We start from the raw sequence: 57,671 nt of genomic DNA on the forward strand, positions 1-57,671 counted from the left end.
ACATTAGAGTATAATGTTTCTTCTATGCTGTAGGAGATGAGATTAACAATTAATCAACGTGACAGCCTGGGTGTGGTGATGGTCAAGAAGGAATTCTATAGACACTGAAAAAATCTAGGCTAAGAATACCTATTACGCATAAAACGTGTGGCGTACAGACCAACATGGAAGCCAAGATAAGTAAAAGACACCGGTCAAGGTGTCTTGTTCATTTTCTGGAATAATGAAATTTTCATGAATTTCAAGACCATGTGTATATGCTGTGTAAAGAACAATCAATTGTTGAGGCATCAAAACAAATTTACATCTCCTGAGAATTGTATTACGAGGTTGTTATCTTTTTATTATAAGAGTTTGAAATGGAGATACTAGGAGATTGCAAGAGCATTATACAAATTCACAAGACACTCTACTCATCACGTGGATACTAATTTTTGAAAAATTTGCAAAGCCATGCTCCAGTTTCAGCATGAGGAGACCTTCCGAGTTAGGGTGCGCTGATGTTATGCCCATTTATTGAACGCAACAACTTTTTAGGCTAGTATAAACATGAAGTTCTTGCAGATAATATATCTATATATTGTAAATTTCTGATTCTTCAGCTCTTATATAACTTGGAGGCATCATATGAGTACATTCAATGTAATTACAAAAGAACGATTATTAATCAGAACGCTGGAAATGAAAGATAGAGACGCTTTTTTTAGATATCGTGCGATGCCTGAGGTATATAAATATCAATCATGGCGGCCAGAGGATATTAGTGAGGTTGAAAAGTTTATCTCGGACAATCTGGCTGTCGTACCGAATACCAGCGATTCATGGCTTCAGGTTGCTATTTGTTTGAAGGATGGGCAGCTTGTCGGTGATATCGGCATTCATTTTTTGTATGATGGTTTTCAGGCTGAACTAGGATATACCCTTTCTCCTGAATTCCAAGGCAAAGGCTATGCCTCTGAGGCGGTTCGGGCCATAATCGATTATTTGTTCACGGGGCTGGGTAAGCATAGAATTACAGGATCAGTGGATCCTGACAATTTGAAGTCGATCAAGCTTCTGGAGAATCTGGGATTTAGAAAAGAAGCGCATTTTATCCAGAGTTACCGAATGAATGATGCTTGGTATGATGATTACGTTTATGCCATTTTGGCAGACGAGTGGAAGTGAATTTTATAGCTTATACCAGTGAGACCACCTTTGAAGGTGGTTTTTCTGCGTGTTGTCAGTTTTTTGGAGGCTAAATCCTCCCATACGATAAAAATTTGAGATTTTTCAATGAGTGTACTATGATAAAATAAATTCCAATATTTGTTATATAGGTGATATGGATGATGCCTCGTACTCTTACATAATTTAGAGAAAAGTACACCTAAGGAGTGGTAGAAATGGCGCGTGTGTTATTTATTAATGGTGGATCTGAGGGACATATCAATCCGACACTTGGAGTAGTGCAAGAGCTTATTGTGCGTGGAGAAGAGGTGGTGTACTTTGCTATAGAAGCTTATAGGGAGCGGATTGAGAAGACGGGAGCTACCGTACGAACCTTTGACAATCAAAAATTTATTAAAGCCTTTATCTCAGGTGGAAAAGATTATGTACTCGAAAGAATCAACGGCCTCTTACTTACGGCAGATATAGTGATACCAACCGTTCTTGAACAGATCGCAGGAGAGCATTTTGATTACATCATCCATGACTCTATGTTTGGTTGTGGACGTTTACTTGCGCAAATTCTGAAGCTTCCTGCCATCAGCTCTTGTACTACTTTTGCGCAGACAAAAGAGGTATTCGATAGAACGTTGGAGCAGTCTTTTACAGGGGTACCTGCAGAAATAGTTCAACCTATATACGATAAATTTAATGAGCTGACGGATATATTGAAGGAAAAATATAATGTGGAGATCACTTCTCCTTACGAAGTATTTTGCAATCCAGCACCGCTTACTATCGTGTACACAACGAGGGAGTTCCAACCTTATGAAGAAGCAATCGACCAAACTTATAAGTTTGTAGGCCCATCGATCTCTTCACGATCAACGCAAGAAAACTTCGACCTTATGGCAATCATGGAGAAAAGCCCAATTTACATTTCCCTGGGTACTGTCTTCAACCAAGCCATTGATTTCTATAAGCTTTGTTTTGAGGCATTGGCGGGCACGGAGCATACGATCGTCATGTCTATTGGGAGTAGGGTTCAAATTTCTGATTTAGGGCAGATTCCTAACAACTTCATCATAAAAAATTATGTGCCACAAACGGATGTACTGAAATATACCAAATTATTTATTACCCATGGTGGAATGAACAGTACTAATGAAGGTCTCTACTATGGGGTCCCGCTAATTGTAATCCCACAGAGTGCCGATCAGCCAATTATTGCCGGGCGGGTGGCCAACATCGGGGCAGGAGTTAAATTACAAATGGAAAGCTTATCTGCCAAGCAACTACGTGAAGCGGTAGATCATGTGTTAAGCGACCGATCCTTCAAGGAATCTGTTACAGATATAAGAGAACATTTTCTAAAATCAGGTGGGTCTCGCCAAGCTGTTGACGAGATTTTCAAATTTAAAAGTCAACATCGCATCTAAGAAAGGAAGGTGATCGGATCTGAGAAAGATTGATAGTCTGTTACACGTCAGTATTGTAGGAGTCGTATTATTTGGAGGCCTATTTCTGGCTAGATACACAATAAAGAAAGAGTTTGGCGTAATAGAATTGCTTATATCATGCTTTTTCCTCGTTGTCGGCATATTTTTGATCTTTCGGAAAAGTAAAAATAATGAAACAAAATAAAGGTTCTCTTTTCCAAAAGAATGGCCGATTAATGGTTAAGAAGAATCTATAATTCCATCGTTCTATATCTCTAAAACAAGCAGGAGCGAGAGTCTAGGCCTCTAATATAAGGTCTTAGCTCCCGCTCCCCTGAATTATTACTTCAGCTCATACTGGCAATATAAAAGGCATTGGCGTGCGGGAATCCATTAGCTTATATCACGTTTAAGCACTGATTGGATTGCGGACGATTTTTACCTCGTGGAAGGAAATCGTGTTAGACAAGATATATTCCGGCGTCTCGCGGTGGGAATGCGATTCACGGAAGGCGTCGCTGCGAGTCCAGCCCTGGAAAGCTTCTTTGGATACCCAGCGCGTGCTGATGGTTACTTCATCGTATTCCGCCGGTTTCTCATTCAGAAGTACCTCAAGGCCGAGAAAGCCTTCCATCTCTTCAACTTTGCCGACCTTATCGAACCGGTTAATCAGCAGCGAAGCCTGACCTTTCTTAATTTGCGAAGTATTGTTCACGATAATCATGTTACGTTCCTCCAATTTATAATAGGTTTTTGGAATAATTACAGGGTAATTCTCCACATAACTCACTGAAGCCTCAAGATCATATACTTTCTGTAAAAAGACATCGTCTAGTAATCCCCGCGGACTTCCCGCGGCCACAACAGATCCGCGCCTTAGCGCCACCATATGATGACTGAAAGCAACGGCCTGCGGCAGATCATGCAGTACCATCACTATTGTGATTCCGGTCTCGCGGTTGATGGCTGCAAGCATGTTCATAACGTCGAATTGATGGGTAATATCGAGAAAAGTAGTCGGTTCATCAAGAAGTAGAATATCCGTATTTTGGGCCAGAGTCATGGCGATTCTGGCTTTTTGTTGCTCACCCCCGGATAAAGTATGGAACATGCGGTCAGCATCCCTGGCGGTTCCCGTTAGCTGCAATGCATGGTCGATCCATTGATGGTCCTCGGTGCTTGCCGAGTAGTTCCAGGGACTTTGGTAGGGAGAGCGGCCGTAGGCTACAAGCTCGCGGACGGTTAAATTCTCTGGCACGTGCTTGGACTGCGGGAGCATCGCCAGGGTACGGGCTAATTTTCGGCGAGGGAACTTATGAAGCTCCTCACCAAGAATCCGCACTTCTCCTGACTCCTGGGCGGCAAGTCCGGCCAAGATGCGCAGTAGCGTGGATTTGCCAGAGCCATTGGGCCCGACAATCGCAGTGAGCTGTCCTGACGGAATACTAAGCTCAATATCCTTCAGCCTGAAGCCGCCGTGCGTATAATTTAACTGACGGCATTCAATGGCCGGGTCACTTTTGATGGTGACACTGTTATCACTGCGGGTACTCATGAAGTCAACCTCCTTCTGCGTAGTAGGTAGAGAAAGAAGGGGGCACCCACTCCGGCTAACAAAATCCCGACCGGCAGCTCCACTGGATCGAACCAGGTACGGGCAGCCGTGTCTGTGAAGACGACAAGCGCGCCGCCGCCGAGCATAGAGACTGGCAGCAGGAAGTGGTAATCACCACCGATTAACAGGCGAACCGCGTGCGGAACGACCAGTCCGACAAAGCCGACCAGTCCAGCTACGCTGACGGCAGTCCCGGCGAGAAGTGCGGCCAGCAGAATAATCAGGAAGCGAGACACTTCTGCTCTTAGCCCGAGCAGCCGGGCAGAATCATCGCCGAGCAGCAGAAGATTCGCTGGTTTGATGGCCAGAAGCGACAAGACCAGCCCGATCAGGGCATACGGTGCGGCGAAGCCGAGATGATGCCAGCTACGTCCGCTGAGTCCGCCGGACAACCAGGGGAGTACGGCCTGAACGCGGTCGCTGAAAACGACCATGAAGCCATTCATAGCAGCGCCGAGTAGCGCATTGATGGCTACGCCCGCGAGTACAATCTTCATGGGTGAAGCGCCGCTGTCCCAGGCCAGCAGATAGATCATGATTGCGGCGAGAAACGAGCCGAGAAAAGCTCCAGCAGGTAGCAGATAACTGTACTGCGGCAGAACCACCATCGCAATGACGGCGGCCAAGCCTCCGCCGGCAGAGACGCCGATAATGCCGGGATCGGCCAAGGGATTGGACATCACGCCTTGCAGCAGCGCGCCGGACACGGCTAGGCAAGCGCCAACCAAGAGGCCGATCAGTACCCGGGGCAGCCTTAGGTCCATAATAATCAGCGACGATGTTTCCGGGCGGTCGCCCAGCAGGATGGACCAAACTTCACCGGGAGAGATAGAGACGGATCCATAAGTCAGCCCATACAGGCAGGCCAGCAACAACAGGATAGGAGCAAGAATGCAAGCGAGAGTCCTACGGGTATTGCGTTGCTGTTTGTTCATTGCGCCTCCAACTCGGCGAATAGCGATACTAGCAGCTGTAGGGCTTCGGTCACTCGTGTTCCGGGATTCGTGCCGAATAGATCGGCGGGAAGAACACGTACCCGGTTATGTACAACCGCATCAATGGAACTCCAGGCCGCGTTCTGCCGCATTTCCTGTTCGAAGCCTTTCTGCACTTCCTCGCCGTTGCCATGGGTCATGATAAGGATAATCTGTGGATTGGCTTCCATGACTCGTTCCGTATTCAACGTGGCATATTGCGGATAACTTTGTAGCGCTGGATAATCTGCAGCAATATTGACTCCGCCCGCAAGCTCCAGTATATTTCCGCCGAGTGAATTCGGCAGTGCCGCCATATAGGTGCCGGGAGCGCCATATACCAGCAGTACCCGCGGTTTCTCACCAGTGCGGGAGGACGCTGCGGTCTTTATCCCGGCTTCAATATCTGTGCTTAATTGCTGCGCCTCCGGTACCTTGTTCAGCATTTGGCCGAAAAGGGTGATCTGCTTTGTAATATCCGCCACTGAATTGGCCTGGGTTAGTACCATCTTGGCCCCGATGCTCTCGATAGCCGGGATATCCTTGGCATTCATCTGCGTATTGCCAAGCACCGCGTCACCCTTGAGATAGGCGATCTTCTCCAGATCTACTTCGTGCGCCGTACCGATCTGCATAATGTCTTCTGTTCCCTTAAGCGTGGTGCCACCGCTTGAGGTTGGTTTGCCGACCAATGCTCCCCCGAGGGCGGTAATAATATCTGCCTCTCCATTACCCAGCGCCACAATATGCTGTGGCACAGAGGGGAAGTTGACTTGTCTTCCTGCAAAATCAGTCAAGGTCAGCGCGGGTAAAGCAGCAGCCGCGTCAGTAACTTCCGACCGTCCCGCCGATCCACAGGCGGTGAGCAGGAGGGCGCACAAGGTTAGAAGGAGGAGAGGTGCATGCCATTGTTTGACCATGGATAACCTCCTGTTTGATTGTAGTTACCCTCATCATGAGCTTTCGGAAGAAGTACCGAAATGAGGGACGAAAGAAAGGAAGATAATTGCTTTTCTCATCAAATGATAATGAATATCATTATCGTTGTCAAACAATATTCACATTTTCATGGCAGAATAGTGACATCCAGGTTTGGATTTCAGTGAAGAAGGCTTATTGGGAAGCGCAAAATGCGGGGTTACGCCGCTAAAATTGTATCCGTTTTGATTTGAAGAACAGAGAATTTTAAAACAAAAAATCTTAGAAAGGGGTTGACAAAGGTTAAAAAATCACATTATTATCATGTCAGCGTCCAACTTCTACATGTTTTACTGGAACATTACAAGAAATATTGGCAAATACAAGAAAAAGGGGAGCAGGGGTTGCTTTTTTTTTGCTGATAAGTTGATAATGATTATCAATGATAAATGCATGAATTTGGAAGGGAGGCAGATCGATACCGTGTCGATTCGAAGAAAATTTGGACTGGTATTCATGCTTGTACTGATGTTTGCCTACACTGTGCAGCCGTTGCTTCAGGCGTCCGCCGCTCCGGCAGAGGGGACCTATAGCGTCGATTATGTCATCAAGAAGGCTGAAGATGAATCCGTTTCCATGGCTAATGACTATTTTGAGAAGCCGGCGCAGCTGACAGTTTCCGGTGGAACGGTTAAAGTCCGCTTGCAGCTGAATCATAGCGAGTGGATCACTGAGTTCCAGGTCCCGGGCGGCAACGCCAAAGTTGTGAGCAGCAATAAGGCGGCAGATACTCGGGTTGTGGAATTTGAAATCAAAGACGTAGAAAAACCGGTGATTGCGAAGATTCATGTCACTGTGCCGTCTATTGATTACGATCATGACTACACAATCCGGTTTGTGTTTGAGGCTGGGAAATTAAAGGCGATATCACCAGTACCGGCGAAGAAACCGGCGGCAACGTCAGTGCCAACGAAGAAGCCCGCAGTAACGTCAGCGCCGGCAAAGAAGCCCGCAGCAACGCCAGTGCCGGCGAAGAAGCCGGCGGCAACGTCAGTGCCGACGAAGAAGCCTGCAGCAACGCCAGTGCCGACGAAGAAGCCTGCAGCAACGCCAGTACCGACGAAGAAACCCGCAGCAACGTCAGTGCCAACGAAGAAGCCCGCAGCAACGTCAGCGCCAGCGAAGAAGCCCGCAGCAACGCCAGTGCCGGCGAAGAAGCCGACGGCAACGTCAGCGCCGGCGAAGAAACCAGCGGCCACGCCAGCGCCAACGAAGAAGCCAACGGCCGCAGCAGCTCCCACGACAGCACCCGTTGTGGGGGCAGAAGAGCAAGCGGGACCAAAGCTCATTCCAACATTGAGTAGCGGGGCGGCTGTGCTGGTTACGGCGGTAGGTTATGCGGTTTATAGAGCCAGAAAAAAATAAGTTCAAAGGGGAATGATCGTGTTGAATAAAGCAAGATTTGGTTTTGTGCTACGAATTATGGCATTCATTTTACTTATAGGATCAGTGATTCAGCCGCTTGGCGGAGCTTACGCCGAAAGTGCGCGTTACAAGGACGGGCAGTATGTGCTTCCGTATTCTATCTTGAAGGATGGTACTACCAGCCCTTCTGTAATGGAGGGATTTGTCCTTAAGCCAGCTGCATTGGAAGTTAAAGACGGCAAGAACTATGTCTCTATTACAGTTACTCAGGACAAGGAAATTACCGGCCTGAAGCTGACAGCCGCAGATGGAACATTATCTGAAGGAACAGTAACTAATAAAAATGCGTCTAACAACCAAAGAACAGTTAAATTCGAATTGGGTGATTTGAACTCCACGATTAAGGGATGGGTCAAGATCGAGTGGCCTGAAATCAACTATTTCAACGTGTACGACGTTGATTTCAAGTTTGATCCGAGCCAGATTCCAGCCGCTGAGCCTAAGCCGGAAACGCCTTCCGATCCGGTATTGAACGACGGACAATATACGATTGCCTATTCAGTACTTCAGGCAACCGGGGACACCGAATCGTCGATGAATAAGTATTTCAGCACTCCGGCAGTACTTACTGTGGACAAAGGACAGAAGAGCATCTCGTTTAGCGTAATTAAAGACAGCTCCACCATCCAGGAAATTCAAGTCGCCGGTGACGGAACAAATCTTGTGCCGGCAACGACAGTAAGTGAGGATAAGGCTGCTAATACACGTGTGATTTCTTTTCCAGTGGAGCGGTTATCCGCTATTCTTCCTGGAACAGTTCGTGTTGTCGTAGCCTCAGCAAATTATGACAAATCGCATGCGGTTCGTTATAAATTTAATCTGGACTCCATCACAGCTGTAAGTGTCGGTGGAGAAGAGACGCCAACATCTACGCCAACCCCAACTCCAACTCCAATATCTACACCAGCACCGGGTACGGAAGGTGGTGGAGACGGAGGAACAGCACCAGTCACCTCACCATCGCCAGTACCAACTGCAACACCGGGGTCTTCCATCGCGGATGGTTATTACAGCATCGACTACAGTATTCTCAAGGATGGCAGCAACGAGGTATCTATGATGGATACATACGTGCAGCATCCAGGTACGCTGATTGTATCAGGCGGGCAGAAATATCTGGCCATTACACTAACGCAGAGCAAGGAAATCACTGGATTCACCGTAGGTCAGCAGTCGGTGTCTGTAATTGCTTCGGATAACGCAGCCAACACTCGTACTGTGCAGTTCCCTATTAGCAACACCGGGGTCAGACTTAAAGCATGGGTAAAAATTGACTGGCCTGAGTTCAACTACTTCCACACCTATAATGTGGATATCAAAGTAGGCAATACGGTGGGAGGTCAGACAAGCAACCCTGCTGGCCAAGTTGATTCTGGTGCGTCTTCGCCAGCAGCTACACCAACACCATCGGCAACAGCAGTAGCATCTGCTACTCCGACACCAAAGCCTACATCAACACCAGTGGCTAATGGTGGAACGACGGGGACAGAGCAAGCAGTGCCGGTTAGCCTGACTGATGTGAACGGTCACTGGGCACAAGCTGCTATTGAGCAAGCAATCAAGTCCGGACTTGTCAAAGGATATGATGATAACAGCTTCCGTCCGAACAACCCGATCAACCGGGCTGAGTTCGCTGTGTTGCTAAGCCGGGCGTTGAAGCTTGAAGGCGGAGCAACGGACAGCAGTGGCTTCAGCGATGCAAGCAGCATTCCTGCCTGGGCAGCCGACGGTGTGGCACAGGTAGCCGCCCGCAAAATCATCAGCGGCTATGAAGACGGCAGCTTCCGCGCCGACCGCAAAATCACCCGCGCCGAGCTTGCTGTGATCATCGTTCGTGCACAAGGGCTGAAGGTTGACCCAACTGCAGTGCCAACGTTCAGCGACATCGCCGATATTGCTGCTTGGGCACGCCCTTACATTGCAGCTGCAGAGCAAGCGGGCCTGATTAGCGGCAAAGGTGGTAATCGTTATGCGCCGGGTGAATATGCAACCCGTGCAGAGGCAGTAACGCTACTAGTGAAATTGCTGGAGCAATAAAATCCATTACACATAAGCACAGACTACCCGGAGGATGCCGAATTTACGGCGTCCTTCGCAGTTTTGCAGGAAGAAAGGAGCAGACGTTCCTGTTATGAAAAAAATGATAGGGCTGATGGCCGTTTTATGCTGGGTCATCTTGATCGTGGGTTGTGCTGCAAATACGGAGAACGCAAAGCAAAAGAGTCCGGCGTCCACCCCGGCAGCCACGCAGCAACAATCAGCGGAAGTCACACCGGAGCCCACACCCAAGGAGGAGCCACGTATTATTGCAACTACGGTGTCGGCGACTGAGATTATGGATTTGCTCGATCTGAATCTGGTGGGTATACCGACCAGTGCGAAGAAGCTGCCGGAACGTTATGCGAATGTGGAGAAGGTCGGCAACCCCATGGGTCCAGATATGGAAAAAGTAAAGTCACTCAAGCCCACCGAGGTTCTGTCGGTGACCACACTGAAATATGATCTGGAGCCGTTGTTCCAGAGCGCCGGGATCGAAGCGAACTTCCTCAACCTGACCAGCCTTGCAAAGCTGGAGGAGTCGGTGGTCCAGCTTGGAGAGAAGTATGACCGTAAGGCGCAGGCTGAGAGCGTAATTACCCGTTATGAAGATAAAATCGCTGAAATCAAAGCGGCTATAGCGGGCAAGCCTTCGCCCAAGGTGCTTATTCTGCTTGGGGTACCAGGCAGCTATTTGGTAGCGACCGAACATTCTTACATCGGTGACCTTGTTCGTATTGCTGGGGGCGTCAATATCGTCCAAGGAGAGTCGGTCGAATATTTGGCCTCCAATACGGAATATTTGCAGCAGGGCAACCCTGATGTAATTCTGCGCGCGGCACACGGAATGCCGGAGGAAGTGATTAAGATGTTCAACGAGGATTTTATTAAAAATGATATCTGGAAGCACTTCAATGCGGTTAAGAACAAACGTGTTTACGATCTGCCTGAAGAGCTATTTGGAACCACGGCGAACCTTGCAGCCGATACGGCGCTAAGCGATTTGCTGCCGATGCTATACCCGGAGCTTAAGCAGTAGGGCGGGTGTATTTTAACAACAGACAGAGGATGAAGAGAACATGAAGAAATCACTGTGGAGCTTTGCCGCTGTCTTGGTGTTGCTGCTGGTAGCAGTGCTCTGGTCAGTGCTCAGCGGCAGCTTGCAGGTCAGTTTGCTTGAACTGTTGAAGGGCTTGTTTACAGGCACCAATGAAAATGTAGCGATCATTCGCGATTTACGTTTGCCACGCGTCATCGTGGCGTTGTTCTGCGGAGCCGCACTGGCTGTTTCCGGCGTGCTGCTTCAATCCGTGATGCGCAGTCCGCTTGCTGATGCCGGGGTAATCGGTATTTCCTCGGGTGCAGGCTTTGTTTCGCTGACGATGGTTACGATTTTTCCGGCGCTGTTCTTCTGGATGCCGCTATTTGCCTTTCTGGGGGGAGCTATCGCCTGCCTGCTCGTCTTCACCTTGTCCTGGAAATCAGGACTTCAGCCGCTGAGGCTGGTCTTGGTCGGGATTGCTGTGAACGCTACGTTCACTGGGCTGGGGCAGTCTTTTAACTACAGGGGCAGCTATGCAGTAACGATGGTGAATATGGCAACGACTTCGATTTTTAACCTGAAGACATGGGAAGATGTGCGGATCATCGTGCTATATGGCGCGCTTGGCCTGGTTCTGGCCTTACTGATTAGCCCTTGGTGCAATGTACTGGTACTTCAGGATAAAACGGCCCGCAATCTCGGTATGCATGTAAGCCGTGTACGGATTGCTGTGTCGGCAGTGGCGGTCTTGCTGGCGGCAACGGCGACGGCGATTGGCGGATTGATCGCTTTTGTCGGCCTGCTGGTGCCGCATATTGCACGTCAACTCATCGGCTCTGACCATAAGGTGCTGATTCCCTTCTCGGCGCTGGCGGGTGCGCTGCTAATCCTGGTAGCTGATACGCTTGGCCGCACAGTGCTTGCACCTGTGGAGATCCCGGCTTCGATTATCATGACGGTGATCGGTGGTCCATTTCTAATCTTCCTGCTGCGTAAAGGAGAGGTGAACCATGGAGATTAAAGAACTGTCCTTCTCATATCACCGTAACAAAAAACTGCTGGAGCAGCTAAATCTTACGATTCCTATGGGCTGCACCACTGCAATCATTGGTCCTAATGGCAGCGGTAAGTCCACTTTACTCGGCGTGTTAGCTGCAAACTACACACCTTCTTCGGGTTCCATCATTCTGGACGGACGGGAGCTAGCTCGCCTTAAACCGCGAGAGATTGCCCGCAAGCTGGCGGTGGTGCATCAACAGAATACTGCGCCAGGTGATCTGACGGTGGAGAAGCTGGCTTCTTTCGGACGCCTTCCGCACCGTTCGCTACTGGTACCGGAGCGTGAAGAGGACCGTGAAGCAGTGGATTGGGCGCTGGCCTGTACAGACATGCAAGATAAGCGGCTGAAGCCACTAGCCGAACTGTCGGGAGGCGAACGGCAACGGGTCTGGCTGGCGCTGGCTTTGGCTCAGCGGACACCGATTCTTTTTTTGGACGAGCCAACGACGTACCAGGATATTTTCTATCAGTATGAAATGCTTGATTTGATTCGGCGGCTGGGCAGAGAACACGGCCTGACCGTCGTGATGGTGCTGCATGATATGAACCAGGCGATTCATTACAGCGATCATTTGATTGCGATGAAGGCAGGCCAGGTGGTGCTGGAAGGCCCACCGGAGGAGGTTATCACTGCGGACTCGGTCAAAGCCGTGTATGGAGTCGATGTTGTGGTAAAAAGGGAGCCGGAGACTGGGCTGTATATCGTTCCGAAAAGGAAGGACTTGAACTGATACATCTAATATTAATTATTCAAATTTTATACAAAAAAGGGTTGACAAGGACTGGGATAAACAGGTAAGATCAACTCAATTAATTGATATTGATAATCATTATCAATTAAGAAGGCGATGAATTTAAGGAAAGGCGGGATGATCTTAAGGAGTACAGGTTGAAGCTCAGCACATAATGAAGCGGCACCGCCGCTTTTGCCTAGGGAAGGTTGTTGTTCGTCGTAAAGTCCAGAGAACCAGGCAGTTAAAGCGTAAGCTCTAATATCAAATCATAGGGAGTGTGTTACTTAATGGTAAAAGCGAAGAAGACAGTATCCTTGCTGATGATGGTTGTACTTACACTGATGTTGGCCGTTCCGGCATTTGCAGCAAGCAAATCCTATCAATTCTACTACGGAGGATCCTACGATACCCACTCCAGCAGATTCATTAGTGGACCGGCTGAAGTGAACGGCAACGCAGTTACTATTAAGCTTAAAGGCGATTATTTCCCTTACCTGAATGCAGAGAGTTCTACTTATTACGGTTCTTACGACGCTAGTACCGACTTGACCACCTTTACTTTCACCGCTACCAATCCAAACTCGGATATTAGTATTCAATTATACGTTTCCACCGTGTTCCACAGTCAGCTGTATGATCTGGACATTCACTGGAATTAACAAACGGGAGGCCAAGGGGCTGAGTGCTTAAAGATTGCATAAGGAAGAGAAGCGGGGCTCCGTTTCTTCTTCCTTCTTTTATATCAGGCACAAGAAAGGCACACTGAGAAGAGGAGAATGGGACGAAATGATGAAGTTGAAAAAATACGCAGCGTTGCTGCTGGCATTGCTGCTCCTGATAACACCGTTCGATTGGGGCGCAAAGACAGCCGCGGCAGCAGGGGGGCAGAACGGTACATACGGCAATATCTTTTACCGTTATCTGATGGATAACACTTCTTCTGACTCCGCAGCGAATGTATTCCTGTATGTGGAGAATTCGGGCAAATTGACCGTGCAGAATGGCCAGGCGGTCTTCGAGCATGAGATCAAAGCAGAGAATGCAGCGCTGATCCCTTATATCGCCTTCCGTAAGCCGGGCGCGGCCAAAGCTGTTATTACCGGCAGCCATGTGCAAGGGATGGAGGGCTATCAGGAATACCAAGTAACAAGCGGCAGCGGTTCAGGCGGCAAGACTGTCATGTCTGTGCCAATTGCAGACATTCAGAAGCCTACGGATGTCCTGATGCATGTCATCATCAAGAACAATCCGACCTACCCGGGACTGGAATATGATTATTGGTATAATGTACAGCTTTGGCTGGATCCTTCCGGATTACCTGTGAATCCTGGAGAGGGTGGAGGGGAGCCGGGGGGCGGTGAAGGACCACCTGCAATTACACTTGTGCAACTGCAGGAACTCGTGACGGTATCCCGTTCAGTGTACGACACTACGGTGGAAGGCACGGAGTTTGGTCAATACCCGATTGGATCGCGGAGTGTGCTCTATACGCATATTATTCACGCGGAAGAAGTCGTAGCGCAGCCAGACCGGTCTCCAGATGCTATTAAGTCCGCTTATCACGCACTTAATGATGGGCTTGCAGCATATAAGGCTTCAGTATACGCGGCTAATAAAACAGCGTTGCGGTACATTGTCGCTAAGGTAGAAGGTCTGTTGGCTGATTTGAAGGAGTTGGGAACGGCTGAGGGCAAGCCAGGGTATAATTTTGCGCCAGCCTCGGCAGGAGAATATGCAAAAGGGGTCTCGACATCTCTAAACAGCGATATCTTGAGGACAGCTGTCTCGGTAATGGGGAATGATAGCGCCACGCAGAACGCGGTAGATGCTTCGGTCCAAGCGCTGACAACCCGGTATAACAATAATAAGGACAGATATTACATTGCCACTACACCTATCCCTGTTCATGTGATTGATACACTGGCGGAAACGGCGACGTTGTCCGTATATGAGGCCGATTTTGGCCGTACGGCGACTCTGCTTAAGCTCGCTTCAGGTGAATATGGTGATAAGGTGTATGCGAATCTTACGCTTGTGCCTCAGGCCAAAGAAGTGGTGCAATCTATGCCGAATTTCAGAGGTGGATTCTCTATTGACGGACTGGATTATTCACAGGACGCCTATCGGGCAATCCAACTGAAGAATGGGGTGGCAGAGACGGAGCAAGCGGTTCAGGTTACCATCCGCAGCGCTATGGGGACGGAGACGGCTGGAGCGAATTGGTTGGGCCTCTCTTATGTCCGATATAAGGTAGGAGATGAAATCAGAGGCGTATATATCAGCTATAATGCACTGCTTCTGAAAGACTTGAATAACTCGATAGCTGCTGCCAAGCAATTATTAGATACTTCAACAGCGCCGTCCGGCGCGGAAGAAGTATTCACCGCTGCCAAACAACATGCCGAGCAAGCGGTGCAAACCGCCGCTAAGACCGGGGCTAATCTGGCGGCTACGCAGCCGCAGATTAAGGCTGCCGCGCAAGCTCTGCAAGCGGCGCTGAATGAATTCAAGAAGAATGCGGTATATACCGTCAACGTTTCAGTCGCCGATGCTAACAAAGACGAGTTCTCCCCGGCAGGGGGCTACATTCATAGCCCTGCACGGATTGCGACGGTGGCGGGGGATACCTACGCCGTCTTGACGGTGGATGCGGCTGTCGATGAGCTTCAGGTGAGCGGTGGCACAGCCACAGCGGCACCTGGTGAAGAGACAGCACCGGGCACGCGCGTGGTGTACATCAAGCCGGTAGATCCGGCGATGTTGACTAACGCGCAGCTGCGGGTGGGCGGCACCGTGCATGCGGTGCGGCTGAACTTTGGCGCAGCGGATAACAGCCGCCTGTCGGCGGCGATTACATCTGCGCAGCAGGTCTACGACGCAGCCGAGGTTGGCACGGCTGCGGGGCAGTACCCGGCAGCGGCCAAGGCAACGCTGGCCGCGGCGATAGCAGATGCACACCGCGCAGCGGTGCATCTGGGCGGCTCCCAGCAGCGATCGGATGAGCTGCTGCTTGGGCTGACGGAAGCCGTGGCGCAGCTGAAGGCTTCCGTTGTGAAGGACCCGGGTACCGGAACGGACCCGGGGACTGGCACGAACCCGGGTACCGGAACGGACCCGGGAACTGGCACGAACCCGGGCACCGGAACGGACCCGGGGACTGGCACAAACCCGGGCACCGGAACGGACCCGGGCACCGGAACGGACCCGGGCACCGGAACGGACCCGGGCACCGGCACGGACCCGGGCACCGGCACGGACCCGGGAACTGGCACGAACCCGGGCACCGGAACGGACCCGGGCACCGGAACGGACCCGGGAACTGGCACGAACCCAGGCACCGGAACGGACCCGGGCACTGGTCCGGTAGCGACGCCAAGCCCCAGCCTGGGCGGCGCGGCTTCTGATGGTGCCGTAACAGGCACCATCGTAAGTGCAGCAGGCGGCGAGGTCAGCCCTGCTGGGGCATCGCCTGCCGCACCGACAGCGGAGCCGGCGAGCTTCCGCGATGTGCAGGGCCACTGGGCACAGGACGTAATCCGTCAGGCGACCGCGCTAGGAATTGCGCGCGGATTCGAGGACGGAAACTTCCGGCCGGATGGCATTGTGACACGAGCGGAGTTCGCCGTGTTCCTAAGCCGTGCTTTGGAGTTTAGCCCGGCAACGGCTCCATCGCCAGTCTTCAGGGATCAGGACAAGATACCGGCCTGGGCTGCTGAAGGGGTGGCGGCACTCAGTCATGCAGGCTTGCTGAACGGATATGCGGATGGCACGTTCAGAGCGAGTGGCAACATTACTCGTACAGAGATCGCGGTCATCGCCGCCCGCGCGGCGCAGCTTGCAGCGGAAGAACATCCGCAGTTGACCTTCGTAGATGCAGCCGGCATTCCGGCTTGGGCGATGGGCGAACTGGCCGCTGCTGTTAAGGCAGGGCTGGTGCAGGGCAAGGACGGAAACCGCTACGATCCGCTAGCAAATGCCACGCGGGCCGAAGCGCTAACACTGATCCTGCGATTGCTGAATAATAAGTAGAGATCATAAGTTTGTTCAATCGATAGCTAACCAGTTTGTAAAGAGAAGAAGCGATCTTGAGGAGCGACCTTTCGGGGTCGCTTTTTCTCATGTTTTTGCTCTGAGTGGTTGCTGAGCTAGAGAAAATATAGATACGTTTATGGCTCAACGTCATAATCAGTGCTGGACATAAGACGTTGGTCGAACCTGCTTGATGAGAACATTCCATTCTGCAGGTTAAAGCTCATTTATAGGAGCTAACGGACTCTATAGTCGTTATTTTCCAAATAAAGTTGTTCTGAACATGTAGCGGACTCAGATGACGTTATTTCCTGCTGAGCAGTGGAATATAGGCAGGATCTCTGTCGATAGGGTCTCTGGAGTCCGTTATCTTCCTGAATGGCCGAATTTAAAGGCAATAAGGCCTCTGGAGTCCGTCTCTTGATGAGCGAGTACTGATTTTGAGGTAGATCCGTTTCTATTCGTTTTTATTTTCCACGTGTGATAAATGTCATCGAAAAAATATATTTAAAATTTGAATAATAAAGGAGAGGGAAATATATTTAGAGGATCACTTTAAGAAGGGGTGTGGGATCGTTGGCAGCCAGCCGCGAATCTGTGGAACAGGATTTTATGATTGAACAATTGAAAGAGAAATTTCAAATCACGGTACTATGGTCCGAAGGACGTGCATGTCTGGAGTACGACACTGAGGAGCAACTTGAGAAAGTATCAGACTATGTCAGAGAACATTTTGATAGAGATCTTTTGGATGTGTTTTTTACAGCTGTAGAGAGCCTTCCAGAGGATGAGTAAACAAAGAGTAAAGGAACGTACCCATGTATGTTTAATGTATCTAATGGCTTATAAGAGTAATTGTTTGAGAGTTTATTAAAAGGTAGATACGTTGGACGTTCCTTGTTGATTCCTACTACATGACCTACTGGATACAACGGCTAGTAAGATGATGAATATCGAAAATATGTAATACAACGTAGCCAATCTTCACGGGGCTACGTTTTTTAATAAACAGGCAGTGAGATGAAGGCTTTGCATGCATTGACATAACTAATGATAAAATGTAAATTAGTAGCAGGTTCTATATTCTAGTCTTAAAATGAGGTGTGCTAGTAAAATGAACTATTTCATCATTACCGGAACTTCAAGAGGACTTGGCCAAGCTATTGCTGAACAGTTAATTTCACCAGAACATTATTTGTTTTGTATTTCGCGTGAGAAAAATAATGAACTACTAGGTAAAGGGAAGAACATTGAGTATTTCGAATTCGATCTTAACAATGTTGAACATATCGAAGAATTAATGACTACTATTATTAGCTCCATTGATACGTCTAGCGTCAAAGGGATATTTCTTGTTAACAACGCCGCTGTCATAGCTCCTGTAGCTTTTGTTGATTCATGTGATGTTAAAGATATAACAACTAACATTACTGTGAATTTGTTGGCTCCGATAACTCTGACTTCCTGTTTTATTCGACTTACAGATGAAATTGATGTTAATAAGAGAATATTGAATATCTCCTCTTCATCAGCTAAGCATCTCCATCCCGGGATGAGTTTATATTCAGCAACTAAAGCTGGTTTAGATGTTTTTACTCAATGTGTGGGACTTGAACAAAACACGAGTGCTGCTCCTGTGAAAATAGTTTCCATATGGCCTGGAATGATCGATACTACTTTGCAGGAAGAGGCGAGAAGTCAAAGCAAGGCGTCCTTCCCGTCGGCTGAAATATTTTCTATGGTAAAAGAAAGAGGCATGCTCACGACCCCTGAGGAAACAGCTGCACAAATCATTGACTATCTATTTAAAGAAGATATTGAAAATGGTGAGATCATTGATATTTACGATTACTCAAAAATTAATGGATTACAGCCATAATTTTGATCTGGCACGATCGCGATTTCAATCCCTGAAGGAATAAAAAAGACACCAGGCCCGGTGTCTTTTTTAATTCCGATTTTGGATATTTTACTGCCTTTGCCTGTCTAACGGCTCAATTGGACTACTTTGCATGCTCGTCCGGCTGATGAATACCAAAGGTGTTTCCTTCTGTGTCTATATAATACCCTTGCCACGCCATTCCAGGCAGTGCATACTTGGGCAACGCTAACTTGCCTCCAAGATTAAGAATTTTGGACTCAGTAGAATCGTAGTCTCCCACCCCAATAGTACAGGCATATCCATTTATAGCTTGGCCGGGTTCGGGTGAAGCCCCTTGACGTTGCATCAGAGCCCCATTAATGCCGAGGTCATTTGCATCGCCTGTCGTAGCTCCCCAATAAGGCATACCAGCATAATTACTCCAGTCTTCAAATACCCATCCAAATACCTCGCCATAAAACTTTTTAGCACGTTCCATGTCATCTACATGAATTTCGAAATGAACTAGTCGACCCATAAGCTCCTCCTATTTTTTGACTTCCTGCATTTCCCTCTCATTATACTTTCCTATTTCGCTAAAAATATAAAATTGAATAGAAAATCGAGGGCTAGTCCTTACGTGAGTGTCGTTATTCTCGTTAGGATAATGCTATATGCTTAACTCGGAGAGGAGATGAATGGATTGGAACTTAAATCAATAAATATCGCTGTTGAATTGTCCAAGCTTAGCAAAGATGATCTGATAAACTTGCTTGTCAACTTTTCTGAAGAACCTTGATAAAGCGTTGCAACTAGCTAAACAAGGAGAAAAAAGGATAGAGCAAACAGATTTCCTGGTTTAGTGGACGAGTGGAAGGCTTATCAATATGATATCTATGGACTTACTAATCAGTTAGAGAAGCAAATCGAAATTGCCGTATCATCGAATCGGAAATAGAATCAAACAGTGTGTGGGATGATGCGTTATTTTATCAAGGCCGGTGGGAAACTTCAAGCACACTTGAGCGACCCGGCTTTTCCTGCCCCTGGCCTTCCTTGCTATCCATATTAACGACGTCCGGTGCTTCTGGGTGTTATTTTGCTGATAGAACTGCTTGGCTGCAATTCGCAATGTTCTTCTCAGCAATAATGCGGATGAACGAGTTCTCTTCGAACGGAATCCCCTGCGTAAGACTCGCAGCGTATCTTTGTAGACCTCAACATTTTCGGATGGAGGTACTAGGGCGAATAAATTTAACGAGGAGTCCTTGAATCCGTAGGTTTCAAACATCCAGGGGGCGACATCTGTCTGATGAATAATATCTTCTGGTGTGATTAACGGAGTAATTTCAGTGGCGGTGTCAAAGTCAGGATTCCACAGAGCAACAGCTGCTGGATTCGATTATAGGTTGGAATGATAATACTGTACCGAATAGCCAGTGTGATCTCCCCCCACCGTGTAGTTAAACGCCCTTGAAGACATAAATAATAATAATATATTCAAGGACTTTAGCCTGGTCTGGACAAACGCCTTTGGGGAGGGAAATGGGCTTGAGGTGAATATAAGCACACAAATATCCGAGTCTATGGAGGCTAGGAAGAGGAAACTGTCTGAAGGTGTCTTATTTATTGCTTTTCCAATCCGCTGTGCTAAAATATGCAATTATGTTATAAAGTTATAAATGATGAGAAGATATGAAGCGCTTATACGCTATTGAGTTCATAGTAGACGTTGCAAAAGGCGAATGTTCCCTTGAACAGATAACGAGTATCCTTCGGGAGTATTCAGTACACAATAATTAGTAAAGACACCCTGATGGGTACCTGTTTTCATATAGCGGGCTGCGTAACTATAGGTGGTTAGATGCTAACCTAAAACGCTACAACGAGTAGGGTTTAGCACCTTTTTTTGGGATTTAATTTTGTTTGACAGAAGGGGTACATTCATACATAATCTATTCATACTAAGCGCATATGTTTTACTGCATAAGAGGGGGATTGACATGTCAAAGTTTAATGCATTTCAAAGAAAGACGTTCTGGGTTGGATCTTTAGTGGTTCTGTTAATGGTTGTTCTGGCAGGATGCTCCGGATCAAAGAATGATTCGGCTCAAAATACAGGTACTAATCAAAGCGCGAACCAAGGCACGGATACAAGTAAGAATACGGAACCGCCGGCAACAGGTGGAACGTTTACCTATGGACGTCCGGCTTCTGTTACCTCGTTTGACCTGCACAATCAGATTACTGCAAATAACGCTTTTGCGATAGATAAAGTTTTTGAGCCGCTGGTTGCGTTTGATAGTGAAGGAAAGATTATGGATTGGCTGGCCAAGTCACATACAATTAGTACAGATGGTTTAACCTATACTTTTGTTTTGCGTGATGGGCTGAAATTCTCTAACGGAACTGAAGTGACTGCAGAGGATGCAGTGTTCTCCATTCAGCGTCATTTGACTGTGGGTGGACCTCTGGCTATCGCGGCACAGGTTGCTTCTCTTAAGGCCGAAGATGCCAAAACGTTAGTAATTACACTAAAAGAGCCTTACACGCCATTTATTTCGGAGCTGACGAATTTTTCCAACGGTATTCTGCCTAACAAATTTGGTGGTGTCACTGAGGAAGAATTCTTTAAGAAGCCTATAGGTACTGGTCCATTTGTTGTTGAAAAGTGGGACCCAGCGGGTGATCTGACGTTCAGCAAAAATCCAAACTACTGGCAGGAAGGCAAGCCATACATCGATAAGCTTGTTTACAAGCTGATTGAAGATGATAGCCAAGCAATCAACCAGCTTAAAGCTGGTGAGGTAGATGGTATTGAGACGCTTGCGCTTGGGAATGCCAATGAAGTGAAACAAGGCCCTGATACGACAGTAGCGACTAACGGCAGCTGGGTAACGGAGCAGTTGTTCTTCAATACACTCGATAAACATTTCTCTGATATCCATGTTCGTCGTGCCCTGGCGTTGGCCCTGGATCGTGACGGATTGACCAAGGCGCTTACCTTCGGTTATGCGCAAGTGGCGAATTCGCTATTGCCACCAGCCATCCCTTATAACACTAACGATACGATTAAAGCGCTCAACCATGATGAGGCTGCAGCTAAAGCAGAGCTTGCCAAGTCGAAGTTCCCTGATGGCTTCACTACGAAGCTGCTGGTTGCTTCCGGAAACAGTACAAGAGCGCAAGAGGCACAAATCATTCAGGCCGCTGCTAAAACCATCGGCATCAATATTGAGATTGAATCGGTTGAGCTAGCTTCATTCCGTGAGCGTTTCTTTGCTTATGATTTCTCGGCTATGCTTAACAGTGGTCAGGCAGATTCCCCTGAAGCCAATTCGATCCTTGCCTTCCAAACCGATCCGAACGGTTTCAGCAAGTCTTATTGGACGCATTACACGAATGATGAAGTGACCAAACTTCTGATCGAAGGCCAAAAAACACTCGATGGGGCAGAACGTGGAGATATTTACGCCAAGCTTCAACAGATTCTTGCTGATGAAGTGCCTTACATTCCACTGTACTATCCAGATATTATTACTGGTGTACGTTCTTCCGTAGAAGGTCTGGTTGTTCTTCCTAACGGCAGTCTTCGCTTTGAAGATGTTCGTATTAAAAAATGATTAAATCTAACAGTCTATTCAAAAAAATTGCCGACAACGATTCACCGCGCAGGTGGCTCGTGCTCGCTCTCATAAGAGCGGCAGCCGTTATCACCTGTGTGGTGGCGGCTGTCTTTTTCCTTATCCGGATTGTACCGGGAGATCCTGCCAAAATGATCCTGGGGGAACACAGCACGCCTGAAGCTATCCAAGCCTTGCACCATTCGCTTGGGCTGGATCTCCCGCTATGGGAGCAGTTCACCCGATTTGTACAAAATCTTTTCACACACGGCGATACCGGGGCTTCGATTGCTTGGGGAACGTCGACTAGAGAGCTGATTACGGAGCGCGCTCCGGTTACACTCTTGCTGATTGTAATGGCCAGTGTATTGGCGATACTAGTGGCGCTTGTGCTAGCTACGCTTGCAGCGACGAATAAAGACAGACTGCTGGATCATCTGATACGTATCTTTCCAACGATCACGCTCGGTATGCCGGTCTTTTGGGTAGGCTTATTGTTGATTTTGTTCCTGAGCGTTCGGCTGGGCTGGTTCCCGGTGGGGGGAGTTGGGGAAGGGGTTGCTGGAACCTTATACAGCCTCACACTTCCTGCGATTACCGTTGCCTTTTCACAAATTCCTACCCTTGTGCGTTCACTAAGAGCGCAGATGCTGGAAGTGCTGGAATCGGATTTTGTAGTCACCTTAAAAGCGGCGGGGATCCCTAACCGGGTGATCCTGACCAAGCATGTTCTGCGCAATTCTGCGCTGCCCACGCTGATGCTGCTTGGCGTAAACATTTCTTATCTGATCGGCGGCACCTTGGTCGTTGAACAGGTGTTTGGCATCAAGGGCATAGGCAGTCTGCTATTCTCAGCGATTTCCAAACGGGATTTTCCGGTCATCCAAGGAATAGCTCTGTACTGTGCGATATCTGTGGTCATCATCAGTCTCCTGATCGAGATATCCTCCTGGCTGCTTGATCCCAGGACGAAAGGAAAACAATGAATACTACACTACTGGACCTACAGCAAGAGAATCAAGGTGTCCTAAAAAGAATACTGAACACACCATCTCTGCTTGTGGGGAGCATTATGTTCTTACTCCTCATAGGCGTAGCTGTGTTTGCACCGTTCATTACTCCCTTTGACCCTTCCGAGCAGAATCTGTATGCCATTTTGCAGCCTCCTTCCTCGGAGCATTGGCTGGGAACAGACCAACTGGGGCGCGATTTGTTTACTAGGCTGATCTATGCCGCACGGACGGATTTAAAAATCATGGTGCTGGCGGAGATCATCCCTTTTTGCACAGGTATCTTTCTAGGGATGCTGGCAGGGTATTACGGCAAATGGGTAGACACTGTTATTTCATTAGTGACGGATACCTTTATTGCCTTTCCCTTCTATTTGATTGTTATTATCGTGGCCTTTGCCAGTGGCGCGGGTCAAAAGGGGATATACATCACCTTTATTTTGGTGGGCTGGATCGTCTTTGCCCGTGTAACAAGAGGTCTTAGCGCATCGTTCCGCAAGCAGGAATGGGTCGCTTCCGCGCAGACGATGGGGATTCCAGGGGTGAAAATCATTCTGCGGCATCTTTTGCCCAATGTGTTGCCTCAAGCCGTGGTTGTATTAATGACCGATATGGTTGGTTTGCTCGTGGCGATCGTTACATTAGGTTATCTGGGTATCGGCATTGCGCCGCCAACCCCGGATTGGGGAACGATGATATCGGATGGACAATCCTTCATAACTACAGCCTGGTGGCTGTCAGCCGTTCCAGGCATTGCGGTTGTATACACAGGGATCGCGTTATCCCTTGTGGGTGATGGCCTGGCAGACCTATGGAGGAGAAAATGATGGCTACGAATCCTATTTTAGAAATAGAAAATCTCTCGCTCGCTACGTCCGCAGGCAAATCATTGGTCACCAATGTGAATTTCTCTCTTGGAAAGGGCGAAAGCTTGGGACTGGTCGGTGAATCGGGCTCTGGCAAATCACTGACCTTGCGCTCTATCTTAGGTTTACTTCCGCGCGGGGTGGAGCAAGTGGGTGGAGCCATCCGGAGTGATGTCAGAAGCGCCATGATCTTTCAAGATCCGAGAGGCGCTCTGGACCCGCTTTGTCCGGTGGTTAGGCAGCTTGCCGAGGTAGTGTACTACAGACAGAACGTAAGCCGGAAGGCTTCCCGCACCATTGCGCTGGAGTTACTGGAGATGCTCGGACTTCCAGATTCCCTGAAGCAGAAGGACCGGTACCCGAGCCAACTGTCAGGGGGTCAATGCCAGCGTATTGTCATCGCCATGGCTTTAGCTTGCAAGCCGGGTATCCTCCTGTGTGATGAGCCGACGACTGCGCTTGATGTTACTGTTCAGAAGCAAATCATTGACACGATTACGCGTCTGCAACAGGAACTGGGTTTTGCCATGGTTTTTGTTACGCATAATCTGGCGATTGCTTCTACGATGTGTTCTACGCTGTGCGTGATGAAAGAGGGGCAGATCGTCGAACGCGGCGAATCGTTGAGTCTTCTGCAAAACCCGCAACATTCCTATACGCAGATGCTGATCAATTCGGTGCTTCCTTTGCCGGAGCTTGAAAGGGGTGCGGGTGTATGAAGACGGCCTTGCAGATAGAAGATTTAACAGTGAAGTATGGTGAGTTCACCGCGCTGGATAAAGTAAGCTTAGCAATACAACCGCACACTACTCTCGGTCTCGTAGGAGAATCGGGTTCAGGAAAATCTACGCTCGCGCGAGTCATCGCGGGGCTGATTGCTCCAAGTGACGGACAAGTTTTGCTGGGTTCGCAAGTTTTAGGTAAGAAACGTAGCCGGGAACAGCATAAGGATATTCAAATGATCTTTCAGAACCCGGATTCCTCGCTCAATCCGAAGCATACGATCCGACAGATCCTTTCCGAAGGGCTGTTATTTCACAAAATTGTAGATCGTGCGGGAGTGGATCAACGCTGCAAGGAACTTCTGGCGCGTGTTCATCTTGACCAAAGAGCTCTTGGTCGATACCCGCATCAATTCTCTGGTGGTCAGCGTCAGCGGATTGCGATCGCCCGTGCCTTAAGCGTGGAGCCAAGTGTGATTATCGCGGATGAACCTACGAGCGCACTGGATGTTTCAGTACAACGGAGTATGCTTGAACTCTTTAGTACGCTCAAATCGGAGCTTAATCTTACGATGCTGTTCATCTCGCATGACCTGGGCGTAATCCATGCAATAAGCGATATTGTAGCTGTTATGAAGCAGGGGCAACTTGTGGAGGTTAATCCCAAGGATCAATTCTTTTCCCGTCCTGAAACGTCCTATAGCCGCGAACTATTGTCCGCTGTTCCCAAAATGCCAATATCCATTACAACAGGAGGTTTGTCATGAATCAAGTTCATAAAGGATATTCGCCACTTACGATTTCAGAGTTCGATACGCTCACGGGGTTGCTCTCCAGACTCCTATCCACACAACAATCCCCGGTTATCATTCCGGGCGAGGCCATCTTGGGCATCGAGGCCATCGCAGCAGGCATCTCTGCTCCTGGTCGTAAGATTCTGAACGTTGTGACCGGTCCGTATGGAGATATTTTCGGAAAATGGCTGGAGCGCGGCGGCGCAGAAGTTATTGAGGTTAAAGTACCTTTTGACGAAGTAGCCACTGTAGATGTAGTCGCTGCAGCGATTGAACGCCACAAACCGTGCGCTATTTCCTTTGTTCAGGGAGAAGCGGTCACAGGGGGTTCTAATCCGACCAAAGAAATACTGGAGATCGCGCGTCAATCTAACCTAATCACCGTGATCGATTCCGTGTCAGCCGTCGGGGCTGAACCGGTGCTTATGGACGAGTGGAGCATTGATTTTGTAGCGATTGGTGCGCAAAAAGGGCTGGCTGGACCTAACGGGGTCAGCGCTGTAGGTGTCTCCCAGCGTGGCTGGGCGCTCCTGGAGTCTAACGAACGAGCACCGCGCAATTCTATTCTATCGTTACTTGATCTTAAACGTCCTGATAACAGCACGACTCCCGTGCGTGTTCCGGCCAATATTCCTACGTTAGAAGCCAGGGATCTTATTGTATCTTTAGAGCTTATTGAACAAGAGGGCTTAGAGGCGGTCAACTACCGCCATCAGTTAGCGTCATCGGCTATGATTGCTGGCGTCCATGCTTTGGAGCTAGAACCGTGGCAAAGAAATAGCAATGGATACTCCTCGTTGACTACAACGGTACGGGTTCCTGAAGGCAGTAATCTTCATATCGACAAGCCGATTGGAATTGTGGCTCCTGGAGATGGAGAACTGCATGATAAGCTTTGGCGCATTAATCATTTTGGAGCAAATGCCAGTCAGCAGGGTGTTGAACAAGCGCTTGTTACGCTGGCAGGATTTGTGCAAAAAGATCCTTCCAAGGCCATTGCCGCCCAAAAGGCCATTTGGGAGAATGCCAAATGACCAATGTAACCCAACAGGACCAGACCTTTAATAATATTTTTATTGCAGGGACCCCGGGCAAACGATTTGATATCACAGTACGTGGCGGTCGTTTCTCGTCCATTGTCGAATCTAATTCCCCTGTTGCTGGGGATGATAACTCAGGCAGCGATTTATGGATAAGTCCTGGTGTCATTGATCTTCATACGCACTTGGCATGGACCGATTTCGATCATGATGACCAGTTGAAGCGTGATGCCTTAGAGGTAGAGGTGCTGCAAGCACAAGCCTTTGAGGCGACACTCCGTACCGGGGTGACTACAGCGCGTGATGCAGGCGGACTTCTGCCAAGTGTAGTGAAGCATATAGCGCAGCATTATAACCAGCCTTTAAGCGTACACACCTGTGGTGATATGCTGGGGGCTGGTGACGCACGGGGGATTAAGCACCTGGAACAGCGGATAACGGATATCATTCATTCCGGGGCAAGCTGGATTAAGATTCTGGCCACGGGCGGACTGGGGGCATCTCCGGATACAGTGCTGAACCCAGCGTTCTCAGAGGAAGAATTCGCTTATATTGTGCGTACTGCCCATGCGCAGGGCGCTAAAGTATTGGTTCATACTTGGGGTGGTCCTACAGTGGACTGGTCTATTGATGCTGGCGTCGAATCTGTAGAACATGGAATGTATTTGACGGAGGCACAAGCATATCGGCTTGCTCAGTCTAAGACAGCGTTCGTACCTACGGCTTCGATCTATCGGATTGCCGCAGATCCTTTCGGTGTACTTGGCCTGCCTGAGGTCATTCGTGATCGGGCCGCACGTGCTGCCGCAGCTCATCCGCAAGCGATCAGCTATGCGAAAAGTGCAGGTGTACGCATTGGCTTCGGTACCGATTATGCAACACCTGCTCTCCATGGGCACAACCTCGACGAGTTGGATGTGTTAATTGACTGTGGTTTAACTCACGAGGAAGCATGGCAGGCGGCCACATCGTCCGCCGCCGACATTCTGGGATATGGTGATAGCTTGGGACGTATCCAAGAAGGCTTCATTGCTGATGCCATTCTTTTTAATGCAGATCCGTATCAGTTGCCAAGCGCAAAAGACGTACAGAGAAGTATTGTGTCTGTTATTAAGGCGCCCGTGACTTAGGTTCATAAATAATAGATACAGAAGAAGCTCCTTGGACAATCCCAAGGAGCTTCTTCGTGCATTATGCATTCGTATCCAGCATGGCAGGTATATGAATCTCTTTCACACATGACGCTTTAGATAGCGTAATTACACATTTTACGAGCGAAACGATATCTTGGACTGGAATCCTGGCGCCATCATACAATGCAATCGCTTTGTCCGCACCTTCCTCGTAAGGAATTTCTGCGGCAATTTCTCCGGGATTGATACAGGTGACGGGGATACCGTATTTCCTGGTATGTTCACGTAAAGCACTGCCAATCCCCCGTAATCCGAATTTGGACGCCACAAAAGTCACTTGATCATTATTCGTGTGATCGAGTCCAGCGGTGGAACCGATGAGGATGATTTTGCCGTTATCTGATTGCTTCAGGTTGGGTAGCAGCTTCTGAATGCAGGTAATGGGTGAGGATAGATTGACCTGAATCATCTTAATGATCTCCGCAGGATCATCTTGCTCAAAATTGTACTGCTCTGTAAAGCCTTCCTTTTCCCAAAGTCCCACATTGTAGATCAATACATCCAGTGGCTCTCCTGCTATCTCAGAAGCGATCTTCTCAGCTGAAGAAGATAAGGATAAATCAGCCTCAATCCAATAACGCGTAATACCGTCGTTCAAGTCTACACTTGGAGGCCGGGTTCTGGAGACGATCCAGACACGGTCACCGTTCTCTGGCAGGCCTTTTACGAAGGCGTCTCCCAAACCTTGGCTCGCTCCAAAAATTATGAAATTTTTCATATGCCCTCCTGAGTTGAAAAATAATCTAATACACTTATCCACTTGGAAAGTTGTTTATAAAATACTTCATAGGAGGGACTTTGTAAACAAATATGTTTATAAAGTTCGATGATTACAAAAAAGCGGCCCGAATGGGTCGCTTCGCTATCTCTATAAATAGTCTCTGGCAGAGTTCATAGCCTTGATTCATATCGAAGGCTGAGAAGGGTAGAGACGTTTTCTTTTACGCTGTTTCTCTAATAAAGTCTTCATGATTTTCTGAACCTCTTTAGTTTGTGGTGTGGCAAGTGTGGGATGGGCGAGGTTGTTTGCTTTCAATTCAGCCCCCTGGAAAAGGAGGCTTACAAGATATTCTCCTGCTTCTATTTCAACGAAATTTCAAACTTCGCACCGGCGTCACCGGCGAATACAATGGTGCCGTTCTTCGGCAATACAACTTCATTTTTACCACTGACTGCGGTATCGTTCACGCACATGCCTGCTTCATCATATACGATAACTGCGCTATTTTTAGGCAGCTTGACGGATAGAATTTTCCCTTTGGCAGTAGCAGGTATGGTGAACCATCTCGCAAGGCCGTCTGCTTGGATGGTGGCTGTGGATTGTTTCCCAGCATAGAGAGGCTTCAAGATCTCTGCGCCAGCATACAAGTAACCGCCTGTTGTCTTGACATACTCAATGCCATCCTTCGTAAAGAAGTTGAATTCCATGCTATCTCTACCTGCTATAGTGGGAATTTGCAGCTGGCTGATTGCTTTGTTAGCATCAACGATTTTATTATTAACGATATAGCCAGGAGCTTCTTTGCTTGTCACAATTGGAAAAGCAGGCAAACCCGAGAAGTAGGATATCGATGAGTATTTCTCGTTCATCATGTAATACATCTTGCCCTCGCGTTTGTTCCAGGCAGCAGCTACATCTTTGGATAATGGATTGGCTTCGAGCTTTTCAGCGGTGTATTCAGAGAATACAGTCTGCCCAAGCCCAGGTACGGATACATATGCGCTGGACCACAAATAAGTGCGCCCATTCTTCTCGACAACAAATTTGAACTTTTCCGTACCATCTTCACTTTTAAAAGAACCATCCGCAGTATACACATACTTTTGGCCAGGATCGCCCGGGTATAGAAGCGAGGTCAGTACCATCTCACCAGATGGATTGATCGCTATCTTCATCAATGAATTAGAGGCGCCATAAATGCCTGCATAACGGGACATGTCTTGTGGCATTTTTGCCTTCACAGGGATGCCGTGCGATTTCTCTGCCGTCTGTTCTTTAATTACACCCTTCGCTTGCAGTGCGCTAAGCAGTATTTCATTCGCGAGCAATTGATCAGTTGTGCTGGAGCCGCCGGATGAGGTCACAGCCGCAGCCAAATTATACTCTGGAAGCACGACCAATGATGAATGGAACAGAGTCGTATCTCCCCCTTTGGTCAGCGCCTGAATACCATAATTATTAAATGGGAAGAGGTCTACGCTATCCCAGCCTAGTCCGTAGGCGAAGGTCGCATCGGTATTTTTCGGCCACATCCCTTTTTTATATTCTGCTTCGGCCATAGCTTTGACGGATTGGACAGAAAGGATGCCTTCCACTTGACCCGTGAAAATCTGCGAGAATTTCACCAAATCCTCAGCCGTGGAGCGAATCCCTCCAGTTCCGATGACATTGTAATTCTCTAAAGGGAGTGGGGTCTGTGAAGAATCAATGAAGGTCCCGGCCATTTTGGCTTTGTCTATTGGATCTATAGGCGTTTTCGTGTTCTTCATCCCTAAAGGCTCCGTAAAATTCTTGTGTATAAATGTCGTAAAGTCCAACCCACTAACTCGCTCCACGAGGATTTCAGCTAGTGTGAAGCCGTCGTTGGAATAGACCGAGAATGCTCCCGGGTCTGCTTTTAAGCTTTGGGTGGCCAATTGCGCTAATAGATTATCGTGGGCATAGGTATCGTTATCATTGAACAATAGCGCCCGGTTAAAAGAGGAACCTTCAATACCGGCAGAATGATTCAGCAGCATACGCGGCGTAATCTGCCCGTAACGGGCATCTTTCATTGTAAAGTCAGGAATATATCCCGTAAGCGGTTGGTCCAGATCTAGCTTGCCTTCATCCACCAGCTTCATCACAGCAGCGGCTACAAACATTTTGCTGGTTGATCCTATGCCGTAGATCGTTTCGGAGGTTAGCGGTACATTCTTTGCTAGCTGATTTTTGCCAGAATGTCCGGAGATAACAATGTTCCCTTGGTCAATCAGCGCATATTGCAGGCTTGTGGTACCGTAGGTATCAGTTAGTAGTGCCGCCTTCTCTACAGCTAATTTCTGAGTAGATGCATAGTTAGGTTTATTACTGCTGCTATCGGCCATTACACTCAGCGGAGTTAGCAGTGATAGCGCGAGTGTCGTGCTTAAGATCACAAATTGTTTTCCTCTCATGCTCATTACCCTCTCTCTGTTCATTTCTATATGTTTGTTCTGTGGTGTTGTGTCAGCATAATAGCGTGAGATGAATTCCACATAAACGTAACTTGAACAGAATCTTAACTGGAACTGGAAGCACGAATTTCTTTGTGATGGAGCGGTTCAATTTACAATTTGTGGTTGGTAAGGCATGTAGAGTTTCATTTATAGTTCACAAACAGTAGGATTTGCTTGAATATTGATTTTGTTTTTTGCCAGCGGGACTTGTATATTAGTAGCATAGCCTCTATTCTTGAAAGAGCTTCATATTAGAGATATAGAGAATAGGAAATGACATTCAGGAGGAAAGAATTTGAGTACACAAAACGTGGGAATTCCATTGGAAGGTTTTGCTGAATTTAGCCGGACGGTAGCCGCAGAAGGCGCTGTTCTATTGAAAAATGATCATCAGGTGCTTCCGCTTCGCAGCGGCGACAATGTTGCTGTATTTGGCAGAACCCAAGTAAATTACTATCGCAGCGGTACTGGTTCGGGCGGAAGTGTTCATGTAGCTTATACGACTAATTTATTGGCAGGCTTGCGCAGTAAAAACGATTTTATTGTCAACGAAGAGCTAGCTGGTGTCTATGAGCGGTGGATTGAGCAGAATCCATTCGATAACGGCGGCGGGGGCTGGGCGGCTGAGCCTTGGCACCAGAAAGAAATGCCTTTGACGGATGCGCTAGTATCCTCGGCCAGAAGCCAATCGAACAAAGCCATCGTGGTTATCGGACGTACCGCAGGTGAAGATCAGGACAATGCTGATGCTCCAGGTAGTTACCAACTAACGGCTGACGAAAAAGAAATGCTGAAGCAGGTCACTGCTCATTTTGAACAAACCGTGGTTGTACTGAACGTATCGAACATCATTGATATGAGCTGGATGAACGATGAAAGCTATGTCCATCCGATTGCAGGCGCAATCTACTCTTGGCAGGGCGGGATGGAAGGCGGTAACGCCATCGCTGACGTACTGAGCGGAGAGGTAACACCGAGCGGTAAATTAACCGATACCATCGCTCATTCGATTAACGACTATCCGTCAACTAGCAACTATGGCAATGAGTTCAAGAACTTTTATCAAGAAGATATCTATGTGGGCTATCGTTATTTCGAGACATTTTGTCCGGAAAAGGTTCACTATGAATTTGGATACGGGATTTCTTATACCACGTTTAATGTTGAGCCGGCGGCAGCTACGCTGACCAGCAAAAACGGTCAAGAGCTTATCGAAATCAACGTAAATGTAACGAATACAGGAGACACTTTTGCCGGAAAAGAAGTCGTGCAGGTCTATTACGAAGCGCCGCAAGGTAAGCTGGGCCAACCGGCCAGAGTATTGTCTGCATTCGGAAAGACTAAAGTCCTTCAACCAGGAGAATCTCAGACTCTATCCATTAGCTTCCCTGTTCACACTATGGCCTCCTACGATGATGCCGGAGTGACCGGACATGCTTCTGCTTATGTACTGGAAGCCGGAACGTACCACATTTATGTGGGAACCAGTGTTAAGAAGCTGGCGAAAGTAAGCGTGCAAGGACAAGATGGCTACGTAGTGGAAGAGCTTCAAGTTGTGGAACAGCTGCAAGAGGCGATGGCTCCTACTGAAAGCTTCACCAGAATGCAACCGGGTACACGTAAGGAAGACGGCTCGTATGATATACTCTATGTAGAGGTGCCTACGCGTAAGATTTCCATGGCGGAACGGATCGAGAAGAATCTTCCGGAGACCTTGGCGCAAACGGGGAATCAAGGCTACAAGCTAAGAGACGTGCTGGACAAGAAAGTCAGCATGGAGACCTTCATTGCCCAGCTCAGCGACGAGGATTTGGCTACCATCGTTAGAGGCGAAGGTATGAGCAGCCCACTGGTTACTCCGGGTACGGCTTCGGCATTCGGGGGAGTTAGTGATCAGTTGTTCAATTACGGAATTCCTGTGGCTTGTACAGCTGACGGACCTTCCGGTATTCGGATGGATAGCGGTCAAAAGGCGACTCAGGTTGCTATCGGTACCTTGCTTGCCGCTACTTGGAATGCTGAACTGGTAGAAGAGCTTTATGTCATGGAAGGCCAGGAATTGTTGAGAAATAATGTAGATGCTTTGCTCGGACCTGGTCTGAATATTCGCCGCAGCCCGCTGAATGGCCGCAACTTCGAATATTTCTCAGAAGATCCGCTGATCTCCGGTGTTTTTGCTGCCGCATGCACTAGCGGGATTATGAAAGGCGGCTCTAACGCCACCCTGAAGCACTTTGCCTGCAACAATCAGGAGAAGCACCGCAGTAAGGTAGATGCGATCGTATCCGAACGTGCCCTGCGTGAGATTTATCTGAAGGGCTTCGAAATCGCCGTGAAGCAAGCGGGTGCCAATTCCATTATGACTTCCTACAACCCGGTTAACGGGCATTGGGCGGCATCCAACTATGATCTGAACACTACAATTCTTCGCGGTGAATGGGGCTTCAAAGGCATCGTAATGACGGACTGGTGGGCGATTATGAACGATGTTGTCCATGGTGGACCTGCGGATCGGAAGAACACGAACTGGATGGTTCGTGCGCAAAACGATCTTTACAAGGTGATTCCTAACTATGGCGCCGAGATCAACGTCTGGGATGATAATACCATAGAATCTCTGGAAAATGGCTCGGTTACCCGGGGAGAGCTTCAACGCTCTGCCATGAATATCTGTGAGTTCATCATGCATGCGCCGGTCTTCTCCAGAAAACATGAGATTAACGAAACCGTGGAAGCCTTTAAGGCTAATCCAGCGCTTTCACCGGAACAGGTACATGTTCTGTCGAACAATGCAGAGGTTAAACCTGCTGTATCCGGACCGACCTTTATCCAAGTGGATACGGCGGCGCAATATCGGATTATTGTTCACATTATGTCACCAGAGTCCGAGTTGGCACAAAGCGCTTGTAATGTAACACTGAACGGTCAGTCTATGACGACTATTCAAACAAATGGTACAGAAGGCAAATGGATCAAGCAAAAGCTTGTGAAGATTGAACTCGAATCCGGTCTGTATGAATTGAAATTGGACTTCGTGAAGCCAGGTCTGCAGATCGACTGGATCGAATTCAAGCAAGTATAGTTACAAAGCACAGAAGCAGTGGAAGTATTGGTTGGTCAAAAATAGGTCGGGAGTGTTGCAGGGATGAGAGGATATAACATCTGGCGTCCGATAATGCTGATCTTGGTCGCACTGGTTACGAGAAGTCTTGTCACTAACCTGGGCGTCATGTTTGGGATGTCGCAAAATTCTGCAAGTAGCGTCGCTGTCATTGTCATGTTGATTGTGGCGTTCACGATGTACAACCGAATGATGAAAAACCGTCGTAGATAAGAAAGCCAGCTCTTGGCTGTATGTGGAATGGTGGAGAGTGTCTAGCAGGGCACTTTCCGATTGAAGAGAAACCCAAGTGATATACTCTTGGGTTTCTCTTTATTTCAGTCAAGCGATTTTGAGGTTAGACATATACTCTTCGGAATCGACAAATTTTTTAGAAAAGAGGATTGTAATGAAAACGGTTTTATGTTAATTTATATTTATATTATAAAAACGTTTTTAGCGAGGGATGCCTTATGGGCAAGATAACCATTAAAGACGTAGCACGAGAAGCAGGCGTCTCTATATCAACAGTGTCTAACGCGCTTAATGATGTGGATGTTCTCAATCCTGAAACCAAGTTACATGTGCTGCAGGTCGCTCAGCGGTTGAATTATGTTCCGAATCTGAACGGCAAGCTGCTGAAGTCTGGAAAGACGCAAATGCTGGGTTTTTTCACCACAAGTGTATCGGGTCCTTATTTCTACAAGCTGGTGGAGTCCATGGCCAGAGAATGCGACCATATGGGGTACGGGCTGAACGTCTTTGTCACCAAGGACAAGCAGGTCATCATGAACAATATCATGGGTCGTCGTGTAGACGGTGTCATTATCTATGAAGAGTTTAAGATCGATGATAATGATATCGCTATTATGGAGAAGGATCGGATCAAGGCTGTGTTTCTGGATCGGGAGATTCAGAGGGAAACCATGGGCAGCGTTATCTTTGACTCGTTTGTGGCAGGGTACGAAACAACCAAATATTTGATCAGCCTGGGGCATAAGAAAATCGCCTACATCTCCGGTGTCGACACGATGTTTGACAGTGTACAGCGGAAGGAAGGCTACCTGGCTGCGCTTCGTGAGTATCAGCTTCCGGTGAAAGAAGAATATATTTTGCAAGGCTTTTTCGAAGAAGAAGCTACATATAACGTTGTGAAGTCGTTCATTCGCTCGAGTTCAGATATTTTGCCCGATGCGTTCCTTGCTGGTAATGATGTAAGCGCCATCGGTTGTATGCAGGCTTTGAAGGCACACGGATATGATGTCCCTAATGATATTAGTGTTGTAGGATTTGATGATATTGACATTGCACAATATTTCTCGCCGCCGCTCACTACCGTACGTAACCAGATTGCTAGGCAAGGCATTCTCGCCATTGACCATTTGGTTCGGTTAATTAAGAAGAAGGAGCAGGGCAGCATTCAGAAGCTTCATGGAGAACTGGTAGTAAGAGGTTCGAGTCAGGTAAAGCTCAATCGAAGAGAATAAAAGCAAGATAGCTGGAATGTTTTCTTCGTTTTTAAAAATGTTATAGATCAAGGGGGATTGTGTTCTCAAGAATAAAAACGTTTTTATAAAGAGATTAAGGTCAGAGGAGAGAAGGAACCATGGCTAAACCAATAGTAATGCCATCATCCGGAAAGAGACCTATGGGAGAGAGAGTAAAAGAATTCTTTGCAGACTTTTGGAGACAACGGGAACTGCAAACCATGGTCCTGCCGGGTATTATTTTCATGATTATCTTTTGTTATATTCCCATTTACGGACTGACCATTGCCTTCAAGAACTACACGGTCATTGATACGTTGAGTTCAGCGCCTTGGGTGGGTTTTGATAACTTTAAAATCATTTGGTCTGATAAATATTTCTGGGATGCGGTCGTAAATACATTGGGCATCAGCTTCCTGAAGCTGGGGATCGGATTTGTCATTCCGATTATACTGGCAATCATGATCTATGAAGTCAGCTTGACCCGATTCAAGAAATTCGTACAAACGATCTCGTACATGCCACACTTTCTGTCATGGATCGTGCTGGGCGGGATGCTGATTAACTGGTTCTCCACTACAGGGCTGTTTAATCAGATTCTACTGGATTTGGGTCTGATTTCGAAGCCATCTAACATTTTGCTGGATCCGAGTAAATACTGGTGGATCGCAACCCTCTCTGATATTTGGAAAGAGGCGGGCTGGGGAACGATTCTGTATCTGGCCATTATGTCTAAGATTGATCCGACGTTCTATGAAGCAGCCAAGATTGACGGGGCAGGTCGTCTTCGTCAAATTTGGAACATTACTCTACCCAACATGAAGCCTATCATCAGCTTGAATCTGATCCTTACTGTAAGCGGTTTGTTTGGCTCCAATCTGGACCAGACGCTGGTGCTGATGAACACGCAGAACCGTGAAAAGGCCGAGGTCATTAACTCCTACGTATATCGTATGGGTATGACACAAGGAGATTTCTCCTATGCAACGGCTGTAGGTCTCGGCGTATCCATCGTTTCTGTCATCCTGCTGGTGATCGCCAATAAAGTGACCACTAAGCTGAATGATAACCAATCCGTTTTATAAGAGGAGGCATTTTCCATGAATCGAAAGGCGATAAAGGGAGATCTGGACAGTCGGATCTTTAATGCCTTCAATATTGCAGTGCTTTTAATTGTTTCACTCGTCATCATGATCCCGTTATGGAATGTTATTATCTCCTCGCTCAGCTCCGGCAGAGCGTTGGCAGAAGGCGGCTTTATTTTTTGGAGTAAAGAGTTCTCACTTGAGAATTATCGTGCTGTGTTTCGGGACAGCAGCATTTGGCAGGCCTTCTTTATCTCTGTATCCAAAACAACTCTCGGTGTAATCACCCACGTCTTCTTTTGTGCCATGGTCGGTTACGCTCTTAGCAAGAAGCATCTTCGTGGCCGTAAGCTGTATGTCGTTATGGGTGTTATTACGATGTTCTTCTCTGGCGGTATGATTCCTACTTACTTGCTGATCAAATCTTTGGGTCTATTGAACAGCTTCTGGGTGTACATTATCCCGGCGCTCTTCAGTTATTACGATGTTGTCATTCTCATGAACTTCTTCCGGAATGTACCGGACGCCCTTGAAGAATCCGCCAAAATTGACGGTGCGGGCGAATGGCGGGTGTTCCTGAAGATCTTCATTCCACTGTCTATGCCGGCTATGGCGACTATCGCCTTGTTTAACGGAGTTGGGCAATGGAACGACTTCATGACAACAAAGTTATATATCACCGACCAAGCCTTGTATCCGCTACAGATGAAGCTGTATGAGGTTATCGTGCAGTCTCAGACACAGTCTATGCAGAATATTGGTTCAGTCATGATTGAAACCACCACCAAAGGGGTTCAACTGGCAACCATTGTTATTACCACCCTGCCGATTGTGCTTATGTATCCATTGCTGCAGAGATACTTTATCTCCGGTATGATGCTCGGCGCTGTTAAAGAGTAAGCTTTCTAGCTAGCAAAACATGTGTATTTACCAAAATGGAGGTTACTAACATGAAGAGATTTGCAAAAGGAATCAAACTCAGTTCGGCTCTCCTGGCCGTTGCACTGACCGTTAGCGCGTGTGGTGGTTCAGGTGGATCAAACACGGCGAGCAGCGAATTGCCAGCACTTGGTGATCGCTATACGCCAAATGCGGATACCCCGGCATGGCAGTTGGATACAAAAAAAGAGACAACTGACCTGACCTGGTATGTGAACGCAGATTGGTGGAATACCGATTTTGGCAAAGATTTGGTGACCAAGAAGATTAAAGAAGACTTGAATATCAACATTAAATTCATTACCGGTGACGATACGAAGCTGAATACCTTCTTTGCCGGAGGAGACATGCCGGACGTAATTACAGTATTCGATTCTAACTCTGCGGTAGCACAGAAGGCGTCTACTTGGGCTTGGCCTTTGAACGATCTGGCTGAGAAATATGATCCTTACTTCAACAAAGTCGCTGCTCAAGATACGATCAATTGGTTCCAGCAAAAAGACGGCAAAACTTACGGATATCCAGACTATTCTAATACACAAGCTGACTATGACAGTGGTGATATTCCAGCTAAACAAGCCTTTATTATCCGTAAGGATGTGTATGAGGCAATCGGCAAGCCTAGCATGAAGACACCAGAAGAATTTATCGCAGCTATGAATAAAATCAAAGTTCAGTTCCCTTCCTTGACTCCATTTGGCTTCAACGCGATCGGTACTGGCTCCGGCTCCTTGGGTGACGGATTCCAGGATTACCTGGGTGTACCGCTCGAAGATAAGGATGGCAAGTTCTACAACCGTAACCTGGATGAAAGTTATTTGGCTTGGCTGAAAACGCTTAATACTATCTATCGTGATGGCGATATTAGTGACGACAGCTTCGCGGATGATGGTACTGCTTTTGATGAGAAAGTGAAGTCCGGTAAATACGCGGCTATATACTTAGATGGTACACCACAGCAAGGTGGTAACCTGCAAGTCTTCATGAGTGCGAATCCGGGTAAAGAGTACATCGCTATTGATGGCCCGGAGAGCACCGTTGGCAACCAGCCGATCCTTAATCAGACCGGTATTACCGGCTGGATGATCAGCTACATCACCAAAAAGGCTAAAGATCCAGCGAAAGTGATGCAAATCTTCACCTACCTGCTTAGTGATGAAGGCCAAATGCTGATGAACTTCGGGATCGAAGGCGAAACCTATAAGAAGAATGCTGATGGCAAAGTAGAATTCCTGCCAGCAATCAAAGATCTTCAGGAAAACAACGCAGATAAGTATAAAAAAGAGTACCGGATCGGCGAGTTCATCTTCTTCGGTCATGACCGTTACAAAGCCCTTAGTGATGATTCCTTCCCGGAATCCATCCGTCAGATGCAAGAGTGGGGTAAAGGCAAGCTGACACCACACTTCATTCTGGAAAATATCAATCCGGACCCGGGTACACCGGAAGCACGTTCTTTGACAGCGATCGACACGACTTGGTATTCCACAATGGTCAGCTTGATCCGTTCTAAGAGCGACGATGATTTCAACAAATCGTTGGATGCCTACAAGAAGGCCCTTGATGATAACAATTGGGCTAAAATCGTAGAAATTCGCAGCGAGAAAATGCAGCAGAACAAAGAAAAGCTGGGTATGAAATAATCAGGATATAACAAAAGGTGCCCCTCTAAAGGGGCCCTTTTCATAACTTGAATGGTTGGAGGGATAACGATAATGACTGAACTTATCATTTATGAGTCCAAGGGAGAAGGCGACCTGTTCGTTGAACGGACCGTAGAGGCCTTAACTCCGGTTACAGCGGGAGCGGGTCAGACGGAGATTAACCTGGATATAAACCAAACTTATCAGGAGATGGACGGCTTTGGCGCCTCCTTCACCGATTCATCCGCCTATCTGATTCACCAAGTGCTGACTGCGGAGCAGCGGACGGAAGCGATGACTCGTTTGTTTGATGCTCAGGAAGGGATTGGCCTCTCCGTTCTGAGAAACCCGATGGGTGCTTCAGATTATGCCAGAATGATCTATAGCTATGACGACAGACCAGAAGGAGAGACCGACCCATCACTGGAGCATTTCACCATTGCTCATGATGAAGAGGATGTCATTCCACTGGTAAAAGAAGCTTTGAAGCTGAATCCGGCCATCAAGCTGTTCGCTTCACCATGGAGTGCGCCAGCATGGATGAAAACCAGCAGCTCCATGAAGACTGGTGAACTGAAGCAAGAGTTCTACTCGTCTTATGCAGATTATTTTGTGCGGTTTATTCAAGCTTATAAGGATAAAGGGCTTCATATTTACGCGGTAACTCCGCAGAACGAACCCTTGTATGAGCCAGCTCACTATCCAAGCATGCTGATGCTGCCGGAGGCACAGGCTGATTTCGTTAAGAATCACCTGAAGCCTAGTTTTATCAAGGGCGACCTGGATACTAAAATTCTCTGTTACGATCACAACTGGGATCGGCCGGATTATCCATTGACCGTACTGGAGCAAGCCAAGGATAGTGTGGACGGTGTAGCCTGGCACTGGTACGGTGGTAAGCCAGCGGCTCAGAGCGACGTGTTCGAGGCTTTTGCGGGTAAAGAAGTACATTTCAGCGAAGGCTCTGGTGGAGAATGGATTCCTCCCTTCGAGCAGGCGTTCTCCAATGTGATGCGGACGGGGATTGAGATTCTCCGCAATCACAGTAAGTCCTTCATTCTGTGGAATATGGCGCTTGATGAGAAGAATGGTCCGACGGTACCTGGCTTTGGTAAAAGCACCTGCCGCGGAATTCTGCTAATTAACCAGCAGACCGGTGAACTGGAGTATACACTGGACTACTATGCGCTGGCCCATTTCAGCAAAGTCATCCGTCCAGGTGCCCTGCGAATCGGCTCAAGTGCAAGCAGAGAGCATATTCGTTCCGTGGCGTTTACCAATACAGACAACTCCGTTGCCATCGTGCTATTCAATGATAGTGATAGAGCGGAGAATGTTAGCATAAAGCTGCAGGGGCAAGAAATTCTGGCCTGCAATCTGGTGGGTAAAAGCGCGGTTTCCGTTCTTGTGCCTCATCAATAATCAGTTAAAAGGCCAGTTTGGCCGAATACAACTAAGTAGTATACGAAATGCCCTCGGGACCGCTGGTACAGCGGGAACGGGGGCATTTTTTTCTCCTTATCCCATTAATCCCTTCAGCTCACCGATGAAAGGCCGGATGGTTTTGATCATATTATAGCCCATCTTCATTAGCGGCATGGTCTTTTGGATCATTCCAAAGAAGCCTAGACCGCCGAGGCCGCCACTTGCTTCCCCGGAGCCAAAGCCGCCACCAAATAATGAACCTAACAGTGGCATGAATCCGGAGACCTGTGCTTTCTTGGAACGAGAGCGGCCCTTCTTTCTAGATTTGGGGCTGCGGCTTGGTCTTGAGAGCACCAAAGCTTCTTTTTCAAGCCCAGTTATAAATCCCACATACGACCGTCCATCATGCAGTGTGATGCAGACCGGGCGGCCCTGTAGCTGTTTTGCCTGCTTGCGGATTTTGGTCGATTTTCCCATCTGTGGATCACCTCATTGTTCTTTTTACTATATATTACTCAGGTTTTGAGCCGCTGCTTGTGCGAAGTCACTATCTTTCCAGGCGGTTACATTAACTCTATCTTTGAACAGTCTCTGTAGTTTATAATAGATGGGTTAATTAACCAAAAATGGGGTGCATCATGAAAGTGAAAAAGATGAGTATGTTAATGAGTACGATTGTCCTTGCTGTGTCGCTCACCGGGTGTTCTGGCAACAATACTAGCGCTGCAGGGGAAGAGGCAGAGCAATTGAAGACCCAGATTGCGAAGCTCCAAGAGGAGAATAAGCAATTAACAGAAGAGAACAACAAATTGAAGGAGGCCGCGACTGCAGTAACGACCGCTTCAGAAGAAGAGCCAGAGAAAGCCCAGTCGGATAACGCGAATCCTGCGGGGGAAGAAACGAAGGCCATTGTAAAGGGACAGCCGTTAGTGTTGGACGGAGTTGCCGAATACACAGTCACGAAGACTTCATTTACTAAGAAAATCGTTCCTTCCAAACCGGGTACGTTCTATACATACTACGAGGCCAAAGAGCCTGATACCACTTATCTGGCTATTACGCTGAAAGTAAAGAACTTGGGTGGTTCAGGCAAAGATGCGGATAAGTTCGCCGATATCACTGTCAAATACGATAACCAATATGAGTACAGGACTTCCTCGACGATTGAAACTAAGGGTGGCGAAGATTTTACCTACACCAACATTACGAGTGTCGAGCCGTTAAAATATGGCACGCTGGTGTTCTTCGCCACGGTGCCTACGGAAGTGCAGACTAGTGATAAACCACTCTATGCCGACATTAATATTGAAGGTCAGCCTTACAGATACACAATACGCTAATTCGTTATGCGCCGAGCAATGTTGAGCTGATGCGTGCACTCTAAAGTCCATAGAAGACAATATCAAGATGCCTGGGAACACTTAATGTTTCCGGCATCTTTTAGTCGTGAAAAGGGTCCAGTAATACATGGAAAACACCCCCGCCCTCCACTATAATAAATGTATATAATCATAGAAATGAGGCGGCAATATGTCAGCTAAGGCGGTTTGGAGCGGAGATGCCGATCAGGCGATTTGCGCGTTTACATTTGACGATGGGCCTTCCCGGCTTCCACTTGAATTGTGGCTGGGTGTTCTGGAGGAAGAGGGCGTGGTAGGCACCTTTTTCTTCACAGGTGAATGGATGGATCGCCACCCGGACAAGGCGCGGGAGATTCTGTCCAGAGGACATGTGCTCGCTCCCCATACCTACCATCACCGGCGGATGGCTCAAGTTCCGAAACCAGTGTTTCTGGAGCAGTTAAAACTGACTGAGCTGGCATATCAGGATGCAACCGGTCTGGCGTGTCCCAGCTTCATGCGTTTTCCGTATTGTTCGTTCCGCGAGGAGAACCTGGAATGGCTGGCCGAATGGGGTGGTTATTTGGATATTGAAGGTGTGGATTCGGGCGATTGGGCAGGGATTTCTGCAGAGGAGATTGTTGCTCGGGTAGAGCCGGAGCTGAAGAATGGCACGATTGTAGTCATGCATAGCAATGATATCGCAACAGGATCACCGGAGGGGCTGAGACAGCTTATCCGCATTGCCAAGCAAAAGGGGCTTCAGGCCGTAGGTGTTCCTGAAATCCTGGACTCCATTGGTGCTGAGACCGAGTATAGACCATGGAAAATCACCGTGCAGGTTCCGGCTGAGCTGGATCATCCGGTGGAAAAGTGGGTGTCGCTTCAGAACGATAAGCAACTCGCTGATTTGGCGACCCAGACGATTCAGTGGAGCGCTCCACAGTACACCCTTCAATTCTCCTCGGAAAGTGAGTGGCTGGAACATCTGAAGATGCCACTAGAGGAGTTTGGTGTGGTAGAGGACAGGGCAATGTTCACCCTTAGAGAGTTCGATGGCAGCTATTGGGGATACCTGCGCGCTGGAGTCCGTGGCGATACGTTGGTATTATTAGATTTTTCCGCTAAGGAGGCGCAGGCTGACACACTAGTGTATGTGCTTCGCTGGGCAGCTGAAAAAGCGATGTCCCTCGGATTAACCCATATTGAAGCCAGACAGGATCTTCGCAAGATGTACGAGATGTGCAGACAGCTCGGCTGGAGTGCAGAAATCGAAGAGGATCGTTAAGAAAGAGGAGCAGTGTCATTCGTGAGGACATTATCAAGCTATTATTTTTTATATTACCTGGCCATGTCTGTTCTGATGCCGTATACAAGTCTGTATTTCAGTGAGAGAGGCTTCAGCTTTACTGCCGTAGGCTTGATTCTGTCCTTATGGGCACTGGTCAGTGTGGTTGCTCAACCGGTCATGGGGCTCATTAACGACCGTTTGGGTAACCCCAAACAAATCATGCTACTCTCTTCGATCCTGGCTGCGGTGCTGGGCTTTGGCTTTAACCTGATGGAGGGCTTGACCGGAATCATTGTGTTGTCCTTGTTCTTTGCCTGGTTTCAATCCTCAGTTGGACCGGTGGGCGATGCGTTAGCAGTGGAAATTGCCAGCCGTGACGGTTTTTCTTTCGGAAATGTGAGGTTGTTCGGGGCTTTAAGCTATGCGATTGGTACATTCACTACAGGGATTCTGTATGAGCGATTCGGTTATAGTCATATTTTTGTCTATTATCTAGTTATCAGTATGATCGTGTGCGTGACGATTCTGTTCCTGCCCACAACGAAAGTGTCTCGCAGAAAGGTGACGCTATTCGGACAAATGGGTGAGGTTGTCCGCAATAAGCCATTTATGATATTTGTAGTCACCAGTACGTTAATGATGATGTCCGCTTCTATTAATTTGAACTTTCTACCACTGTACTTCAAGGAAATGGGCTTCAATAAAAGCTGGATCGGCAGTGCCTTCGCCATTGCCGCTATTATTGAGGTACCGATGTTCTGGGTAGCCACCCGGCTCAGCAAGGCTATCGGAAGATATCCGCTGCTGTGTCTGGCCGCTGCGATCTATGGCAGCCAGTACCTGGTCATGTTCCTGTTCTCTAATGTATCGCTTACGCTCGCGGTTCAACTGCTGAACGGTGTTGCCTTTGCTTTTGCCGCAGGAACCGCTGTGGAAGTGGTTCAGAGCTACGCTACAGAAGGGACCAAAGCGACATTGCAGACGGTTTATGCAGCGGTGACCTGGGGTCTCGGTGGCATTGTCGGAAATGCTGTCGGGGGAGTTGTCACGGATCATCTGGGCGCGAAATTTCTGTACCTGATCCTCTTCTGCCTGTGCGCCGCAGCCTCATTGTTGTTTATCGTGAACAGGCATCATCAGCCGTCGGTTAACCAAGAGCTTGCCGGGTAGGAAAGTGGCTGGGTGGTGAGGTGCGACGGATATCAGTTTGGAGACAGCGGGATTGTATCCCGGAAGACCGGCTCCCGAATAAGGGGGCGCGGTCTTTTTTAGCCCTATTTTTCGCATAAAAAAACCACTGCCCGTATCAGCAGAACATCCTGCGTACGCGACAGCGGTTTGAATAGGAGGATCTACCCTTCTCATAGTGCAGAGAAGGCCCTACCTTAAACCGTAATCATTGTTTATAAATTATTGTGCAGCAGATGTAGTCTCTTTGGTGAAAAAGTTCGGCAAATACTCTTTGTTCGCTTCCAGCATCTCATCTAGCATCTGAATCGCCACTTCCACGGATGGAACCAGTGGATGATGGGCCAGTGCCTGAATCGCCAGCTCGCGGCTGCCGGTCACAGCGGCTTCAATCGCCAGCTGTTCGTAGGTTTTGACTGCATGAATGAGTCCCTTGGCCATAGGTGGAACGGTAGTCAGCGGGAGTGGCAATGGGCCGTTCTTTGTGACGACACAGTTCACTTCAATGCTGGCATCATCAGGCAAGAAATCCAGAATACCGTTGTTGGCGACATTCAGCGTCTGGATATCATTCGCACCGTTATACAGCGAGCGCATCAGGTTGACAGCTGCCTCTGAATAAAAGGCGCCGCCGCGTTGTTCCAACTGCTTCGGTTTTTCTTTTAGCTCCACGTTGCTGTAGATTTCGAACAGCTCTTCTTCCACACGCTTAACCACCTCAGCTCGGTTACCGCCCTTCTTGAAGGACTCCAACTGTTCTTCTAACATAGCATCGGTCATGTAGAAGTACTTCAGGTAGTAGGAAGGCAAAGCGTGAAGGGAGTTCAGGAATTCCGGGTTCCATTCACGGGCAGGCACGTTCTTGGCGCCATAAGCAGTGGTATCAGCCAGCATTTCATCCAGCTTGCTCTCGCCCTCAACATCAATGCGGGTAATCCAGTGCAAGTGGTTGAGACCCACAAATTCGGCGTATACCCGATCAGGGGCTACGCTGTATTTGGAGGAGACTTGCTTGATCAAGCCGATAGGGGCGTTGCATAGGCCGATGCTTTTGACATTGGAGTATTTCAGGACAGCTTCCGTAACCATCCCTGCCGGATTGGTGAAGTTGAGCAGCCATGCGTTTGGAGCCAGTTCCTCAATATCGCGGCAGACGTCAAGAATCACAGGAATCGTGCGCAGAGCTTTCATCATGCCTCCGGGACCGGTGGTCTCCTGGCCAATAACACCATATTTGAGCGGTATGGATTCATCGCGGGCACGGGCATCCAGCATACCGACACGCATCTGTGTGCTGACAAAGTCAGCGCCTGCGATGGCTTCGCGGCGGTCTGTCGTCAGATGGACTTCGATTGGGAGTCCGGATTCTTCAACCATCCGTTTTGCCAGGTTGCCGACAATGTTCAGCTTGCGCAGTCCGGGTTCAATGTCCACCAGCCATAGTTCACGAATAGGGAGTTCCTTATGATGAAGAATGAATCCCTCTACGAGTTCCGGTGTGTACGAAGAGCCTCCGCCGATGACGGCGATTTTCAGTCCTTTATTAGCTGTCACAATAATCACTCCTGTCTGGTAGTTTGTTTAATGGATTCGAATTCCTGAAAACCCTTCATCTTGTCATAGACTTCACTACTGATTGTCATCCCGTCGCTTTCCATGGCTGACCATACCGCACCGACCACCGGTTCGGTGGTTAGGGTGACCACGGTTGCCTGTGGGGCAGCAATGGCTACGGCTTGTTCGATGGGGCTACGAATCCAGCCCCGGTCTCCCCGGGTCAGCAGGCTTCCGGCCAGCACGACATCGAAGACGTCCTTTTCCATGCCTAGCCGGTGGATGACAGCGGCAGCAGACTTGCCCAGCTCTACACCTTGCCGGTGCAGGATCTCCAGAGCCACAGCATCGCCCTCAGCTGCAGCCGCGAACAGCAGGCGGGCAGCATCTGTAGGCACGTGCTTCCCGTGATCCAGGAAATCATTGAACATGCGCTCCACAGTCTCATATCCCAGCAATTTTAGCAGCGGGGCAGTCAGGAGGGTAGCTTGTTCCCGCCCGTCCCAAGCCCGAATGACAGAGCGGAAAACTTCAATGTTGAGCGAGCCGCCTCCGCCGAAATCACCATACATATAGTCAAAGCCACCACATTGATAATGCTGTCCCTGTACATTCTGGCCAGCTGAATTGGTACCTGTGCCGCAGATCAGGGAGACACCATATGGACGGTTAGTACCTGCCCGTAGTCCGATCATGGTGTCACAATTGATGGTGTATCTAGTAAAACCGATATCGCGGATGATCGGGTGCAAAATATCATAATCGGCCTCACGGTCGGCACCTGCCAATCCCAGATAAGTGTGCTGAATGTCGTTCAAGCTGAGCCCGGCATCCGCCAAAGCGCCGAACGTGGCTTCACGGATGCTGCTAGCTGCGCGGGCCGCATCTACTTGATGATTGCCGTTGCCGCTCTTGCCTTTCCCGAGCACATTGCCCTTTTCATCACTGAGCAGGGCGTAGGTTTTGGTTCCTCCCCCATCGAGTCCCAAGTAGTAAGTCAATGGTCTTCACTCCTAAGTGAATATATATTATAGAAAACAAAAGATTGCAGCCGGTCTGCAAATGGATGCCAGTCTAGATGGAAATTGTAGATTCACGAATGATCAGCTCCGGATCAATCCGTATGCCAGACCCGCGCTTCATCTTGCCAGAGATGCGCCGCAGCAGCATATCCGCTGCCGCCTGCGCGATTTTGTCCGCAGGTTGCCGAAGGGTCGACAGATGCGGACGAAGCTGTGAGGCGATGTAGTGGTCATCATAGCCGACAACGGCGACCTGCTCCGGTACGGATATCCCCGCCTCCATTAGAGCATTGATAACCCCAAGGGCGATATTGTCATCACCAGTGAATACGGCGGTGGGCAATGGTCCTTCGCTTAACCAGCGTTTACAGGTGTCATAGCCAAATTCTATTTCGAAATCGCCCTGTACGATTTCAAAAGGAGTTATTCCTTTTTCCTGCAGTGCTAGTGCGAACCCGTTGCGCCGCTCCCTTGTACTGCGGAACATTTCATGTCCGCACAGATGCGCGATAGAGGTATGCCCGAGCTCCAACAGATGACTTGCCGCCGCGTAGCCACCTTTGAAGTTGTCGATCGTGATCGAATAGGTATCGTTTTCGGGCTCCTGATTATCAATCAGTACATAAGGTATGCCGCGCCGCTTTAGTTGCATGATATAATTCTCTTCCCCGATCGGCGAGAGCAGAATCATGCCGTCTACCCGGTCTTCCTGAATGAGATAGTGGTCCTCATCTGATTCAATGCCTCTGGAGATGGCGATGGCCAGGAAGTAACCATGCAGCGCGAGTACCTCATTCAGTTCTTTGACAACGGCGTCAAAGAACGAATCGTGCAGAGTAGTTACCACGAGTCCGATAATCCCTGTCTTTCCACTGGCGAGGCTGCGTGCAGCCGCATTGGGGCGGTAGTCCAGCTCCTTGATTGCATCTAACACTTTCTGCCGATTCTTCTCGCGTACCGATTCAGCGCCGTTCAACACCCGTGATACCGTCACGACAGACAGACCGGATTTTTTGGCTACATCAAATATGCTCACTTTCATGTCTTGTGCTCCTTGCAGCAGATTTTCCGAATGTATTATCTACCATTAGTATACAGGGTGGAGAGGCGGTCTGCTAAACAATAACATTCCAAGCAAGCATACCGTCCCGGAAGGGACGGTATGCCGTACATGCTAACGTTTGATGATCTCGGTGACCTTTTTCTGAATGGTACCCATGACCTCTTCAAGCGTCTTATGTCCGGTCTCTACCGGCTGCAGCTCGTTGATGAACATATCGTTGATTTGCGAGTAGTGTACGATCAGGTGGTTGAAGGATTCGTAGCCATATTTCACAGCCCCTTCATAAACCTTCTTCACATCTTCAGGATCAACGCCCTCAAAGTGCTTGTAGTATGTTTCAGCAGCTTTGGTGTTGACTGGCGGGTTGCCGCCGCTGAGCTCAATGGATTTCTCCTGAACTTCAGTGGTGAGCAGGAATTTGATGAACTCCATGGCTTCCTTCGGATGCTTGGAATCTTTCAGAATGAGCAGCGGGTCCACGAACAGCGGGCTGCGCACCTTGTCGTTACCGCCCCATGGCACAGCGGCTACGCCAACCTTGAACGGAAAGTCGTTGGAACCGGCCATAATCCAGGAACCACCGACAGACATTCCGATTTTACCTGCTACGAACGGATCGCCATTCTGTCCGGCTACGCTCTTGCTCCATTCAGTATTAGGCGACACTTTATCTTTGAAGATCAGGTCGAAGAACTTGTGATAAGCAGCAATAACCTCTGGTGAGTCAAAATGGGTCTCGGAAGGTACGCCGCCGTTGGTCCAGGTATCTGCAGAGTACGGATCTGCTCCGAAGTACAGCGGACGCATGTCGCGTTCTGACCAGGTGAAATCAACACCATATTGCGTTTTGGTAATATCATCGGAGTGGACCGTCATCTTCTTGGCATCCTCGACCATTTTGTCAAAGGTCCAGCTCTTGTCTTCGTAATCACTTGGCGGATAGGATAACTTTGCCGCATCGAACATATCCTTGTTGTACATCATCAGCGTAACGTACATATTCAATGGAATGCCGTAAGTGTGATCTTTAACTTTGTAGATGTCCATCAGGTGCTCAGGAATGTTGTAATCTTCGGCTTTGAAGCCTGTTTCCTGCATCAGATCGGTGAGGTCCATCAGCATGCCTTTGTTGTAGTATTCTGCGAAGCCGCCGTAGCCGTAGTGGCTCGTAATATCAGGCGATTTGCCCCCGGCAATCAGTGTCTGCAGCTTACTGTCAAACTGCTCGTAAGGCGCCTTTTCCATCTTGACCTTGATGTTAGGATGTTCTTTCTCGAAATCAGGAATCAGCTTCTCGACAAAGGTGCGGTCCTCGGAATCAATGGTGTAGTAAGTAATGGTCACTTTGTCGCCTTTACCGCCGGAGCTGTTGTTCGATCCGGATGAGGTTACATCTTCTACTGATTTGCCGCCGCTACAGCCAGCTAAGGTCGTAAGAAGTAGTGCACTTGCTGCAAAAAGAGTTCCAAGCGTTTTCCTGTTCTTCTTCATTTGCTAATCCCTCCAGGATATCAGTGTATAGTTCCGCCAGTGACGGCGGGTTATTACTTAATGCCTGTAAGTACAATGCCTTCTACAAACTGCTTCTGAGCAACTGCGAACAGGGTCACGATTGGAAGCATAGCCAGCACGGAAGCTACCATCAGAAGATGCCACGGCGGAATACGGAACCGTGAAGAGGTGAGCGAGGCCATGCCGACAGGAAGCGTAAATTTGTCTGATGAGCTTAAATAAAGCACAGGGGTGAGCAGGTCATTCCAGCTGTAGATAAAAGCAAAGATGGCAACAGTAGCTAGAGCTGGTCCTGAGAGCGGAAGCGCAATCTGGCGCCACATCCGCAGCTCGCCGCATCCGTCAATCCGTCCGGCGTCGAACATTTCCTCTGGCAAGGTGGTGAAGAACTGGCGTAGCAGGAAGATGTTATACGCTGAGCCGAAAAATGCGGGCACAATCAGCGGCAGGAAAGTGTCGATCCAGTTCATTTTGGAGAACAGGATAAACTGTGGAATCATGATCGCCGGATAAGGCAGCATCATGGTGCTAAGCAGCAGCATGAACCAGATCTTGTTGCCTTTTCCTTTATATCTGGCAAATCCGTAAGCCACCAGCGCAGAAGAAATCAGTGTGCCAATGACGGACAGGACGGCGATAATAAGGCTGTTCTTGTACAGGGTTCCGAATTGCAGGGTGTCAAAAATCTCCGTGTAATTGCTCCACTGCCAGCTTTCCGGAAGAAAGGTAGGCGGGAACTTCAGCATCTCCTTCTTGGACTTCAGGGAGGTCATAACCATGAAGAACAGCGGAAGCAGCATAAGGAATGTTGTTACAATCAAGGTCAGCAGGCTGATAATCTTGACCGGTCCGACCTTCCGGCGTGGACGTGAACTGGGCGGGCGTGTGGAGAGGCTTGGGATGGAGCTCATTTGTTAACGCCCCCTTCATAATGAACGAATCGGTTGGACAGCTTCATGATAAGAGCCGTACACAGCATAACAACGATCAGCAGCACCCAGGCCAGAGCCGAGGAATAACCGGCCCGATATTCTTTGAAGGCGCTGGTATAAAGGTTGTAGACGTAGAACCATGTAGAGTAGTTCGGTCCGCCCTGTGTCATGACGAAGGCTTGGGTGAATACCTGAAAGGAATCGATTAGTCCCATAATCAACTGGAACAGCAGCACCGGCGAGATCATCGGCAGTGTGATGTGCCAGAAAATCCGCAAGCGTCCGGCTCCATCAAGTTCAGCTGCTTCGACTAGACTGGACGGCACCCCTTGCAGTCCCGCAAGGAAAAGAATCATCCCGGCTCCCGCGCCCCAGAAGGACATAATGATCAGTGCGTAAAGGGCAGTATCCGGATTCATCAGCCAAGAGGGGCCTTGAATGCCGAACCAGGACAGGATGTAGTTGAAGAGTCCGATCTGCGGATTGAAGATCCAGTACCACAGCAGAGACATCGCTACCCCGGATACCATACTTGGGAAGTACATTGCTGTCCGGAAGAAGCCTTTGAGTGGAATAGTCTGATTCAGTAATAGTGCAAAGCCCAGGGACAACAGCATCGAGATTGGCACACCGATAAAGGTATACCTTACAGTGACAACGACCGATTTCCAGAACAGATCGTTATGGAACATCTCGGTGTAGTTGGCCAGCCCAACGAATTTTGGCGGGTGAATAATGTCATATTCGGTGAAGCTGTAGTAAAACGATGACAGAATGGGATACAAGGCGAAGATTAAGAAGCCGATTATCCAGGGTGAGATAAACAAATACATGTAAAATGTTTGCCGCCGACTCTCGCGATTGCTCACGGACACACCAACCTTTCTCTCCTAAAGTATAAGCGCTTTAACTTTTGATCATTAATTTGTTGTCAAAATCAAATTTTATGGGTCTTGTTGATATAAAAGTTAAAGTGCTTTAACTTTTAATCCGTCCGATGTCATTATCATAGAGGATTGGATCGAAATAATCAATACCTATTTTTAAAAATAAAGCGCTACCAGTTATATTATATGACATATAATCTGATCTATTTTTATTATCAGCGCTATAAATGACAAGATTTTTTGTTTTATGTGTCATATTATATTACATAAACGAGGTAGTTGTTTCTATTTAATTTACATATTCAATGTGAAAATAATGATTTACATTAAATTTATGGCAGGTTTCATGCGGTTGAAAATCTAAAAAAATGGGTAATCAGGAAAAGCTCTTTTTCCAAGTGGTGAAAAGGTGCGTAGTGAGAGGATGTCCGGTTATAATTATCGTGTGGATAAAGGGTCATAGTTCAAACCGGGTCTTCCCCGGTTAGGAGGTGCAAACGGTCTGATTTATGTAATCAAATTTATCTATAGCTTCGTACTCCCGCCAGGATTGTTCGTACTACTGCTCTTGGTGCCGATTATTTGGCTGTGGAAGCGTGAGCGAAGGGCATCGGTATTTTTGCTCATCGTTACTCTGCTATTCTATTTATCCTCTACGTCACTTGTCAGCGATCTATTCATACGCGGACTGGAGCGGCAATATGCGCAGCCGCAAGCCGCACAGGGAGATGTTATCGTTGTGCTCGGCGGTGGAGCCACGCTTACGACACCTGACTTGAATGGCAAGGGCAATATGCTGGGTTCAGCGGCGAACCGATTGCTGACTGCCGTACGGCTGCATAAGGCCACTGGCTTGCCGATTCTGTTCTCCGGTGGTCAGGTCTTCGCTGATAGCGGTAATGAAGCGAATATTGCAAAACGGCAGTTGCTTGGCCTTGGGGTGGCAGAGAGTGACATTCTTGTCGAGAACCGCTCACTGAATACTAAGCAGAATGCGATTAATACTGCACTCATTCTGAAGGAACGCGGGTTTGAGCACCCGGTGCTTGTGACCTCTGCTTTCCACATGCCACGGGCGGTGGTGGAGTTTGGTCAGGCCGGACTGTCGGTGCAGCCTTTTCCGACCGATTATGTATCGGATAGCAAGTTCGCTTTTTATCCAGCTAAACTGTCTCCGAATGCCGGTGCGGTAAGCATTACGGGGCTGGCTTTAAAAGAGTACCTGGGTCTTTTCGTAGCCAAGATTCGTTGAGTTATATAAGACGAACGTAAGATGATAACGTAAAGGCTTGATCGTCACTACGGTGAATATTTGGACTTTCGGTCGCTGTTGCCGCCAGATTTCTTCGATTAAACCGCTTATCGCGGTTGAAATCCGGCGAGCGTATGCTTCCGATGCGAGCTTTCCTGCAGAAAGCTTTTTAGGCGAACGCTTTCGCTCCTATAGATCCAAATTTCCCCTTTCGTTCCTTCTCGCTTTTGTTGTTTCTTTTCTTCGTCTTATATATGTGTTATTAAGTTAGAGCTGAGAGGAGCAATAAAGTTTATGCAAGAGAAGTTGTCATTAGCAGAAGCCTTTAAAGAAGCTGTCTTTCAATTGCCGGCTCACGGTAAACGGAATGTGCAAGTGCTGAAAGAGGTTTTCGAGCAGATAGAGGGCCAGCTGGATTCCGATATATATGGAACAGGAAAGGTTATTGAGGATTTCCAAACGAATATGGCCGAAGTGCTGGGGAAGGAAGCGGCCGTGTTCTTTCCGAGCGGGACCATGGCGCAGCAGATTGCCTTAAGAATATGGTGTGACTGCAAGGGCTTAAGCCAAGTGGCGTATCATCCGCTCTGTCATCTGGAAATTCATGAAGAGGATGGATTGAAGAAGTTGCATCATCTTGAGCCTGTGCTGCTCGCTGACAAGCATCGTTTGATTACACTTGAGGATGTCCAAGGAATGCCGGAGGAGGTTGCTTGTCTTCTGCTGGAATTGCCACAACGTGAGATCGGCGGGCAGTTGCCGGAGTATAGCGAGCTTGAAGCCATTTCCGCTTATTGCCGGGAGAAGGGGATTTATCTTCATCTGGATGGCGCAAGATTGTTTGAGGTTCTGCCTTATTATCAGAAGAGTGCTGCAGAGGTTTGTGCGCTGTTCGATAGTGTGTATATCTCTGTCTATAAAGGGATCGGTGGCATTGCTGGAGCGGTTCTGGCTGGCGCAGCGGATTTCACAGCAGAATCGAAGGTTTGGAAGCGGCGGCATGGTGGAGACTTGATCAGCTTATACCCATATATCATCCCTGCTGACTTTTATTTTAAACAACGGGTTCATAAGATGGAGAAGTATTATGAAGAGGCCAAAGTGCTGGCTGCTTTATATAATCAATGTCATGCGGTCACTACGCTTCCGTTAGAGCCGGTGTCGAATATGTTTCATGTCCATATATCCTTGCCCAAAACAGTAGTAGAGGATGTTCTAATCGATCTTTATCAAGCCACGGGGATCGGACTCACCTCTTATGTGAGGGAAGTCGACGAATTCTCTTCCTACTATGAAGTGAGCATCGGTGACAATTATAGCGAGGTTCCCCAAGACAAGCTGCAATCATTATTCGTGAGGCTGAACGAGAGGCTGCAACAAGCATCATCTTAGGGGACAGCGCGAAATAAAGCTGTTTGTTCAAATGAGTTGCCCAGTATCTATCGTTGTAAAAAAACGCCCGTCCATTTCCCTGTGGGAAGCGGACGGGCGTTTGATGTTTCTGGCTTGGTCCGAATTAGTCGATCAGGCCAGTTTTGCTCAGCAATTGATGCAGGGTAGCTGCAACTGTCTCACGGGTAGCTGCTGTTGTCGGATTGAAGTTCGATCCGACTTCGCTGCTAATGATACCCGCAGCAGACAAGGATTGTACGCTATCTTTAGCGTATGGAGCGATCTTGGTGCTATCGGCATAAGTAGTGAACGACGGATTGGAAGCTTTCAGTTCCACGCCAGTCAGTTTCACGGCTCTTCCCAGGATAACAGCAAGCTCTTGACGCGTAACTTGGGCGTTCGGGGCAAATTTGCCATTACCGATTCCCAGAATCAGTCCTGCCTCGGAAGCAGCAGCAACATCATTGGCATACCAGTCAGAGGACTTCACATCTGTAAAGGTAGAAGCCGAGCTAGAACGTAGTCCGAGCGAACGGGACAGCAGTGCTGTGAACTCGGCACGGGTCAGGTTGCTCTTCGGCGAGAATGTCGTTGCCGAAGTGCCTTCAATAATCAGCTTGTTAGCCAGTGCTGTAATATCGGCAGCAGCCGGGGAGTTGGCGATGTCACTGAAAGTGACAGGGCGGCTCACTGCAGCATAGACCGAGAATCCAGGGCGGCTGACCGTAACGAGAGTCGTACCGTCTGCTTGTACTTTGAACACAGAAGATACCGGAGTAATCTTACCGTTCGCTTCGAACAGTACGCCAGCTGTGTTAGGCTCAACTTTGCCTGGAATTGTGAAGGATCTCTTAATGAATGCATCATTTGGTACCTTCAGAGCTTTACTTCCGGAAGTTGTAGTCCAGTTGGCTTCAAAGGCTACCGGAGACCCAACAACTGTTGATCCAGCAGTTGCCGAGAATTTGGAGGATTGGTCATCCGCTTTCTTGATGATCAGATCCAGGCTGGCATCGGCAGCGCCGCCAGTCAGCAGGCTTACTGGCAAGGCGAATGCGGAACCTGCAGCATTTACAATAATTGTACTCTTCGCTGGTGCACCAGCGAGCAGCTTCACTTGCTCAGCTGTCAGAGCCACTTTGGCAGCAGCGTCAGTCGTAGCCGGAGCATTGATTACAATAGCTGCCGGAGAAGCGGAAGCAGAGGCGATGGCTGCTTTCAGATCATCGTTAGTTACCGTAACAGTTGCTACGCCATTGCTGGAAGCTACAGCAGCCTTCACAGGCGCTTGCTTCAAGCCTTGGTCAATGACTGCATTGGCAGCGCCGCTAGCCGGAGCAGGTGCTGTAGATGGTGCTGGTGTGGCAACTGGGCCGCCTCCACCGCCGCCAGTGCTACCGCCACCACCATTGGTTTCGGAAGAGTTATCTACACGTAAAGAGGAATATCCATTGTATACAATAGGACTTCCATACTTATCTTTAACTACATTTCCGGATGCATCCAATTGGATGGCTACGATATGGATTTTATAAACTCCGTCTTTCAGATGCTCTGTAACCGGTTTGCCTTTAGCATCTAAAATCTCTTTTCCCTGTGCATCGAAAGGGTGATAGGAACCATTAATGCCTTTGACTGAATATTGTCCTGGACTAAAGAATTTTTTTACGCTGTCCGTGGATGCTGTGTCAATGTATCCGATCGTTTCGTCATCAAGATTGACAACGTCGATCTCATAATAGTTGGTATCCTCTGCAGAAAGTCTGAACGAAAGATCTGTACTCTTTTGAGTGCTTCTATTTGGATAGATAAGTGCATTGGTCAATTTGATTTCTTGAATGCCAAACGGATTCTCTGGCAACTCCTTACCCACATACACGGTAAATGGCAAATGCAGAACAGGTACGCCTGGAGCAGTCAAATTCAGCTGACCTTCATACCAGCCTTCCTCGGCGTTACTAGCCACATTAAGATTCAGGTTGAGAGTCGACGTTTTTCCTCCGTCAGCAGTTACAGTAGTAACGCTAGGAGTAACAGTGACGCCTTTGGCGTCTTCGAAGTGCCATTCAACTGAAGTCGTGTAGCTCAAAGCCTGGTTGCCGGTGTTTTTGAGCTGCAAGTTCTTCACAGCGGACGACCCTGGCTGAATCACGCCAAAGGCTGCGGAAGAGTTGTAATTAATTACGTTTTGCGGGTTGTAGTTCTTGTCCAGAATAGTGATAGGTTCAAGAGCTTGCAGTAATGCTGGCGTTAAAATGGCATTCTCTACATTTACACGTCCTGCACCCTGTTGATAAACGCTGTAATCTTCATTAGGTTCTGCGGTGTTTGCCAGAGCCGCGCGTACATCAAATGGTGACCATGTTGGATGAGCTTGTTTGATCAGCAATGCCAAACCGGCTACATGAGGCGTAGCCATGCTAGTGCCGCTGATGCGGTTGTAGGCTTTATCGTAGGACACATTGTCTTTGCCTTTACCATAAGCGGGCCATGTAGACAGCACACCGACACCTGGTGCTGTGAAATCTGGCTTGATGCTCAGGTAATCATCGACGTTCGGCCCCCATGATGTGAAGCTGGCAAGGGTATCGCCTGAAGTCTTCGAAGGATGGTAATTGTCGCCGAAGGTGAATTGGAAATTGGCGTCGGGATTATCCTTCAGCACTCTAGCCAAGGCTCGGCCTTCGCTTCCCTTGAGGTCTAGTGTTGGGATGTTCTCGAATCCATCTCCCAGGCTAGAATCGATATATCCATCCCGGTTAGGGATGCTTGGACTCAGATCGACTACATAATTGCCTTTACTTTCTTCTTTGGCATTGCCGTTAAAGATAGCGATAGCTCGTGCACCGTGATCTTTAGCGATGGCAATCTTGTCTGTAAAGGCCAGCAATCCGCGGGAGAGCAGTACAATGCTGCCTTCAACATTTTGAAGATTCGCGTAATCCTTCTCATCCCCAAGCCCGGCGTACACTACATTTACCGGTTTGGTACCAATGATCTGTGCAAAATCTTCTTTGGCCAGTTCCCAGGCCATCAGTTTGAAATCATAAGTATCATAAGTTACTGTGGTTACGGAATCGCGGACCAATTTGGCTTCGAAATTTCCGGAGAATTGTTTGCCTGGGCTTGTCACCGCCCCAACCGAAATTCCCAGTTGGGAAGTAGCGGGAGAACCAAGTGTGTACTCTCCTGGTCCGGCATTGCCGTTGGCAATTACCGCTGTAACGCCCGAAAGCACAGCGTTATTAATCGCGATGGCATCCGGGGAATTTACGTCTTTTTCCTCATCGGAACCGAGCGAAAGGTTGATGACATCCATGTGGTCTTTTACCGCACGTTCGATGCCGTCAATGACCTGTGCAGATGAACCGGAAGATGTACTTGGTTTTTCCAGATTCCGTCCGAGCACCTTGTAGGCGTACAAATCAGCGCCGTAAGCGACACCTTTTTGCGAAATTTCACCGCTCTTGTTGGCAAATTGCCCAATGATGGTTCCGGCAACGTGTGTACCATGATAAGTACCTTCATAGCCTACACCGTAGGGGTCTTTATCTGGTGTGAGTGCAACCTCTTCATAAGGATCATTATCATTGTAGAATGAGTCATACCCGCCTTTGTAAGCATCTTTGATGTCAGGGTGAGTATAATCAACCCCGGTGTCAATAACGCCCACCTTGAGGCCTTTACCTGTATATCCGTTAGCCCAGGCCCAATCGGCGTGGATCTGCTTTAACGGCTCGTTGTCATTTTGTGGTGTTGTTGCTTCTGCAG

At 48.3% G+C, this 57,671-nt stretch carries 44 protein-coding genes (1 of these 44 running past the window's edge); 30 read left to right on the forward strand and 14 right to left on the reverse strand.

The window, feature by feature from the left end; all coding sequences use genetic code 11:
* Positions 1-627: 627 nt before the first annotated feature.
* Positions 628-1,167 (forward strand): GNAT family N-acetyltransferase, encoded by a 540-nt coding sequence (locus ACFRAM_RS17765; RefSeq protein WP_379466995.1) that lies wholly within the window; start codon positions 628-630, stop codon positions 1,165-1,167.
* Between the two features lie 218 nt (positions 1,168-1,385).
* On the forward strand, positions 1,386-2,588 hold the full coding sequence (locus tag ACFRAM_RS17770) for a macrolide family glycosyltransferase (protein WP_379466996.1): 1,203 nt from the start codon (positions 1,386-1,388) through the stop codon (positions 2,586-2,588).
* A 409-nt stretch (positions 2,589-2,997) separates the two neighbouring features.
* Here ACFRAM_RS17770 and isdG read toward each other — a convergent pair whose 3' ends face one another.
* The 3 genes from isdG to ACFRAM_RS17785 are packed head-to-tail and all read right to left on the reverse strand — an operon-like array spanning position 2,998 to position 6,097.
* A complete protein-coding gene (gene isdG / locus ACFRAM_RS17775; protein ID WP_379466997.1) occupies positions 2,998-4,143 on the reverse strand; it encodes a heme oxygenase in 1,146 nt (381 codons plus the stop codon).
* A complete protein-coding gene (locus ACFRAM_RS17780; protein WP_379466998.1) occupies positions 4,140-5,138 on the reverse strand; it encodes a FecCD family ABC transporter permease in 999 nt (332 codons plus the stop codon). Before ACFRAM_RS17780 ends, isdG begins: the two co-directional genes overlap by 4 nt.
* Positions 5,135-6,097: an ABC transporter substrate-binding protein gene (locus tag ACFRAM_RS17785; RefSeq protein ID WP_379466999.1), complete on the reverse strand. Its 963-nt coding sequence runs from the start codon at positions 6,095-6,097 to the stop codon at positions 5,135-5,137. The genes ACFRAM_RS17780 and ACFRAM_RS17785 overlap by 4 nt, the downstream gene beginning before the upstream one ends.
* Positions 6,098-6,578: 481 nt before the next feature.
* On the opposite strand from ACFRAM_RS17785, the gene isdC reads away from it, so the two are divergent.
* From isdC to ACFRAM_RS17830, 9 genes are all read left to right on the forward strand, one after another.
* A complete protein-coding gene (gene isdC / locus ACFRAM_RS17790) occupies positions 6,579-7,520 on the forward strand; it encodes a heme uptake protein IsdC (RefSeq protein WP_379467000.1) in 942 nt (313 codons plus the stop codon).
* Between the two features lie 21 nt (positions 7,521-7,541).
* Complete coding sequence (locus tag ACFRAM_RS17795; protein WP_379467001.1) at positions 7,542-9,617, forward strand: NEAT domain-containing protein; 2,076 nt, start codon at positions 7,542-7,544, stop codon at positions 9,615-9,617.
* Positions 9,618-9,711: 94 nt separating this feature from the next.
* The gene (gene isdE / locus ACFRAM_RS17800) at positions 9,712-10,656 is read left to right on the forward strand and encodes a heme ABC transporter substrate-binding protein IsdE (RefSeq protein WP_379467002.1); all 945 of its coding nucleotides are present in this window, start codon (positions 9,712-9,714) and stop codon (positions 10,654-10,656) included.
* A gap of 40 nt (positions 10,657-10,696) precedes the next feature.
* A complete protein-coding gene (locus tag ACFRAM_RS17805) occupies positions 10,697-11,680 on the forward strand; it encodes a FecCD family ABC transporter permease (protein WP_175372088.1) in 984 nt (327 codons plus the stop codon).
* Positions 11,670-12,449, forward strand: a complete 780-nt coding sequence (locus ACFRAM_RS17810) for an ABC transporter ATP-binding protein (protein WP_379467003.1) — start codon at positions 11,670-11,672, stop codon at positions 12,447-12,449. The genes ACFRAM_RS17805 and ACFRAM_RS17810 overlap by 11 nt, the downstream gene beginning before the upstream one ends.
* A 290-nt stretch (positions 12,450-12,739) precedes the next feature.
* The gene (locus ACFRAM_RS17815) at positions 12,740-13,111 is read left to right on the forward strand and encodes a hypothetical protein (protein WP_175372086.1); all 372 of its coding nucleotides are present in this window, start codon (positions 12,740-12,742) and stop codon (positions 13,109-13,111) included.
* Between the two features lie 127 nt (positions 13,112-13,238).
* The gene (locus ACFRAM_RS17820; RefSeq protein WP_379467004.1) at positions 13,239-16,481 is read left to right on the forward strand and encodes an S-layer homology domain-containing protein; all 3,243 of its coding nucleotides are present in this window, start codon (positions 13,239-13,241) and stop codon (positions 16,479-16,481) included.
* Between the two features lie 567 nt (positions 16,482-17,048).
* Positions 17,049-17,276: a hypothetical protein gene (locus ACFRAM_RS17825; protein WP_379467005.1), complete on the forward strand. Its 228-nt coding sequence runs from the start codon at positions 17,049-17,051 to the stop codon at positions 17,274-17,276.
* Between the two features lie 319 nt (positions 17,277-17,595).
* On the forward strand, positions 17,596-18,360 hold the full coding sequence (locus ACFRAM_RS17830) for a (S)-benzoin forming benzil reductase (RefSeq protein ID WP_379467006.1): 765 nt from the start codon (positions 17,596-17,598) through the stop codon (positions 18,358-18,360).
* 124 nt (positions 18,361-18,484) lie between these two features.
* On the opposite strand, the gene ACFRAM_RS17835 is transcribed toward ACFRAM_RS17830, so the two are convergent.
* The gene (locus tag ACFRAM_RS17835) at positions 18,485-18,880 is read right to left on the reverse strand and encodes a VOC family protein (protein WP_379467007.1); all 396 of its coding nucleotides are present in this window, start codon (positions 18,878-18,880) and stop codon (positions 18,485-18,487) included.
* Between the two features lie 1,465 nt (positions 18,881-20,345).
* Here ACFRAM_RS17835 and ACFRAM_RS17840 point away from each other — a divergent pair.
* The 7 genes from ACFRAM_RS17840 to ACFRAM_RS17870 are packed head-to-tail and all read left to right on the forward strand — an operon-like array spanning position 20,346 to position 27,527.
* A complete protein-coding gene (locus ACFRAM_RS17840; RefSeq protein WP_379467008.1) occupies positions 20,346-21,965 on the forward strand; it encodes an ABC transporter substrate-binding protein in 1,620 nt (539 codons plus the stop codon).
* On the forward strand, positions 21,962-22,951 hold the full coding sequence (locus tag ACFRAM_RS17845) for an ABC transporter permease (RefSeq protein ID WP_379467009.1): 990 nt from the start codon (positions 21,962-21,964) through the stop codon (positions 22,949-22,951). The genes ACFRAM_RS17840 and ACFRAM_RS17845 overlap by 4 nt, the downstream gene beginning before the upstream one ends.
* On the forward strand, positions 22,948-23,802 hold the full coding sequence (locus ACFRAM_RS17850; protein ID WP_379467010.1) for an ABC transporter permease: 855 nt from the start codon (positions 22,948-22,950) through the stop codon (positions 23,800-23,802). Before ACFRAM_RS17845 ends, ACFRAM_RS17850 begins: the two co-directional genes overlap by 4 nt.
* Positions 23,799-24,560 carry an ABC transporter ATP-binding protein gene (locus ACFRAM_RS17855; RefSeq protein ID WP_379467011.1) on the forward strand — a complete coding sequence of 254 codons (762 nt, stop codon included), beginning with the start codon at positions 23,799-23,801 and terminating at the stop codon, positions 24,558-24,560. Before ACFRAM_RS17850 ends, ACFRAM_RS17855 begins: the two co-directional genes overlap by 4 nt.
* Positions 24,557-25,330 (forward strand): ABC transporter ATP-binding protein, encoded by a 774-nt coding sequence (locus ACFRAM_RS17860; RefSeq protein WP_379467012.1) that lies wholly within the window; start codon positions 24,557-24,559, stop codon positions 25,328-25,330. The genes ACFRAM_RS17855 and ACFRAM_RS17860 overlap by 4 nt, the downstream gene beginning before the upstream one ends.
* Positions 25,327-26,391, forward strand: coding sequence for an aminotransferase class V-fold PLP-dependent enzyme (locus tag ACFRAM_RS17865; RefSeq protein WP_379467013.1), 1,065 nt, complete (start codon positions 25,327-25,329; stop codon positions 26,389-26,391). The genes ACFRAM_RS17860 and ACFRAM_RS17865 overlap by 4 nt, the downstream gene beginning before the upstream one ends.
* The gene (locus ACFRAM_RS17870; protein ID WP_379467014.1) at positions 26,388-27,527 is read left to right on the forward strand and encodes an amidohydrolase family protein; all 1,140 of its coding nucleotides are present in this window, start codon (positions 26,388-26,390) and stop codon (positions 27,525-27,527) included. Before ACFRAM_RS17865 ends, ACFRAM_RS17870 begins: the two co-directional genes overlap by 4 nt.
* Before the next feature lie 61 nt (positions 27,528-27,588).
* Here ACFRAM_RS17870 and ACFRAM_RS17875 read toward each other — a convergent pair whose 3' ends face one another.
* Positions 27,589-28,308, reverse strand: a complete 720-nt coding sequence (locus ACFRAM_RS17875; RefSeq protein ID WP_379467015.1) for an SDR family NAD(P)-dependent oxidoreductase — start codon at positions 28,306-28,308, stop codon at positions 27,589-27,591.
* A gap of 362 nt (positions 28,309-28,670) precedes the next feature.
* Entirely contained in the window at positions 28,671-30,746 is a 2,076-nt protein-coding gene (locus tag ACFRAM_RS17880; protein ID WP_379467016.1) for a serine hydrolase domain-containing protein, read from the reverse strand.
* A 337-nt stretch (positions 30,747-31,083) separates the two neighbouring features.
* On the opposite strand from ACFRAM_RS17880, the gene ACFRAM_RS17885 reads away from it, so the two are divergent.
* From ACFRAM_RS17885 to ACFRAM_RS17915, 7 genes are all read left to right on the forward strand, one after another.
* Entirely contained in the window at positions 31,084-33,870 is a 2,787-nt protein-coding gene (locus tag ACFRAM_RS17885) for a glycoside hydrolase family 3 C-terminal domain-containing protein (protein WP_379467017.1), read from the forward strand.
* 63 nt (positions 33,871-33,933) lie between these two features.
* Positions 33,934-34,122, forward strand: coding sequence for a hypothetical protein (locus tag ACFRAM_RS17890; RefSeq protein WP_175372072.1), 189 nt, complete (start codon positions 33,934-33,936; stop codon positions 34,120-34,122).
* A gap of 239 nt (positions 34,123-34,361) precedes the next feature.
* Positions 34,362-35,375: a LacI family DNA-binding transcriptional regulator gene (locus ACFRAM_RS17895; protein ID WP_175372071.1), complete on the forward strand. Its 1,014-nt coding sequence runs from the start codon at positions 34,362-34,364 to the stop codon at positions 35,373-35,375.
* A 119-nt stretch (positions 35,376-35,494) separates the two neighbouring features.
* Positions 35,495-36,460, forward strand: coding sequence for an ABC transporter permease (locus tag ACFRAM_RS17900; RefSeq protein ID WP_379467018.1), 966 nt, complete (start codon positions 35,495-35,497; stop codon positions 36,458-36,460).
* Positions 36,461-36,475: 15 nt separating this feature from the next.
* Positions 36,476-37,360: a carbohydrate ABC transporter permease gene (locus tag ACFRAM_RS17905; protein ID WP_175372069.1), complete on the forward strand. Its 885-nt coding sequence runs from the start codon at positions 36,476-36,478 to the stop codon at positions 37,358-37,360.
* A 50-nt stretch (positions 37,361-37,410) separates the two neighbouring features.
* The gene (locus ACFRAM_RS17910; RefSeq protein WP_379467019.1) at positions 37,411-39,042 is read left to right on the forward strand and encodes a type 2 periplasmic-binding domain-containing protein; all 1,632 of its coding nucleotides are present in this window, start codon (positions 37,411-37,413) and stop codon (positions 39,040-39,042) included.
* 72 nt (positions 39,043-39,114) lie between these two features.
* Positions 39,115-40,464 (forward strand): glycoside hydrolase family 30 protein, encoded by a 1,350-nt coding sequence (locus ACFRAM_RS17915; protein WP_379467020.1) that lies wholly within the window; start codon positions 39,115-39,117, stop codon positions 40,462-40,464.
* Between the two features lie 96 nt (positions 40,465-40,560).
* On the opposite strand, the gene ACFRAM_RS17920 is transcribed toward ACFRAM_RS17915, so the two are convergent.
* On the reverse strand, positions 40,561-40,944 hold the full coding sequence (locus tag ACFRAM_RS17920; RefSeq protein WP_379467021.1) for a hypothetical protein: 384 nt from the start codon (positions 40,942-40,944) through the stop codon (positions 40,561-40,563).
* A gap of 161 nt (positions 40,945-41,105) precedes the next feature.
* Between ACFRAM_RS17920 and ACFRAM_RS17925 the strand changes: the two genes are divergently transcribed.
* The 3 genes from ACFRAM_RS17925 (at position 41,106) to ACFRAM_RS17935 (ending at position 44,268) form a co-directional block, all read left to right on the forward strand.
* On the forward strand, positions 41,106-41,807 hold the full coding sequence (locus ACFRAM_RS17925; protein WP_379467022.1) for a coiled-coil domain-containing protein: 702 nt from the start codon (positions 41,106-41,108) through the stop codon (positions 41,805-41,807).
* A gap of 190 nt (positions 41,808-41,997) precedes the next feature.
* Complete coding sequence (locus ACFRAM_RS17930) at positions 41,998-43,095, forward strand: polysaccharide deacetylase family protein (protein ID WP_379467023.1); 1,098 nt, start codon at positions 41,998-42,000, stop codon at positions 43,093-43,095.
* A gap of 21 nt (positions 43,096-43,116) precedes the next feature.
* Positions 43,117-44,268: an MFS transporter gene (locus tag ACFRAM_RS17935; protein ID WP_379467024.1), complete on the forward strand. Its 1,152-nt coding sequence runs from the start codon at positions 43,117-43,119 to the stop codon at positions 44,266-44,268.
* A gap of 240 nt (positions 44,269-44,508) precedes the next feature.
* Here the strand turns inward: ACFRAM_RS17935 and ACFRAM_RS17940 are convergent, their stop codons facing one another.
* From ACFRAM_RS17940 to ACFRAM_RS17965, 6 genes are all read right to left on the reverse strand, one after another.
* Positions 44,509-45,840: a 6-phospho-beta-glucosidase gene (locus tag ACFRAM_RS17940; RefSeq protein ID WP_379467025.1), complete on the reverse strand. Its 1,332-nt coding sequence runs from the start codon at positions 45,838-45,840 to the stop codon at positions 44,509-44,511.
* Between the two features lie 5 nt (positions 45,841-45,845).
* Positions 45,846-46,841 carry an N-acetylglucosamine kinase gene (locus ACFRAM_RS17945; protein WP_379467026.1) on the reverse strand — a complete coding sequence of 332 codons (996 nt, stop codon included), beginning with the start codon at positions 46,839-46,841 and terminating at the stop codon, positions 45,846-45,848.
* A gap of 73 nt (positions 46,842-46,914) precedes the next feature.
* Positions 46,915-47,904 (reverse strand): LacI family DNA-binding transcriptional regulator, encoded by a 990-nt coding sequence (locus tag ACFRAM_RS17950; protein ID WP_379467027.1) that lies wholly within the window; start codon positions 47,902-47,904, stop codon positions 46,915-46,917.
* A gap of 132 nt (positions 47,905-48,036) precedes the next feature.
* Positions 48,037-49,416, reverse strand: a complete 1,380-nt coding sequence (locus ACFRAM_RS17955; RefSeq protein WP_379467028.1) for an ABC transporter substrate-binding protein — start codon at positions 49,414-49,416, stop codon at positions 48,037-48,039.
* A gap of 53 nt (positions 49,417-49,469) precedes the next feature.
* The gene (locus tag ACFRAM_RS17960; protein WP_175372059.1) at positions 49,470-50,348 is read right to left on the reverse strand and encodes a carbohydrate ABC transporter permease; all 879 of its coding nucleotides are present in this window, start codon (positions 50,346-50,348) and stop codon (positions 49,470-49,472) included.
* Positions 50,345-51,202 (reverse strand): carbohydrate ABC transporter permease, encoded by an 858-nt coding sequence (locus ACFRAM_RS17965; protein ID WP_175372119.1) that lies wholly within the window; start codon positions 51,200-51,202, stop codon positions 50,345-50,347. Before ACFRAM_RS17965 ends, ACFRAM_RS17960 begins: the two co-directional genes overlap by 4 nt.
* 556 nt (positions 51,203-51,758) lie before the next feature.
* Between ACFRAM_RS17965 and ACFRAM_RS17970 the strand changes: the two genes are divergently transcribed.
* Together ACFRAM_RS17970 and ACFRAM_RS17975 are read left to right on the forward strand one after the other, a co-directional pair.
* A complete protein-coding gene (locus ACFRAM_RS17970) occupies positions 51,759-52,508 on the forward strand; it encodes a YdcF family protein (protein WP_379467177.1) in 750 nt (249 codons plus the stop codon).
* 294 nt (positions 52,509-52,802) lie between these two features.
* Positions 52,803-53,900 carry a threonine aldolase family protein gene (locus ACFRAM_RS17975; RefSeq protein WP_379467029.1) on the forward strand — a complete coding sequence of 366 codons (1,098 nt, stop codon included), beginning with the start codon at positions 52,803-52,805 and terminating at the stop codon, positions 53,898-53,900.
* A gap of 124 nt (positions 53,901-54,024) precedes the next feature.
* Here ACFRAM_RS17975 and ACFRAM_RS17980 read toward each other — a convergent pair whose 3' ends face one another.
* A protein-coding gene (locus tag ACFRAM_RS17980; RefSeq protein WP_379467030.1) for a S8 family serine peptidase crosses the window boundary here: on the reverse strand, positions 54,025-57,671 show its 3' portion. It continues 511 nt past the right edge of the window; the window shows 3,647 of its 4,158 coding nt (coding positions 512-4,158); the start codon falls outside the window, past its right edge; its stop codon occupies positions 54,025-54,027.

Source organism: Paenibacillus sp. NPDC056722, from assembly GCF_042790635.1.
Taxonomy (GTDB): Bacteria; Bacillota; Bacilli; order Paenibacillales; family Paenibacillaceae; genus Paenibacillus_AQ; species Paenibacillus_AQ agri.

Bases quoted from the DNA above. Each gene is read 5' to 3' on its own strand.
- ACFRAM_RS17820 (WP_379467004.1), top strand. From the start codon at position 13,239: ATGATGAAGTTGAAAAAATACGCAGCGTTGCTGCTGGCATTGCTGCTC.
- ACFRAM_RS17850 (WP_379467010.1), top strand. From the start codon at position 22,948: ATGAATACTACACTACTGGACCTACAGCAAGAGAATCAAGGTGTCCTA.
- ACFRAM_RS17965 (WP_175372119.1), bottom strand. From the start codon at position 51,202: ATGTATTTGTTTATCTCACCCTGGATAATCGGCTTCTTAATCTTCGCC.
- ACFRAM_RS17835 (WP_379467007.1), bottom strand. From the start codon at position 18,880: ATGGGTCGACTAGTTCATTTCGAAATTCATGTAGATGACATGGAACGT.
- ACFRAM_RS17895 (WP_175372071.1), top strand. From the start codon at position 34,362: ATGGGCAAGATAACCATTAAAGACGTAGCACGAGAAGCAGGCGTCTCT.
- ACFRAM_RS17855 (WP_379467011.1), top strand. From the start codon at position 23,799: ATGATGGCTACGAATCCTATTTTAGAAATAGAAAATCTCTCGCTCGCT.
- ACFRAM_RS17815 (WP_175372086.1), top strand. From the start codon at position 12,740: ATGGTAAAAGCGAAGAAGACAGTATCCTTGCTGATGATGGTTGTACTT.
- isdG (WP_379466997.1), bottom strand. From the start codon at position 4,143: ATGAGTACCCGCAGTGATAACAGTGTCACCATCAAAAGTGACCCGGCC.
- ACFRAM_RS17905 (WP_175372069.1), top strand. From the start codon at position 36,476: ATGAATCGAAAGGCGATAAAGGGAGATCTGGACAGTCGGATCTTTAAT.
- ACFRAM_RS17890 (WP_175372072.1), top strand. From the start codon at position 33,934: ATGAGAGGATATAACATCTGGCGTCCGATAATGCTGATCTTGGTCGCA.
- ACFRAM_RS17955 (WP_379467028.1), bottom strand. From the start codon at position 49,416: ATGAAGAAGAACAGGAAAACGCTTGGAACTCTTTTTGCAGCAAGTGCA.
- ACFRAM_RS17915 (WP_379467020.1), top strand. From the start codon at position 39,115: ATGACTGAACTTATCATTTATGAGTCCAAGGGAGAAGGCGACCTGTTC.
- ACFRAM_RS17925 (WP_379467022.1), top strand. From the start codon at position 41,106: ATGAAAGTGAAAAAGATGAGTATGTTAATGAGTACGATTGTCCTTGCT.
- ACFRAM_RS17830 (WP_379467006.1), top strand. From the start codon at position 17,596: ATGAACTATTTCATCATTACCGGAACTTCAAGAGGACTTGGCCAAGCT.
- ACFRAM_RS17765 (WP_379466995.1), top strand. From the start codon at position 628: ATGAGTACATTCAATGTAATTACAAAAGAACGATTATTAATCAGAACG.
- ACFRAM_RS17920 (WP_379467021.1), bottom strand. From the start codon at position 40,944: ATGGGAAAATCGACCAAAATCCGCAAGCAGGCAAAACAGCTACAGGGC.
- ACFRAM_RS17810 (WP_379467003.1), top strand. From the start codon at position 11,670: ATGGAGATTAAAGAACTGTCCTTCTCATATCACCGTAACAAAAAACTG.
- ACFRAM_RS17840 (WP_379467008.1), top strand. From the start codon at position 20,346: ATGTCAAAGTTTAATGCATTTCAAAGAAAGACGTTCTGGGTTGGATCT.
- ACFRAM_RS17930 (WP_379467023.1), top strand. From the start codon at position 41,998: ATGTCAGCTAAGGCGGTTTGGAGCGGAGATGCCGATCAGGCGATTTGC.
- ACFRAM_RS17960 (WP_175372059.1), bottom strand. From the start codon at position 50,348: ATGAGCTCCATCCCAAGCCTCTCCACACGCCCGCCCAGTTCACGTCCA.
- ACFRAM_RS17870 (WP_379467014.1), top strand. From the start codon at position 26,388: ATGACCAATGTAACCCAACAGGACCAGACCTTTAATAATATTTTTATT.
- ACFRAM_RS17845 (WP_379467009.1), top strand. From the start codon at position 21,962: ATGATTAAATCTAACAGTCTATTCAAAAAAATTGCCGACAACGATTCA.
- ACFRAM_RS17880 (WP_379467016.1), bottom strand. From the start codon at position 30,746: ATGAGAGGAAAACAATTTGTGATCTTAAGCACGACACTCGCGCTATCA.
- ACFRAM_RS17875 (WP_379467015.1), bottom strand. From the start codon at position 28,308: ATGAAAAATTTCATAATTTTTGGAGCGAGCCAAGGTTTGGGAGACGCC.
- ACFRAM_RS17900 (WP_379467018.1), top strand. From the start codon at position 35,495: ATGGCTAAACCAATAGTAATGCCATCATCCGGAAAGAGACCTATGGGA.
- ACFRAM_RS17910 (WP_379467019.1), top strand. From the start codon at position 37,411: ATGAAGAGATTTGCAAAAGGAATCAAACTCAGTTCGGCTCTCCTGGCC.
- isdE (WP_379467002.1), top strand. From the start codon at position 9,712: ATGAAAAAAATGATAGGGCTGATGGCCGTTTTATGCTGGGTCATCTTG.
- ACFRAM_RS17865 (WP_379467013.1), top strand. From the start codon at position 25,327: ATGAATCAAGTTCATAAAGGATATTCGCCACTTACGATTTCAGAGTTC.
- ACFRAM_RS17975 (WP_379467029.1), top strand. From the start codon at position 52,803: ATGCAAGAGAAGTTGTCATTAGCAGAAGCCTTTAAAGAAGCTGTCTTT.
- ACFRAM_RS17950 (WP_379467027.1), bottom strand. From the start codon at position 47,904: ATGAAAGTGAGCATATTTGATGTAGCCAAAAAATCCGGTCTGTCTGTC.
- ACFRAM_RS17770 (WP_379466996.1), top strand. From the start codon at position 1,386: ATGGCGCGTGTGTTATTTATTAATGGTGGATCTGAGGGACATATCAAT.
- ACFRAM_RS17785 (WP_379466999.1), bottom strand. From the start codon at position 6,097: ATGGTCAAACAATGGCATGCACCTCTCCTCCTTCTAACCTTGTGCGCC.
- ACFRAM_RS17860 (WP_379467012.1), top strand. From the start codon at position 24,557: ATGAAGACGGCCTTGCAGATAGAAGATTTAACAGTGAAGTATGGTGAG.
- ACFRAM_RS17780 (WP_379466998.1), bottom strand. From the start codon at position 5,138: ATGAACAAACAGCAACGCAATACCCGTAGGACTCTCGCTTGCATTCTT.
- ACFRAM_RS17805 (WP_175372088.1), top strand. From the start codon at position 10,697: ATGAAGAAATCACTGTGGAGCTTTGCCGCTGTCTTGGTGTTGCTGCTG.